The following is a 56,335-nucleotide window of genomic DNA, read 5'->3' as shown; positions in this document are numbered from 1 at the left end:
CATGAAGAACGGGCTGCCGCTGGACCCCGTGGCGCGTTTTCACCTGGGCAACGGCGCGCGCATCGAACGCTTGAACTGGGCGGCCGACACCTCGGTCAAGGGCATGAAGCAGTCTTGCGCGCTGATGGTCAACTACCTGTATGACCTGGACGAGCTGGACACCAACCTTGCCCGCTTGGGCGAAGGTAAGCCGCAGGTAAGCCGGGGAGTCGGACGCGTGGCCTGATCGCTTTACAAAGCGGTCCATATCAATAAAAAAAAGGGGCAAGGGGACATGACGCAAGACGTGACCGGCCGCGTGCGGCTGGAACGCGAGGGGCCGTTGGCCTGGGTGACGTTATCGCACCCGGGGCGGTTGAACGCGATAACGGTGGGCATGTGGGGCGAGCTTGGTGACGTGTTCACGCGCCTGGCCGCCGACAGCACCGTGCGCTGCGTGATCGTGCGGGGCGATGGCGGCAACTTTGCCGCGGGCGCCGACATCCGCGAATTTCCCGTGCAGCGTGCCGACGCCGCCGGCGTGCAGCATTACCACCGCCACATCCTGGCGCCCGCCTTGCGGGCCGTGGCCGACTGCCCGCACCCCGTCATCGCCCAGATCGAAGGCGTGTGCGTGGGCGGCGGGCTGGAAATTGCCAGCCAGTGCGACTTGCGCATCGCTGGCGCGTCGGCGCGTTTCGGCGTGCCGATCAACCGCCTGGGCTTTCCCATGGCGCCCGATGAAATGCGTGGCCTGCTGGCCCTGGTCGGGCGCGCGGCCACGCTGGCAATTTTGCTGGAAGGCCGGGTCTTCGGCGCCGACGAGGCGCACGGCCTGGGGCTGCTGACGCGCATCGTGCCCGACGATCAGGTGGCCGATGCCGCCCGCCGCAGCGCCGATCGCATCGCCCAGGGCGCGCCATTGGCCGCCCGCATCAATAAACGCCTGTCGGCGCGGCTTGCCCAAGGGGGCGCCTTGACCGAAGACGAATATCAAGACTATTTCTCCTATGCCGAAAGCCGGGACCACAAGGAAGGCGTACGCGCTTTCCTGGCCGGCGTAGATCCTTCCTTTTCCGGAGACTGACCAAGGTGAGCAACGCCAACCTCTATGCTGTCCTGCAAGGCGGCTTTCCCAAAGACCGCAGCAAAGTCGCGCTGGAAACGCCCGACCTGCAATACACCTGGGATGACATCGACCGCGCCACCGCGTGCCTGGCCAACCTGCTGACGTCGCTGGACCTGCCCGACGGTTCGCGCGTGGCCGTGCAAGTCGAAAAATCGCCGGAAGCGCTGCTGTTGTACCTGGCCACCTTGCGCGCCGGGCTGGTGTACCTGCCGCTGAACACGGCCTACCGCGAAGCCGAGATCGAATACTTCCTGGGCAACGCCGAGCCCGCCGTAGTGGTCTGCGCCAGCAAGAACCTGGACTGGGTGCAACGCGCCGCCGACAAGGCCGGCTGCGCGCACGTCTACACGCTGGACGAAGACCGCACGGGCACGCTGCTGGACGCCGCCGCCGGCCTGCCGCAAACCTTCGCGACCGTGCAGCGCAAGCCCGACGACCTGGCCGCCATTCTGTATACGTCCGGCACCACCGGCCGCAGCAAGGGCGCGATGCTGTCGCATGGCAACCTGGCCGCCAACGCGCAGGTGCTGCACGAATACTGGGGCTGGCGCGAAGACGACGTGCTGCTGCACATGTTGCCCATCTTCCACGTGCATGGCTTGTTCGTGGCCTCGCACGGCGCCTTGCTGGCCGGCGCCAAGATGATCTGGCTGCCCAAGCTGGATGCCGACCAGGCGCTGCATTATCTGCCGCAATGCACGGTGATGATGGGCGTGCCCACGTACTACGTGCGTCTGCTGGCCGACCCGCGCTTTAACCGCGACGTGTGCGCCAACATGCGCCTGTTCATCTCGGGGTCGGCGCCGTTGTTGGCCGAAACGTTCTCGGACTTCAAGGCGCGCAGCGGGCACGCCATCCTGGAACGCTACGGCATGAGCGAAACCGTCATGCTGACGTCCAACCCCTATGACCCCGCCCAGGGCGAGCGCCTGGCCGGCACGGTCGGGCGCGCGTTGCCGGGCGTGCAGGTGCGCGTGGTGGACGACGCGGGCGTGCCACTGGCGCCGGGCGAGATCGGCAACGTGCAGGTGCGTGGCCCGAACGTGTTCTCGGGCTACTGGCGCATGCCGGAAAAAACGCGCGAGGAATTCACCGAAGACGGCTGGTTCAAGACGGGCGACGTCGGCCGCTGGGGCGGCGAATCCGCCGGGCGCGAAGTGCCGGCCGACACGCTGTCCATCGTCGGGCGCAGCAAGGACCTGATCATCTCGGGCGGCTTTAACGTCTACCCCAAGGAAATCGAAACGCTGATCGACGACATGCCTGGCGTGGCGGAATCGGCCGTCATCGGCGTGCCGCACGCGGACTTCGGCGAAGCCGTCGTCGCGGTGGTCGTGCCCAAGGACGGCGCGTCGCTGGACGCGGGCGCGATGCAACAGGAACTGAAGTCACGCATCGCCAACTTCAAGGTGCCCAAGCGCGTGCACATCGTTGACCAATTGCCGCGCAACACGATGGGCAAGGTCCAAAAGAACGTGCTGCGCGAAACCTATAAGACGCTTTGACGCCATGCCAGATGCCGGCCTGCATGGGCCGGCATTTTTTTTCTACACAGGAGACCTTCCGACTCGATCCGACTACGCATTGCAGTCCTGGCAGCATTCATTCAATAAGAATTTCAAGAGACGAGACGCACACAACCGCGCCGTCCCCGTGATGCAGCAAGAGGAGACATTATGAAAGTTCGCAAGTCCGCCGTGGCCCTAGTCGCCGTGGCAGCCCTGGGTTTCGGCGGCACGGCCGCCGCGCAATGGCCAGAGCGCCCCATCACGCTGATCGTTCCGTTCCCCGCAGGCGGCGGCACGGACACCTTCGCCCGCCCGCTGGCCCAACAACTGACCATGCAATTGGGCCAGACGGTGGTGATCGACAACAAGGGCGGCGCGGGCGGCACGGTCGGCGCGGGCGTCGCCGCCAAGGCCCGGCCCGACGGCTACACCTTCTTCATGGGCGGCGCGCACCACGCGTTGGCCCCGTCGCTGTACAAAAGCCTGAACTACAACATCCAGAAGGACTTCGTGCCGGTCGCGCTGGTGGCGCAGCCGCCGCAGGTGGTGGTGATCAACGCCGGCAAGTTGCCGGTCAAGACCTTGCAGGAATTCGTCGACTACGCCAAGAAGCATCCGGGCGAAATCAACTACGGCACCGCCGGCAAGGGCAGCACGCACCACCTGGCCGGCGAGTTGTTCGCCATGCAGACCGGCATCAAGCTGGTGGACGTGCCGTACCAGGGCGCCGGCCCGATGCTGTCCGCGTTGATCGGTGGTCAGGTAGACCTGGCGTTCGATGGGCTGGGTTCGTCGTCCGGACATATACGCGCGGGCGCCATCAAGCCCCTGGCCGTCGCGGCCAACGAACGGTCGGCCTCGCTGCCCAACGTGCCGACCGCCGCCGAAGCCGGCGTGCCGAATTACGTCGTGTCGACCTGGTACGCCATCTGGGCGCCGACCGGCACGCCGAAAGAGGCGGTCGACAAGATGGCGGTGGAAATCACCAAGGCGCTGAACACCCCGAAGCTGAAGGAAACGTGGGCCGGCAACGGCTCGGCGGTGCCCACGCTGACGGGCGCCGACTTTGGCAAGTTCGTCGACAGCGAAGTCGATCGCTGGGCCAAGGTGGTGAAAGATTCCGGCGTGAAGCTGGATTAATGCCTTAGCGCCATTCGCTGGCCTGGCTCAGCTTGGCCAACTGGTCATGCGTCAGCGTCAGGCTGGCGGCCTTGACCAGTTCGTCAAGCTGCGCCAACGACGTGGCGCTGACGATGGGCGAGGTGATGCCCGGCTGCGCAATCTGCCAGGCCAGCGCGGCTTGCGCGGGCGTGCAGCCGGCGTCTTCCGAGACCTCGTCCAGCGCCTTCAGGATGCGCAGGCCGCGTTCGTTCAGATAGGTCTCCACAATCTTCTGGCCGCGCGCGCTTTTGCCGGCGTCGGCCGCGCTGCGATATTTGCCGCTAAGAAAACCGCTGGCCAGCGCGTAGTAATTGATGGTGCCCATCTGCTGCGTTTTCACCAGGGCTTGCAGCCCGGTCTCGAACCCGGCGCGGTTGTACAGGTTGTATTCGGGCTGGATGCTTTCGTAGCGCGGCAGGTCGTGGCGTTCGGCCGCGATCAGCGCTTCGGACAGGCGCACGGCCGTGTAGTTTGACGCGCCGATGGCGCGCACCTTGCCGGACTCGATGTGCTTGGCGTATTCCGCCAGCGTGTCCGTCAACGGCGTATCGGGGTCGTCTTTGTGTGACTGGTACAGGTCCACATAATCCGTTTGCAGCCGCGCCAGCGAGGCATCCAGTGAACGCCGGATGTAGGCGGGCGCCAGGCCGCGCGCGTCGGGGCCCATTTCCATGCCGACCTTGGTGGCAATCATCACGCGGTCGCGCTTGCCGGATCGCTTGAGCCATTTGCCAATCAGCGTTTCGGATTCGCCGCCCTGGTTGCCGGGCACCCAGCGCGAATACACGTCGGCCGTGTCGATGAAATTCAGGCCCGCGTCGACCATGGCGTCAAGCAGGGAATAGGCGCCGGCTTCGTCGACCGTCCAGCCGAAGACGTTGCCGCCGAAAGTCAGGGGGGGAACTTGCAGGCCGGAACGGCCCAGAGCGCGTTTGATCATGATGAGGCCTTGGGATGTGGCCGACGATCCGCCGTCGGCCTTGGCGATATTTAGTATATTGGCGCGGCGCGCCCCGGCGTGGAGCATGCTTGCCGGCATGCACCATTTCAGGGATTCCCCGCAAATTCTTTTGTCTGACGGCAAGTTAGACTATATGGCTTTACGGCTGACCGACCGACGGGAAGCCGCCGGCGTAGTTGTAATAACGAACAAAAACCAAGGGTTCAAGGAGCTTACGTATGCTGATCGGAAAAAAACATTTTCTGACGGTTGGCGCCATGTCGCTGGCGATGGCTATCGCCTCACCAGTGTCGGCGCAGCAAAAGTCGGTGGCGATTACCGCCATCGTCGAGCACCCGGCGCTGGACGCCGTGCGTGATGGGGTGCAAGACGCCCTGAAGCAAGCCGGCTACGAATCCGGCAAGAACCTGAAGTGGCAGTACCAAAGCGCGCAGGGCAATAACGGCACCGCCGCGCAGATCGCCCGCAAGTTCGTGGGTGACCGTCCCGACGCCATCGTCGCGATCGCCACGCCCTCGGCCCAGGCCGTCGTGGCCGCCACCAAGGACGTGCCGGTGGTGTATTCGGCCGTGACCGACCCGGTGGCAGCGCAGCTGGTCAAGAGCATGGACGCCACGGGCACCAACGTGACCGGCGTGTCGGACATGCTGGCGCTGGAAAAGCAGGTTGAACTCATCAAGAAAATCGTCCCCAACGCCAAGCGCGTGGGCATCGTCTACAACCCGGGCGAGGCCAACTCGGTCGTGGTGGTGAAGAAGTTGCAGGAAATCCTGCCCAAGTCGGGCATGAGCCTGGTTGAAGCCGCCGCCCCGCGTTCGGTTGACGTGGCCTCGGCCGCGCGCAGCCTGATCGGCAAGGTCGACGTCATCTACACCAACACCGACAACAACGTCGTGTCGGCGTATGAATCGCTGGTCAAGGTGGGCAACGACGCCAAGATCCCGCTGATCGCCTCGGATACCGACAGCGTCAAGCGCGGCGGTATCGCGGCGCTGGGGATCAACTACCACGACCTGGGCGTGCAGACCGGCAAGGTGGTCGTGCGCATTCTCAAGGGCGAAAAGCCCGGCGCCATTCCGTCGGAAGTCATCTCCAAGCTTGAGCTCTACGTGAACCCGGGCGCCGCCGCCAAGCAGGGCGTGACCCTGTCGGACGCCGTGATCAAGTCGGCCGCGGTGGTCGTGAAGTAAAGCGGCACCCGCCAGACCCCGCCACGCCGCCCGGCGTGCGCGGGGTTTTTGTTAAGCTTTTTTCGGGTCGCACCGCGACCGGGTCCTGCCGTTTTGCTCCCTTTCCTGGCTTTGAACGTCGCCGCTTTCCGGTCTGCCTGGCAAGCGCGCGGATGCTTTGGAACGAAACGCGAGAAAATGACGAACCGGGAAACGTTTGTTGCGAAAGCTCGGGTAAAACTGATGCCTGAACGCAAGAAATCCGACGTTTCAACTCTTTAATATGCACCTTCCTTACCCTGATTGGATTTAACCCATGTCATTGTTCTCGTTGTTAGGCGCGTTGGAGATCGGGCTGATCTTCAGCCTGGTGGCCTTGGGCGTGTTTATCTCCTTTCGCCTGCTGCGCTTCCCCGACCTGACCGTTGACGGCAGCTTTCCGCTGGGCGGCGCCGTCTGTGCCACGCTGATTGCGTCGGGCACCGATCCGTTTTCCGCCACGATCATCGCCACGTTCGCGGGCGCGGTCGCCGGCCTGATCACGGGCATGCTGAACGTGAAGCTCAAGATCATGGACCTGCTGGCCAGCATCCTGATGATGATCGCGCTGTACTCGATCAACCTGCGCATCATGGGCAAGCCGAACGTTCCGCTGATCACCGAACCCACCGTGTTCACGATCTTGCAGCCGGGCTGGATCTCCGACTATGTCGCGCGCCCGCTGATCCTGATTGTGATCGTCATCCTGGCCAAGCTGGCGCTGGACTGGTTCTTTGCCACGCAGACCGGGCTGGCCGTGCGCGCCACCGGGTCCAACGGCCGCATGGCGCGCGCGCAGGGTGTCAACACCGGCCGCATGATCATGGGCGGCATGGCGCTGTCCAACGCGCTGGTGGCGCTGGCCGGCGCGCTGTTCGCGCAGACGCAGGGCGGCTCGGATATCTCGATGGGCATCGGCACCATCGTGATCGGCCTGGCTGCGGTGATCGTCGGCGAAAGCATCCTGCCGTCGCGCAAGCTGGTGCTGGCGACGCTGGCCGTCATCATTGGCGCCATCGTCTACCGCTTTTTCATCGCGTTGGCGCTCAATAGCGATTTCATCGGCCTTAAGGCACAAGACCTGAACCTTGTCACCGCGGTGCTGGTCACGATTGCCCTGGTCATCCCGATGCTCAAGCGCCGTATCGTCGGCAAGAAGGGGCGCTGATATGTTGTCCGCAAAAGATCTGAAAATTACCTTCAACGCGGGAACGCCCATCGAGACGCGCGCGCTGCGTGGCCTGTCGCTGGAGATTCCGTCAGGCCAGTTCGTGACCGTCATCGGTTCGAACGGCGCCGGCAAGTCCACGTTCCTGAACGCGGTGTCGGGCGACCTGCCGATTGATTCGGGCCGCATCGACATCAACGGCGTGGACGTGACGCGCCAGCCCGTGTGGGCGCGCGCCGGCCGTGTGGCCCGCGTGTTCCAGGACCCCATGGCGGGCACCTGCGAAGACCTGACCATCGAAGAAAACATGGCGCTGGCGCAGATGCGCGGCGTGCGCCGTGGCTACAGCCGCGCGGTCAAGGCGTCGATGAAGGACGGCTTTCGTGAGCGTCTGGCCACCTTGGGCCTGGGCCTGGAAAACCGCTTGACCGACCGCATCGGCCTGCTGTCCGGCGGCCAGCGCCAGGCCGTCAGCCTGCTGATGGCGGCCTTGCAGCCGTCGCGCATCCTGCTGCTGGACGAGCACACCGCCGCGCTGGACCCGCGTACCGCCGACTTCGTGCTGCAACTGACGGCGCGCATCGTTGCCGAAAGCCAGCTGACCACGATGATGGTCACGCACAGCATGCGGCAGGCGCTGGACGTGGGCGACCGCACGGTGATGCTGCATCAAGGGCAGGTGGTGCTGGACGTGTCGGGCGATGAACGCCGCGGCATGGATGTGCCGGATCTACTGGCGATGTTCGAGCGCGTGCGCGGCGAAAAGCTGTCGGACGACGCGCTGTTGCTGGGGTGAAGCCCTGAACGAAGCTGCTCTGGACGAAGCGCCCTAGATGAAGCGCCCCGGCCGGAACGCATGGTGGCGCGACGGGTCGGGATTGTCGAACATCAGTTCGCCCAATAGCTTCGCCGTGCCCGGCGCCGTGCTGAAGCCAATGTGCTGATGCCCCAGCGCCAGCCATAGCCCCGGGTGCTTGGGCGCCTGCCCGATCATCGGGCGGCTGTCGGGCAGGGTGGGGCGCCGGCCCAGCCAGGCGGCGGGGTCCACGCGTTCCCCCAGCGGGAAGGCCTCGCGCGCTCGCGCTTCGGCCAGCTCCAATTGCGTCATGCGCGGCGCGGCTTCGCAGGCGTCCAGTTCCACGCCCGTGGTCAGGCGCAGCCCGCGCGCCATGGGCGACAGCACGTAGCCGCCACCGGTGTCGTACACCGGTCGCGTCACACGCGCGCCGTCCTGGCCGCGATAGTGCATGTGATAGCCGCGTTCAAACGCCATGGGTAGATCGATGCCGGTGGTCTTGAGCAACGCCTTGGACCACGGCCCCAACGCCACCACCACCTGATCGGCCGACAGGGTTTCCGAACCTTGGGCTCCTTGCACCGTCCAGCCCTGGCCGTCGCGCCGGATGCCGGTGGCCGTCATCGCCTTGACCGTGCCGCCCGCTTGCCGGAACAGGTCAGCGTACGCGGTGACCACGGCCTGCGGGTCGTCAACGGAATACGAACCCTGGATCCACAGCGCACGGTGAAAGATGGGTGACAGCGCGGGTTCCAACGCGGCCAGTTCAACCGGGTCCAGCGTCTGCGTGGGCACCTGGTATTGCGCAAACGTCTGGCGCGCCAACGCGCTGGCGTTCCAGGCGGCCGGGCTGCGGTACAGGAACACCCAGCCGGTGTCGCGCAAACGATGGCGCGCGCCGGCGGCATCCAGCAGCCTCAGATGTTCGGGGGCGGACACCCGGATCAGTTCGTCCAGCGCGTGCGTGGTTTGCTTGAACACCGACGGCCGCGCGTTCAGCAGGAAGCGCGCTGCCCAGCCCAGGTTCCGCGCCAGATAGGACGCGCGATACCGGAACTGCACGGTGTCGTTCTTCATCAGGCGGGGCAACTGGCCCCACAGGCCGGGGTGGTTGAACGGCATCAGCGAACTGCGCGCCAGCACGCCGGCGTTGCCCATCGACGTTTCCATGCCGGGCGCCTGCCGGTCGACCAGCGTCACGCGCAAGCCGCGTCGCACCAGCTCCAGCGCGCAGCACACGCCCACAATGCCGGCGCCCAGGACGATGACGTGCTTTCCCATGAGTTCTTCTTCGTAGCCCGAATGACGGGCGATTGTAGGGCAGCGGATGCGGGCGCGTGTAGCAAAATCGGGGTCGCGATTCGGGCGCGCGTCGCCCTGTTGCGGGGGACCCGAATCAAGCGCTTGGCGGCGCTTGCCCCAATATCCGCCCGGCCGCCACCACGCCCCACCAGGACGCTTCCTCGAAGACGGAATACCCGGACAAGTCGGCATGGGCGAACAGCACGGGGCCGTCCACCTCGCGCAGCGCGGCCAGCCCGGCGTTGGACAGGCTGCCGCATAGTGGCGAGGCCATCGCATGGCCGCGCACGGTGATGTCCAGCCGGCGCGCATGGCGCCAGAATTCCCGGCCGTAGGCGGCGATCAGGTCGGCGGCCGCTTCGTCGCGCAGGGCTTCGGGGCTGGCCGTGCTGAGCCACTGCCGCGCCGCGTTGGGCGTCTGCGTGCTCAAGGCGTGATAGGCGGTGAAGACGGATCGCGGCGAACGCGCCACGCGCAGCAGCTGGTGCGTGGACACCACATAGCCCAGCGCACGGCCTTGGTAGACGACGTTGTCCCAGGACAGCGGCTCGCCGGGCGCTTCCTGCGGATAGCCTTCCAGCAGAAAATTGGACACCAGCCAGGGCGCGTGCGATGACGCATGCACGGCCGGGTCGTAGCCATAGGCGCGGATGTCGGGCAACAGGCGTTGCGCCACGAACAAGGGCATGGCGCAGACGGTGCGCCGGCTTTGCAAGGTGTAGGCGCGCGGCGTGGAGTCTGGGGTCAAACCCGGGGCCAAACCCGGCGTCAAACCCGGGGCCAAACCCGTGGCCACGCAGGTGGTGAGCGGGCCGGCGGGCGTGTCGGCGATGCGCACCGCCGTACCCGCCATGAGCCAGCGTGTGTGGCCCAGCTTGTCGTCGATGGCCTGGCGCATGCGGTCGGCCAGCACGCCCAGCCCGCCCGGCCACGTCAGCACCGCGCCTTCCCCCGCGTTGGCCGCGTGGCCGTCGCGGCTGGCGAAGTAGTGCAGGCCGGCCCAGGCCGACACCACGTCGTAGCCCGCGCCGTAGTCATCGCGGCAGCAGTAGTTCAGGTACCAGTGCAAGGCGGGCGACGTGTAGCCTTCGCGATCCAGCCACTGCTTGAAGGGGATCTGATCCAGCGCGCGCCAGGCAGGGTCTTGCGAGGACAGCACCAGCGGGATGCTGAACACGCGCCGCCCGTCATTGCCCCGCTGCGTGTGCAGGCGTTCGACCAGCGCCAGGAAGCGATGGTGCTGCGCCACGTCGGCATCGGGCAGGCCCGTCATGGGCAGCAGGCCGTCTTCCCAGCGCCCGTTGCGCAGCAGGCGCTCTTGCGGCGAATGCACCAGGACGGATTCGTCATACACCGGGCGGACATCGCCCGCGCCGTGTTCGATGATGCCGAAGTCGGCCAGCATCTGGCGCACATGGGTGGACGCCATCGAAGGCAGCGGCAGGTAATGCGCGCCCAGCGGATAGTGCAGTTCGTCCTGCCGCCCGGCGGCGGCGTTGCCGGCGAATTCCGGCCCCTGAACCACGACAAAGTCGGTAAACCCTTCGCGCGCCAGCTTCCACGCGCATGACAGGCCGGCCACGCCCGCGCCCAGGATGACGACCTGGTGCCGATGGTGCGCGGTGGCGGCGGGCAGGGCCGCGCCGTCGCGCAGCGCGTGGCCCGCCTGCATGCCGGGGTAAGCCACGTTTGCCGGGGTCTCGACGATGCGCTGGCGGTAGTAGCCCGCGGTGCCGGCCACCGCCGCCGTGGCCGCGCCCAGAAGAAAGCTGCGGCGGCGCATCAGCGGATGACCTTGCGCCAGTCCTCGTCGAAATAGCGCACCAGCGACTGCTCGTTCAAGCGGTTGGGCGGCATCTCCAGCGCGGGCATGTCCGCCGGGAAGTGAAAGAGTTCACGCGTGGTTGCCGGGTCCAGGTAGCGCGTGGGCACGGTGATCTTGTCGGGCGGCGTGTAGTCGCGGCGCTTGCTGGCCAGGATGAAGCCCCAATCGCCAAACGAGGGCACGTAGGTGTGATACGGCCAGGTGTTCAAGCCCGCTTCCTTCAGCGTGGCGTTCACGCTCCAGAACGAACGCGGCGCGAAGTAGGGCGAGGTGGACTGGATCACCATGTAGCCGTTTTCGGCCAGGTGGCGCGCCATCAGGTGATAGACCGGCACGGAATACAGGCGGCCCAGGCCGAAGTTGGACGGGTCGGGAAAGTCCACCACGATGAAGTCGTAGACCTCGGCATGGGTTTCCAGCCAGCGGCCGGCGTCGTCGTTGATGACGGTGACGCGGGGATCTTTCAGTGCGCCCTGGTTCAACGCAACCAGGGGATCGGACCGCGAGAACAGCCCGGTCATGGCCGGGTCCAGGTCCACCAGCGTGATGTGTTCAATGTGCTTGTACTTAAGGATTTCACGCACCGCCAAGCCATCGCCGCCGCCCAGCACCAAGACGTTGCGCGCCCAGGGCAGCGTTTGCAGCCCGGGATGCACCAGCGATTCGTGATAGCGGTGTTCGTCGCGCGACGAGAATTGCAGGTTGTTGTTGATGTACAGGCGCAGGTCGTCATGCCAGCGCGTCACCACCAGGCGCTGGTACGGCGTGGTTTCGGCGTGCACCACGTCATCGCCGTACAAGCCCTTTTCGGCCCAGGCCGTCATCGCGGTGGAATAGATGAAGCCCAGCGCCAGAAAGCCGATCACGACGCAGGCGCGTATGGCTTTTTCGCCGGGGCGGCGCACTTCGGCGCGGAACAGCCACGTGGTCCACAAGGCCACGCTGGCGTTCAGGATGCCGAACAGGAAACTGGTGCGCAGCAGGCCCAGCTTGGGCGCCAGCAGCAGCGGAAAGATCAGCGACACCGCCAGCGCGCCCAGATAGTCGAACGTCAACACGCGGCTGACGATCTCGCGGAATTCGGTCTTGCGCTGATTGAACACGCGCATCACCAGCGGGATCTCCATGCCCACCATCAAGCCGATGACAAAGACGCCCACATACAGCGCCGCGCGAAAGGGCGCGGACAGCCAGGCGAACACCAAGAACAGCACGGCGGCCGAGACGCCGCCCAGCAACGCCACCAGCAGTTCGACGTCGATGAACCGATTCAAAACGTCTTCGTCTCTTACATATTTTGACAACCACGAACCGATGCCCATGGCGAACAAATAGCAGCCGATAACGGAGGAGAACTGAAGGATCGAATCGCCCAGTAAATAGCTGGCCAGCGCGCTGCTGATGAGCTCATAGCCCAAGCCGCAGGAAGCAACGATCAATACCGATAGGATGAGAACGCGGTCGCGCATTGGGGTGTCCGGGGCGAAAAATGCGTTCGCAGTATATCGAACGCCGCGTATATACTGCGCGCAATTAGGAGGGTGGCAATGGGAGAAGCGATGCATCCGGCGGTGACCTATCTGATCTATATCGTCTCGGCGCTGGTCATGCTGGGCGTTTTCACGGCGGTCTATACCGCCGTGACCCGCTACAAGGAATTCGACCTGATCCGCGAAGGCAATATCGCCGCCGTGCTGTCCTATGGCGGTGCGTTGGTGGGCTTCAGCCTGACCTTGTGTTCCAGCATCGCGGTGCATGCCAGCTTCGTGATGTTCCTGGTGTGGGGCGTGGCCGCCATGCTGGTGCAGATCGTCGTTTATGTCGTGGTCAACAAGGCCATTGCCGGCATGAACGAGGCCATCGAACAAAACAATATCGCCATGGGCGGCCTGATCGGTTCGATCTCGCTGGCCGCCGGCATCGTGAACGCGGGCTGCCTGACCTGAGGGCAAACGCGCGCAATCCCACCTGACACGGGAGGACCTATGAGTCTCGGTTCCTTTATTCGCAAGCAGTTCATCGACATCCTGCAATGGAACGAAGATCGCGACGGCGTGCTCGCCTGGCGCCATCCGATGCAGGACTTTGAAATTCAGTACGGCGCCAGCCTGACGGTGCGTGAATCGCAGATGGCGGTGTTCGTCAATGAAGGCAAGGTGGCCGATGTGTTCGGCCCCGGCATGTACAAGCTGACGACGCAGACGCTGCCGATCCTGACGTACCTGAAGAACTGGGACAAGCTGTTCGAGTCGCCCTTCAAGTCGGACGTGATCTTTTTCAGCACGCGCCTGCAACTGGGCCGGCGTTGGGGCACGGCGCAGCCGGTGACGCTGCGCGACAGCGAATTCGGCATGGTGCGGCTGCGCGCGTTCGGCGTGTATTCGTACCAGATTTCGGACCCGGCCAAGTTCTATCGCGAAATCAGCGGCACGCGCGACGAATACACGGTCGACGACCTGGAATTGCAGCTGCGCAACATGGTGGTGGCTGCCATGACGACGGCGCTGGGCGGCTCCAAGGTGCCGTTCCTGGATATCGCCGGCAACCAGGGCTTGATGTCGCAAAGCATCAGCGAGGCGCTGGCGCCGGTGTTCGACCGTTATGGCGTCAAGCTGGACAACTTCACCGTTGAAAACGTGTCGCTGCCCGAAGAGCTGCAAAAGGCGCTGGACACGCGTATTTCCATGGGCATGGCGGGGGACCTGGGCAAGTTCACCCAGTACCAGACGGCCACGTCGATTCCGCTGGCCGCGCAGAACGAAGGCGGCATCGCCGGCATCGGCGCGGGCCTGGCGGCCGGCGCGGCGCTGGGGCAGACGATGGCTGCGGGCTTGGGCGTGGGGCAAGCCGGACAAGCCGGGCAGCCTGCGCAACCCGCACAGCCGGCTCAGCCGGCGCCGGCAGCCGCCGGCGCCGACCCGGTCGCGCGCTTGCAACAGCTGAAAGACCTGCTGGATAAAGGGCTGATCACCGCCGCCGATTACGACACGGCCAAGGCCGAAGTGCTGAAGAAACTTACCAGCTAAGGTCCCATGCAGCAGGTTCTGTGTCCGCAGTGCGGCGCCCCGGTCAAGTTCACGTCCACCGCTTCCGTCATGGCAGTCTGCGGCGCATGCCGCAGCACCTTGCTCAAAGATGCCGACTCGGTCAAGCGCATCGGCGAAATGGCCGACGTGCTGGAAGATTATTCGCCCCTGTGCCTGGGCGCGGCGGGCAAGGCCGACGGCAAGCGGTTCGACGTGATCGGCCGCATCCAGCTGCGCTATGACGACGGCTTCTGGAACGAGTGGTACGTGTGGTTCGACGATGGCGCCGATGGCTGGCTGTCGGACGCGTCGGGCCAGTACGCGCTGACCCGGCGGCGCGGCGTCAAGTCGGTACAGGGCATGCCCGCGTTTGCGGACATCGCGCCGGGCGATGAGCTCAAACTGGACGGACAGCGGTTCATCGCCTCGGACGTGCGCCGGGCGCGGGCCAGTGGCGCGCAGGGCGAATTGCCCTTCGTGCCAGGCGACGGCTGGGACGCCAAGGTGGCTGATTTCCGCAGCCTGGACGCGTTCCTCACGCTGGATTTTTCAGACGGCCCCGAACCCGAGGTGTACATCGGCAAGGCCTTCGACCTGTCCGCCATGCAGGCGGCCACGTTGCGCAGCGACGAACAAGTGCAAGAGACGGCCGGCCGTTATCGCGGCCAGATCAAGGCGCTGGACTGCCCCAACTGCGGGGCGCCGATCAGCTTCGTGGCGGCGATGGCGACGACCGTGGTGTGCCCGTCATGCGCGGCGACCGTCGACTGTTCCGGGCCCACCGCCGAAGTCATCGAGAAGGCGCGCAAGGTCAAGTCCATCAAGACCACCTTGTCGCTGGGCGCGGTGGCCAAGATCGACGGCGCCAGCTACACCCTGATCGGGCTGATGAAATGCGCCGACCGCGATCCCGAAGAGCCGTCCGACTGGATCGAATACCTGCTGTTCAATCCGGCCAAGGGCTTTATCTGGCTGGTGGAAACGGACGAGGGCTGGGAACGCGTGCAGGTGTGCGACACCTGGCCCAGCCCGAACAACGCCAGCAGCGTGCGCTGGCGTTCGAAGCTGTACCAGAAGCTGTACGACTACACCTCGCAGGTCGAGATGCCGCTGGGCGCGTTCAACTGGCGCGTCAAGGCGGGCGACACCACGCACATCACCGACTACAAGGCCGGCACGCTCAAGCTCACGCGCGAACGCAGCGAATCGGAATTGGGCTGGTCGGCATCGTCGCCCGTGGCCCCGGCGCAGTTGGCGCAGTGGTTCGACGACCCCAAGCTGGCCGCGCAAAAAGCGCTGCCGAGGGGAGGCAACAGTGGCGGCTATGGCAAATGGGCCTGGATCGCGACGATCGGCATGGTGTTCTTGAATTTGAGCAATATCCTGGGCGGCCGCTTTATCCCGATCCTGATCGGGCTGGCGTTCTTGTGGTTACCCGCCAAGATGGCGGACAAGCTTTCCGAAGGGGACGACTAGGACCATGGGCAAGTTTATCTATGGCGTGTATGCCCTGGTGGTCGTCCTGGCGGCCACGGGCTTCAATTCCCCCGGCGTGCGCATGGTGGGTGGCGGCGGGGGTAGCAGCAGCAGTTGGGGCAGCAGTTCATCCGGCAGTTCGGGCTGGTCTTCGGGCGGGTCGCACAAGTGACCGTGCATGATTGCGCCGGCCGTCATGTGCTGGCCGACTTTCGCGGGGTGCCGGCCCATCGCCTGACCGACGCCGTGGCCCTGGAAGCGCAGCTGATCGCGGCGGCGCGGGCCGCCGGCGCGCACGTGCTGAGCGCGCATTTCCATCTTTTCGGTGAAGGCTCCGGCGTGACCGGCGTGGTCATGCTGAGCGAATCGCACATCAGCATTCATTCCTGGCCCGAGCACGGGTTCGCGGCGCTGGACATCTTCATGTGCGGCGCGGCGCAGCCCGAGTTGGCGCTGGCCAGCCTGCGCGACGCGCTGGCGCCCGCCTCGGTCAACGTGACGACGGTCGCGCGGGGCTGATCCCGCTTTTTCCCTGGATTTGATCTGGCGCAGGACGCGCGGGATGGCAAATTGACGGGCGTTATATACCTCTATATATTTCGTTACCGACGGGGCCCTGTTATCGACCCCATTTCCAAGGAAGACCATGTCTTGCAAACGTCCGATGCTGGCGCTGACGCTGGCGATTTCCGCGCTGTGGGGGGCAGGCGCCCAGGCCGCCGATCTGGTCGTGTCCGCCGCGGCCAGCCTGACCAACGCGTTCAAGGACGTGGCGCAAGGCTATGAAAAGGAACACCCCGGCACCCATGTCGTGCTGAACTTCGGCGCGTCCGACGTGCTGTTGCAGCAGATCGTGAAGGGCGCTCCCGCCGATGTGTTCGCGTCAGCGGACCAAAAGGCGATGGACAAGGCGGTGGAGGAAAAGGCCGTGCGACGCGATTCGCGCGTGGACTTCGCCGCCAACCAGATCGTGCTGATCGTGCCGGCGGACAGCAAGGCCAACATCACGTTGCTGAACGACCTGACGCGCGCGGACGTCAAGCGCATTGCCTACGGCAACCCGGCGTCGGTGCCGGTGGGGCGCTACACGCAGGGCGCGCTGGAAGCGGCCGGCTTGTGGACCGCCGTGCAGGCCAAGAGCGTGCTGGCGCAGAACGTGCGGCAAAGCCTGGACTATGTCTCGCGCGGCGAGGTCGATGCCGGCTTCGTGTTCGCCACGGACGCCGCCATCATGCCCGACAAGGTCAAGGTGGCGCTGCGCGTGCCGTCGCAAACGCCCGTCACCTATCCCATTGCGGTGACCGCGCGCGAGGCCGCGGCCCAGGAAGCCCAGCGTTTCGTGGCCTATGTGCTGTCGCCCGCCGGGCAGGCCATCCTGGCGCGCTACGGCTTTCAACAGCCCTGAGCCTGGGTGATGGCGGCCGCCGATGACTGATCCCGTCTGGGTCCCGCTGCTGCTGTCGCTGAAGGTGGCGGGCTGGGCCACGCTGCTGGCGACGCTGGCCGGCACCGCCGCGGCCTATGGGCTGTCGCGCTGGCGCTGGCCGGGGCGCGATGTGCTGGACGCGCTGCTGACCTTGCCGCTGGTGCTGCCTCCCACCGTGCTGGGCTATTACCTGCTGGTATTGCTGGGCCGTCGCGGCATCATCGGCGAAACGCTGGCCAAGTGGAATATCGAACTGGTCTTCACCTGGCAGGGCGCGGTGATTGCCGCGTCCATCGTGGCGTTTCCGCTGGTGTTCAAGTCGGCGCGGGCGGCGTTCGACAACGTGGACGCGCAACTTGAAAACGCGGCCCGGGTGTTGGGCGTGGGCGAAATCGGCGTGTTTTTCCGCGTGACGCTTCCCTTGGCGGCGCGCAGCATCCTGGCCGGCGTGCTGCTGGCTTTTGCCCGTGCCCTGGGCGAATTCGGCGCCACGCTGATGATCGCGGGCAATCTGCCGGGCCGTACCCAGACGCTGTCGGTGGCCATCTACGAAGCGGTGCAGGCGGGCGATGACCGTACCGCCAACCTATTGGTGCTGGTCACGTCCATCACCTGCGTGGTGGTGCTGGTGGTGGCGGGCAAGCTGGTGCCCAAGGGTGCCCGGGCGCGCGACGGAGGCAGCCGATGAGCGTCAGCATCCAGGTGCAAAAACGCATGGTGTCGGGCGACCGGCATTTTGAGCTGGACGCCGCCTTCACGTCGTCGTCCAAGCGCATTGCCCTGTTCGGGCCATCGGGCGCGGGCAAGAGCCTGACGCTGCGCGCCGTGGCGGGGCTGCTGCGTCCGGATGCCGGGCGCATCGAGATCAATGGGCGCGTGCTGTTCGATGCGCAGGCGGGCGTGTGCCTGCCCGCCCGTTCGAGGCGGGTGGCGTATCTGTTCCAGGACTACGCGCTGTTTCCGCATCTGACGGTGGCGCAGAACATCGCGTTCGGGCTGCGGCGCGGCTGGCGCAATCCGCCCCGGCGCCAAGTGCTGCCCGAGGCGCGGCGCTGGGTGGATGCGTTCGAACTGGGCGCCATCGTCGGCAGCTATCCCGGCGAGATCTCCGGCGGGCAGAAGCAGCGCGTGGCGCTGGCTCGGGCGCTGATGCTGCAACCGGACATCCTGCTGCTGGACGAACCCTTTTCAGCGCTGGATTCGCAACTGCGCGGCCGCATGCGCCAGGAATTGAATGCCTTGCAGCGTCAACTGGATGTGCCGATGCTGCTGATCACGCACGACCCCGCCGATGTCGACGCGCTGGCCGACGAGGTCTTCGAAGTGCGCGACGGCAGGGTGGGCCGCCGCCGGGATGACGTGGGCGTGTAGGCGGAGTGCGGGGAAAGGCGCAGGGAATGGCGCAGGGATTGGGGCAGGGAATGGCGCAGCGAATGGCGCAGGAACAATGCAGGGCGGAGTGGACCGCGCTTCAGTCCAGCACGCCCAGGATCACGCTGGAAGCCTTGAAGATGGCCACGGCCGGCGCGCCCGTTTCCAGCCCAAGCTCTTGCGCGCTGTCGTTGGTCACGATGGCCACCAGCGTGGCGCCGCCTTCCATGCCGATCAGTATTTCGCTGTTGACCGCGCCGGGGCGGATAGCCGTGATGTGGCCTTGCAGCTGGTTGCGCGCCGATAGCCGCAAGCCGGGGCCCGGCGCGCCCACGATGACGGTCGACGCCTTCACCAGCGCAATCGCTTCCTTGCCCGGCGCCAGGCCAAGTTCAGCGGTGCTGTCGCGGGTGATGGTGGCGGTGATGAGGTGGCCGCCCGCGATGCGCAGCTGCACTTCGTCGTTCACGGCGCCGGTGCGGATATCGGTCACCGTGCCCAGGAACTTGTTGCGTGCGCTGGTCTTCAACATGAAGCGCCTCATCAGGTCGATGTCGCCGCTGGCGTCCAGGCCGGCGCGCGTCAGGTTGTCCATGAACTTCTGGTGTTCGGCCTCGAGCGCGCGAAACGTCATGATGAGGCGGCGCGCGCGGTCGGTCAGTTGCGTACCGCCACCGCCTTTGCCGCCCGCCGCCCGCAGCACCAGGGGTTCGCCCGCCAGGTTGTTCATGGCGTCGATGGCGTCCCAGGCGCCCTTGTAGCTCATGCCCACGGCGCGCGCGGCGGCCGTGATCGAGCCGGTGGCGTCGATTTGCGCCAGCAGGTCTATGCGGTTTTTTCCGCCCCAGGTCTGGGCGCCGGAACGAAACCAGATCGAGCCGTCAAGTTCCAACATGGGCAGGGGGTACGGTTCAGGGGTTGGGCCGGGGTCAAGGTCAAAAGCGAGCCAAGAGTGTAATGGACGATGTCCAAACTACGTGGCCCGACCTGGCGGCCGATCAGCCGCGACAGGGCAGAAGCCGGCACGTGATGCGAATGAGATTCTGTTGAAAGTTTACGGGCTTCGCGGCACTATGGCGTGGCCCAGTGCTCTTGGAGACATCGACATGAAAGCGATTCAAGCGGTGAAATGGTTGGCGGCGGGTTCCGTGACTGGCTTGCTCGCGGCTTGCGCCTCGGGGCCAACGATCAAAGGCGATTACGATCATCAAGCCAATTTCGCGCAGTATCAGACCTTCGGTTTCATGAGCCCCCTGGGCACCGACAAAGCCGGCTACAGCAGCCTGCTGACCGAGCGCCTGAAGGACGCCACGCGCGGCCAGATGGAAATGCGGGGCTACACCTACACCCCGTCCAATCCCGACCTTCTGGTCAACTTCAGCGCCAAGCTCCAGCAAAAAACCCAAGTCACGCCCGCGGCGCCGCCCATGGGCCCGTACTATGGCTATCGCTCCGGCTTTTACGGCGGTTGGCCCGGCTACGGCTGGGGCGACGACGTGTACCAATACACCGAAGGCACGCTGAACATCGACCTGGTGGACGCGCGCCGCAAGCAATTGGTGTGGGAGGGCGTGGCCGTGGGCGAAGTGCAGAATCCCGACAGCGCCAACACGCCGCAGAACGTGGACAAGGCCGTGGCGCAGATCTTCGCCAAGTATCCGTTCCGCGCCGGCGTGGCCGCGCCGCAGTTGCCGGACAAAAGCAAACCCTGACCCGAGGTAGCCGCATGACCGCTCGTCGCAACGCCCCATCCCAAGACACCGGCGATACGCCACCCTACGAAACCGTCGCGCTGGTGTTGCAAGGGGGCGGGGCGCTGGGGTCCTATCAGGCAGGCGTCTACCAGGGCTTGCACGAGGCGGGCATCCGGCCCAACTGGATATCCGGCATTTCCATCGGGTCGATCAACGCGGCCATCATCGCGGGCTCTCGCGAAGACGAGCGGGTGGATCGCCTGCGCGGTTTCTGGGAAGCCATCTGCCGGCCTGCCGGCTTTGCCTCTGTGCCCTGGGGCGACACGCTGGCGGGCATGTTCGAAGGCATCCCCTTTGGCTTCGGGTCGCCTGCCATGAACGGCCAGCTGTCTGCCTTCCAGGCGCTGTTCTCGGGCCAGCCCGGTTTTTTCAAACCGCGTTTTCCGCCGCCTTACTGGGCCAGCGGCCGGGGCGCGGCGTCCACCAGTTTCTACGACACCACGCCGCTGGCCGCCACGTTGCGCCAGTTCGTGGACTTTGACGTGCTTAACAGTGGGGCCGTGCGCGCCAGCTTCGGCGTGGTCAATGTGCAGTCGGGCAACTTCGCTTATTTCGACAGCCTGAAAGACACGCTGCGGCCCGAGCACATCATGGCGTCCGGCGCCTTGCCACCGGGCTTTCCGTCGGTGGAAATCGATGGCGAACACTATTGGGATGGCGGTGTCGTGTCCAACACGCCGCTGGCGCAGGTGCTGACCACCGACAACATGCGCGACACACTGGCCTTCCAGGTAGACCTGTGGCCCGCGCGGGGGGCGCTGCCGACGTCGCTGGAAGAGGTGGCCGAACGGCAGAAAGACATCCAGTATTCCAGCCGCACGCGCCTGGTCACCGACCAGCTGCGGCGCGTGCTGAAGTTGCGCCACGGATTGCAGCGCTTGCTTGAGCGCATGCCCGAGTCCGAGCGCAATGCCCCGGATCTGGCCGACATCCGCAAGCTGTCGCATACGCCGGCCACCAACATCATCAACCTGATCTACGAATCCAAGCATCGGGAACGCTATTCCAAGGACTATGAATTCGGCACCGAGGCCATGCGCGAACACTGGGAATCCGGCTTGGCGGATATCCGCCAGACGCTAGCCAAGCCAGGCATTCTGGCCCGTCCGACCGAAGACAGTTGCTTCGTGACGCACGATATCCACCGCAACGGCAAGCACCCTTCATAAGCATTTGCATAGGACTGGTCTGATATTCAGGCCAAACCCGTATCAAGAGCGCGTCATCAGGCCGTAACGCCGGTAGTCTCCCAGAACCACCAGCAACCCAGTTCCGGGAGCCGGCCGCGCCGCCGTTGGCCAAGCCGCCCCGGTGGAGACATGTGATGACTGCTTTCGATGCTCTTGCCCCCCATGGTCCGCAACCGCCGGATGCCGCCCGACTGCCCCACGCCGACGAGCCGACGTTCTCAAGCGGCGATCAGGTCGACGGTTGGTGGAGCCTGCTTTACCGAGGGTGGACGTTGTTGGCACCCAGCGGCGCGCGTATCGACTTGACCGAAATCGAACGTGCGTGCTTTTTGTGCCTGCTGCGCAACCCCAATCGCGAACTGCTGCGCCAAGAGCTGATGGCCACGCGCGCCAGCACCAATCTGCGCACGTTGAATGTGGCAATTTGCCGACTGCGCAGCAAAGTGCTGCGCGCGGGAATCCGCTTGCCGCTGCATACTGTGCACGGCGTGGGCTATGTATTCCTGGGCAATCTCCGAGAGCTTTCCACTCTCTGAGGCTGTTGCGCAATGTCTCTCCCGCGCATCGTTTGAGCGGCTGAAAATACGTGTAATCCCCAATAACTGAGTTACATTATTGGGCTATTCACGTGCCATGACTGACGTTAGGCATTATCTGATCGCTTTGTTGGTTCGGTTCACTACGCTACGCGGGGGTTTCAATGCGGTTTTCGCCTAAACGTGTTTCAGGTCTGGCAGTTTCCGGTGGCATCCTCGCGCTGATATTGGCCGGGTGCGGCGAGAAGCCCCAGATGAACCCTGGCATGCCTCAAGTCAGCGTCATCACCGTACAGCCGGAGCGCGCGCCCATCGTCTCCGAACTGCCCGGCCGCGTGGATGCCGTGCGCGACGCCCAGATCCGCTCGCGCGTGACCGGCATCGTGCAGAAGATCACCTTCGAGCAAGGTGGCGACGTCAAGGAAAACCAACTGCTGTTCAAGATCGATCCGGCGCCGTACAAGGCCGCCTACGATCAGGCGACGGCGCAGCTGAAGCAGGCACAGGCGAATCTGTTCAGCGCCAAGCTGCTGGCCGACCGCTACGCGCCGCTGGTCAAGGCCAACGCCGTCAGCAAGCAGGAATACGACAACGCGGTGGCCTCGTTCCGCCAGGCCGACGCCGCGGTCGCCGCCGCCAAGGCCGCGCAGGACAACGCCAAGATCAACCTGGGTTACACCGACGTCACCTCGCCCATCACGGGCCGCATCGGCAAGCCGCTGGTGACCGAGGGCGCGCTGGTGGAATCCACGTCGGCCACGCAGATGGCCACCGTGCAGCAGCTGGACCCGGTCTACGTGGACTTCACCCAGTCCACCGCCGAACTGGCCACGCTGCGCCGCGCGTTTGCCAGCGGCCAGTTGCAGCAGGTGGGTAAAGACACCGCGCGCGCCACGGTCGTGCTGGAAGACGGTTCGGAATACCAGCACGCCGGCAAGCTGCTGTTCACCGGCATCACCGTGGACCCGTCCACGGGCCAGGTGAACCTGCGCGCCGAAGTGCCCAACCCCGACGGCATCCTGTTGCCCGGCATGTACGTGCGGGTGCGGCTGGAGCAGGGCGTTGACGACAAGGCGCTGGTCGTGCCGCAGCAGGCGCTGCAACGCACCGCAGACGGCTCGCAAAGCCTGATGCTGGTCAAGGACAACAAGATTCAGCAGTTGCCCGTCACGACCGGCGGCGCCATCAAGAACAACTGGCTGATCACCAGCGGCCTGAAGGCCGGCGACGTGGTCGTGGTTGAAGGCTTTCAGAAGATCCGTCCAGGGGCGCCCGTGCAGGTCAGCCAATGGACCAAGAACGGGGCCGCCGCCAAAGACGGCCAGGCGCCGGCGCAGCCCGGCGCCAAGCCGGCCGCACCGGCCGATCCGTCCAAGCCCGCCGAGCCCGCAACGCAGGACAAGGCCGCAGGCCAGAAATCTTAAGCGGCACGCGGCGCACAGGCGCCGCGTTCCCCTTTGGTGAGCATCGCTTTCAGAGTCAGCCCACATGCCGCAATTTTTCATTGATCGACCAATTTTTGCCTGGGTAGTTGCCCTGTTCATTTTGCTGGCCGGGGTGTTGGCCATCCCGAACATGCCAGTGGCGCAGTACCCGGACGTGGCCCCGCCGGCCATCACCATCACCGCCACGTACCCGGGCGCGTCCGCCAAGGAAGTGGCGGAATCAGTCACCAGCATCATCGAAGACAAGCTCAACGGTGCCAAGGGCCTGATCTACTACGAGTCGGTCAGCGATTCGTACGGCACCGCCACCATCACCGCCACCTTCGCCCCGGGCACCAACCCCGACCTGGCGCAGGTTGACGTGCAAAACCGCGTATCGAACGTGATCGCGCAGTTGCCGTCGGCCGTGCAGCAGCAGGGCCTGCAATACGAGCAGACCAGTACCGGCTTCCTGATGATCGTGACGCTGTCGTCCAACGACGGCTCGCTGGATCAGACGGCGCTGGCCGACTACATCACGCGCAACGTGCAGAACCCGGTGTCGCGGGTGGCCGGCGTGGGCCAGTTCCAGCTGTTCGCCGCGCCGCGCGCCATGCGTATCTGGGTGGACCCCAACAAGCTGGTGGGCTTCAACCTGAGCATGAACGACGTCAATCAGGCGATTGCCGCGCAGAACGTGCTGATCTCCGGTGGCAGCATCGGGTCGCCGCCCAACCCGGAATCGCAACGCATCACGGCCACCGTCACGGCCAACGGGCAGCTGAGCACGGTGGAAGGCTTCGGCAAGATCGTGCTGCGCGCCAATACCGATGGCTCCAAGGTGCTGCTGCGTGACGTCGCGCGCGTGGAAGTGGGCGCCGACAACTACCAGTTCGGTGCCCGCCTGAACGGCAAGCCCACGGCGGCCTTCGCCATTGTGCTGTCGCCGGACGCCAACGCGCTGGCCACGGCCCAGGGCGTGCGCCAGCAGATGGAAGAGCTGTCCAAGTACTTCCCGGGCAACATCCAGTACGCCATCCCCTACGACACCGCGCCTTACGTCAAGGTGTCGATCGAGCAGGTGCTGCATACCCTGGTCGAAGCCATGGTGCTGGTGTTCCTGGTGATGTACCTGTTCCTGCAGAACGTGCGCTACACGCTGATTCCGGCGCTGGTGGTGCCGGTGGCCATGCTGGGCTCGTTCGCGGTGATGCTGGGGCTGGGTTTTTCCATCAACGTATTGACGATGTTCGCGATGGTGCTTGCCATCGGGATTCTGGTGGACGACGCCATTGTGGTGGTCGAAAACGTTGAACGCATCATGGCCACCGAAGGCCTGCCGCCCAAGGAAGCCACCAAGAAAGCCATGCCGCAGATCAGTGGCGCCATCATCGGCATCACGCTGGTGCTGGTCACGGTGTTCCTGCCGCTGGCCTTCATGAGCGGGTCCGTGGGCGTGATCTACCGGCAGTTCTCGGTGGCCATGGCCGTGTCGATCTTCTTCTCGGCCTTGCTGGCGCTGACCTTCACGCCGGCCTTGTGCGCCACCATTCTCAAGCCGGTGCCCAAGGGCCACCACAACGAGAAGAAGGGCTTTTTCGGCTGGTTCAACCGCAAGTTCGACGCCACCACGCACGGCTATCAGAACTGGGTGTCGCGCATTCTGCACAAGGGCGGCCGCATGATGCTGGCCTTCCTGGTGCTGGTGTTGCTGCTGGGCTGGTTGTACCTGCGCCTGCCGTCCTCGTTCCTGCCCGAAGAAGACCAGGGCTACGTGATCAGCAACATCGAGCTGCCCACGGGCGCCAGCGCCAACCGCACGGTTGAAGTGATCGAACAGGTCGAGGAATATTTCCGCAATGTCCCGGCCGTTGAAAACATCATCACCGTGCAGGGCTACAGCTTTAACGGTAACGGGCTGAACGCCGCTATCGCGTTCACCACCTTGAAAGACTTCAAGGACCGCAAGGACAAGCAGGACTCCGCGGGCGCCATCGCGTTCAATGCCTTCCAGAAGCAGTTGATGGGCATCCACGATGCGCAGGTGTTCACGTTGGTGCCGCCGGCTATTTCGTCGTTGGGTAACGCCACCGGCTTCGACCTGCGCTTGCAGGATCGTGGGTCGGGTGGGTCCGAGGCCCTGGCCGCGGCCACCGGCCAGCTGATGGGCATGGCAATGAAGAGCCCGGTGCTGTCGCAGGTGCGCATCACCGGTCTGGCGGCCGGTACGCAGCTGACGCTGAACGTTGACCGCGACAAGGCCGCGGCCTTGGGCGTGGACTTCAACGAAGCGGCGTCGCTGATCTCGACGGCGGTGGGTTCGGCTTACCTCAGCAAGTTCCCCAACATGGGCCGGATGCAGAACATCTGGGTCCAGGCGGACGCGCCGTATCGCATGCAACTGTCCGACGTGTTGCAACTGAACGCGCGCAACGCCCAGGGCGGCATGGTGCCGCTGTCCACCTTCGTGTCGGCCGAGTGGGTGCAAGGGCCGGTGCAGGTGGTGCGCTACAACAGCTACGAATCCATGCGTATCGGCGGCAGCGCCGCGCCGGGTTACACCACCGGCCAGGCCATGGAAGAAATGCAGAACCTGGTCGCGCAACTGCCGCAAGGCTTCGGCTACGAATGGACGGGCCTGTCCTACCAGGAACGGCAAGCGGGCAACCAGGCGCCGATCCTGATGGGCCTGTCGCTGTTGATCGTGTTCCTGGTGTTGGCCGCGCTGTATGAAAGCTGGGCCATCCCGCTGTCGGTCATGCTGGTGGTGCCGCTGGGCATGCTGGGCGCCGTAGCGCTGGTCAGCGCGCTGGGCATGTCCAACGACGTGTACTTCCAGGTGGGCATGGTGACCGTGATCGGCTTGGCGGCCAAGAACGCCATTCTGATCGTGGAGTTCGCCAAGGACCAGTACGCGCGGGGCATGGGGCTGTACGAATCCGCCGTGGAAGCGGCCCGATTGCGGTTCCGGCCCATTCTGATGACGTCGCTGGCGTTCATCCTGGGCGTGGTGCCGCTGGCCATGGCCACCGGCGCGGGCGCCGCCAGCCAGCGCGCGGTCGGCTTGGGCGTGCTGGGCGGCATGTTGGCCGCCACGCCGTTCGCCGTGATCTTCGTGCCGACCTTCTTCGTGGTGGTGCTGGGTCTGTTCAAGACCCGCCCGCGCCTGTTGGGCGCCGAATTGAAGGCCTGGGAAGAAGAACAGGCCGCCAAGAAGGCAGCCGGCGACTCCCCCGACGCAGACGCGGGATACACCCCCGTTCAACCCAATGGTGGCCCGGAGGGCAAGGCATGAAAGCCCTGATGATCAAGCAATCCGCCTTGTCCGCCTTCGTGGCGGTGGCGTTGGCCGGCTGCTCGCTGGCGCCCGACTACCAGCGTCCCGACGCCCCGGTCACGGGCGCCTGGCCCGATCAGCCCAAGGTGCAATACGGCGGCTACAACAATCCCACGTCGTTGGGCACGCAGCCGGCCTCGGCCGTTGTGCCCGAGGCCGGCACGCCGGCCGCCGACCTGGGCTGGCGCGAATTCTTCCGCGATCCTCGCCTGCAAAGCCTGATTTCGCTAGCGCTGGTCAATAACCGCGACCTGCGCGTGGCCGTACAGCGCGTGGAAGAAGCGCGCGCCCAATACGGCGTTCAACGCGGGGCGCAATGGCCCAGCATCGGCGCCGGCATCCAGGGCCAGCGCCAGCATCTGCCGGCCAACATGCGTGCGGGCGGGCCGGATTCCAGTTCGATTTCCAGCTCGTACCAGGCCGGTATCGGGCTGACCACCTTCGAAATCGATCTGTTCGGCCGTTTGCGCAATCTGTCCGAAGCGGCGTATCAGCAGTACCTGTCGACCGAGCAGGCGCAGAAAACCGTACAGATCACGCTGGTCGGCTCCGTCGCGCAGTCGTATTTCAACTATCGCGCGGCCGAAGTCCAGCTGGATTTGACGCAACGCACGCTGGCCTCGCGCCAGGAATCCTATGACCTGGTCAAGCGCCGTTTCGACGGCGGCGTGGCCTCGGAACTGGATCTGAACCAGTCCAAGTCCTTGCTGGACACGGCGTCGTCCGACCTGGCGCAACTGGCGCGTGCCCGTGCGCAGGCCTTGAACGCCCTGGTGCTGCTGGTGGGCGCGCCGCTGCCCGCCGACCTGCCGCCGGCCGCGCCGTTTGGCCGCGACCAGTTGCTGGCCACGGTGCCGTCCGGCCTGCCGTCCGATCTGCTGGAACGTCGCCCCGACATCCTGGCCGCCGAAAACCAGCTGCTATCGGCCAACGCCAACATCGGCGCAGCGCGCGCCGCATTCTTCCCGACCATTTCGTTAACGGGGCTGTTGGGCGTTGCCAGCCCGTCGCTGGGCGATCTGTTCAAGGGCGGGCAGGGCTACTGGAGTTTCTCGCCGTCCATCACCACGCCGCTGTTCGCGGGCGGCAGCATCCGCGAAGGGCTGAATTTGGCCAAGGCGCGCGACAATATCGCCGTGGCGCAGTACGAGCAGACCATCCAGCAGGCGTTCCGGGAAGTGTCAGACGCGCTGGCGGGCGAAGCCACGTACGGGGCGCAGCTGGACGCGCAGCGCGCGTTGCAGGAATCGTCCTCGCGCACGCTTGAACTGTCGAATTTGCGCTATACCAATGGCATCGACAGCTACCTGCAAGTGCAGACCGCGCAGGTGGACTTCTTCAATGCCCAGCTTTCGCTGGTGCAAACCGGTTTGGCCGCGCTGATCAACCGTGTCGAGCTCTACAAGGCGTTGGGCGGCGGCTGGGAAGAAACCACGAAAGAACCGACCAAAGTGACGACGACCGCTCAATGATAGAACTTGGTGTAAATATCGATCACGTTGCCACGTTGCGGCAACAACGCCATACGGTATACCCGGACCCGGTGGCCGCCGCGCTGCGCGCCGAAGACGCCGGCGCCGACCTCATCACGCTGCATCTGCGTGAAGACCGGCGCCATATCCAGGATGCGGACGTCTACGCCATCCGTCCGCAGCTGCGCACGCGCATGAACCTGGAATGCGCAATTACCGCCGAAATGCTGGAGATTGCCTGCGCCGTCAAACCCAACGACGTCTGCCTGGTGCCTGAAAAGCGCACCGAACTGACCACCGAAGGTGGTCTGGAAGTGGCCGGCGCCATGGGCGCGGTGACGGATGCGGTGGGCTTGCTGACCCAGGCCGGCATCCGGGTGTCGTTGTTCATCGACGCAGACCCGGTGCAGATCGCGGCGGCGGCCAAGGCCGGCGCCACGGTGATCGAACTGCACACGGGCGCCTACGCCGAAGCCGAAGGGGAAGCCCGCGCGGCAGAATTGCAACGCATCCGCGTGGCGGTCACCGAAGGCTTGCGCCATGGCCTGCGCGTGAACGCCGGCCACGGCCTGCACCTGGGCAACGTCGCCCCGGTGGCGGCCATCGACGGTATTTCCGAACTGAACATTGGCCACGCCATCGTGGCGCAGGCGGTGTTCGATGGCTGGGAAAAGGCCGTGCGCGATATGAAGGCGGTGATGGTGCAAGCCCGGCTCAAGGCCCTGCGCGGCCTGTGATCGCAGGCCGGATCGCAGGGATACGCACGACGCTTGCCCCGCCGCTGTTTTTGCCGCTGTTTTTGCCGTTTTTGGTTGACGCCCATGTCTGAATCCCCCAAAGCCCCGTTGCCCGCAGGCGCCATTGCCGGCATCGGCATGGACTTGTTGCGCATCGACCGCATCGAACGCGCGCTGGAACGGCACGGCGACCGCTTTGCCGAAAAAATCCTGGGCGCCGAGGAATTGCTGAAATTCCACGCGCGCCGCGCCCGCGACCCGGTGCGCGGCATCCGCTTTCTGGCCACCCGCTTTGCCGCCAAGGAAGCGTTTTCCAAGGCGATCGGGCTGGGCATGCGCATGCCCATGACCTGGCGACGCGTGCAGACCTTGAACGCGCCGGGCGGGCGCCCGGTGCTGGTCATCGCCCCTGAATTGCTGGACTGGTATGGCCAGCGCTTCGGCGCCGCGCACGTATCCATTACCGACGAATCCGACATGGCCGCCGCCTACGTGGTGGTCGAACGCAAGCCGTAGGCGCGAGCCCGGCCCCGGCTTGCGCCGAGGCCCCGCGCCCGCCGCTTGCCCCACAGATATAAGGACAGCCTCATGGCCAAGAAAAAATCCAAGGTGGTCCTGCCTCCCGGCCCCGTGATGGTCGACGTGGCGGGCACCTCGCTTACCAAAGAAGAAAAGACGCGTCTGCGCCATCCGCTGGTGGGCGGCGTGATTCTGTTCGCCCGCAACTTCGAAAGCCGCAAGCAGCTGACCCGCCTGACGCGCCAGATCCACAAGGCCCGCAAGGAACCGCTGCTGATCCTGGTTGACCACGAGGGGGGCCGCGTGCAGCGCTTCCGCGAAGACGGCTTCACCGTCTTGCCCGCCATGCGCGACCTGGGCACGCTATGGGACCGCGACCCCTTGCAGGCCATGCGCCTGGCCACGGAAGCCGGCTATGTGCTGGCCGCCGAGCTGCGCGCCTGCGGCGTGGACATGAGCTTCACCCCCGTGCTGGACCTGGACTACGGCGTCAGCAAGGTGATCGGCAACCGCGCCTTCCATTCGGACCCGCGCGTGGTCACGATGCTGTCGCGCGCCCTGATCCAGGGCCTGTCGCTGGCCGGCATGTCCGCCTGCGGCAAGCATTTCCCAGGGCATGGTTATGTGCAAGCCGATTCGCACCACGAGATCCCCGTGGACCCGCGCAAGCTGGACGACATCCTCAATGACGACGCCGCCCCGTACGCGTGGCTGGGCGACGCCGTGCTGCCGTCCGTGATGCCCGCGCACGTGATCTACCCCAAGGTCGACAAGCACCCGGCCGGCTTTTCCAAAAAGTGGGTGCAGGACATCCTGCGCAAGCGCCTGGGCTATGACGGCGTGGTCTTCTCGGACGACCTGACGATGGAAGGCGCCTCGGTCGCAGGTGATATCCTGGCCCGTGCCAACGCCGCGCTCAACGCTGGTTGCGACATGGTGTTGGTGTGCAACCGCCCGGACCTGGCCGACGACCTGCTGTCGCGACTGACGTTCGAGCATGCGCCCGAATCGGTCGAACGCATCCGCCGCCTGATGCCGCGTTTTGATGCGCCCGACTGGGATACCTTGCAGGCCGAAAGCCGTTATCAGAATGCCCGACGACTTCAATCTCAAATCGTTCCTGGCTGACCTGCCGCATCTGCCGGGTGTCTACCGACACCTGGATGCGGCCGGTGAAGTCATGTATGTCGGCAAGGCGCGCGACCTGAAAAAGCGCGTCTCGTCGTATTTCCAGAAGAACCTGGCCAGCCCGCGCATCGCCCAGATGGTGGCGAAGGTGGCGCGGCTGGAGGTCACGGTGACGCGCTCGGAAGCCGAAGCGCTGATCCTGGAAAACAACCTCATCAAGAGCCTGAAGCCGCGTTACAACATCCTGTTTCGCGACGACAAGTCCTACCCGTACCTGCTGATCACCGGCCACGAATGGCCGCGCATTGCCTACTACCGGGGCGCGACGAACAAGCGCGGCCAGTACTTCGGGCCGTTCCCCAACGCCTGGGCCGTGCGCGAAACCATCCAGATCCTGCAAAAGGTGTTCCGCCTGCGCACCTGTGAAGACACCGTCTTCGCCAACCGCTCGCGGCCCTGTCTGCTGCATCAGATCGGGCGCTGTTCGGCGCCTTGCGTAGGCGCGATCGACGCCGAGGAATACCAGCGCGACGTGCAGCGCGCCGTGCGCTTTCTGAACGGCGAGGCCAAAGACGTCATGGGCGAAATCGAAACGCGCATGCAGCAGGCAGCGGGCGAGCTGCGCTTTGAAGAAGCCGCCGCCTTGCGCGACCAGATGGGATCGCTGGCGCGCGTGCTGCATCAGCAGACCATGGAAAACACCAGCGGCGAAGACACCGACATCATTGCGGTGGCCGTGGCGGGCGGCAAGGTCTGCGTGAACCTGGCGATGGTGCGCGGCGGCCGCCACCTGGGCGACAAGCCGTTCTTTCCGACGCACGCCGAAGGCGAGGCCGCGCCGCAGGTGCTGGAGGCCTTCATCGCCCAGCACTACACCGACAACGCCATGCCGCCCGTGCTGGTCTGTTCGCACGCCTTGCCCGACCCGGAACTGATCAACCTGCTGATCGAGCAGGCCGGTGGGCGCCCGTCGCGCATGCTGACGCGGCCCCAGGGCGCGCGGCGATCCTGGCTGGAACAGGCGGGCAAGAATGCCGAGATGGCCCTGGCGCGCGCACTGACCGAATCTGGCGCTCGCGCCGGTCGCACACTGGCGCTGGCCGAGGCGCTGGACCTGGACACCGACGAGGCCGCGCTGGATGCGCTGCGCATTGAATGTTTCGACATCAGCCATACGGCGGGCGAGGCCACCCAGGCGTCCTGCGTGGTGTTCGAACACCACGACATGCAGCCGTCGCTATACCGCCGTTACAACATTGCGGGCATCACCCCGGGTGACGATTACGCGGCGATGCGCCAGGTGCTGACGCGCCGGTTCGCCAAGGTGGCCGACGGCGAAGCCCCGATGCCCGGGCTGGTGCTGATCGACGGCGGCAAGGGCCAGGTCGAAGTGGCGCGCAAGGTGTTCGCGGAATTGGGGCTGGATATCCAGACGCTGGTAGGCGTGGCCAAGGGGGAAGGGCGCAAGGTCGGCCTGGAAACCCTGGTGTTTGCCGACGAGCGCCCGCCCGTGGCGCTGGGCGGTGAGTCCGCCGCGCTGATGCTGATCGCCCAGGTGCGCGACGAGGCGCACCGCTTTGCCATTACCGGCATGCGCGCGCGCCGCGCCAAGACGCGCAACGTGTCGCGGCTGGAAGAGATCGAGGGCGTGGGCGCCCGGCGGCGGCAGCGACTGCTGGCCCGGTTTGGCGGGTTTTCGGGGGTGGCGTCCGCCAGCATCGAGGACCTGGCGTCGGTGGACGGGATTTCGCAGGACCTGGCGGAACGCATCTACGAGGCGCTGCGTGGGTAGGGGCGCCCAACCCACGGCCATCCCACGGCCAACCCACCGCGCCGATACAGCCAGCGTCATCCGGCTGATGTAGCATACGGACACTATGCCAATTAACGTACCCATTATCCTGACATGGCTGCGCATCGCCATGATTCCGCTGGTGGTCGGGCTGTTCTACCTGCCCGAGAGCTGGATGTCGGTTCCCACCCGCGACTCTTTTGCGGCGTGGGCGTTCATCATCGCGGCACTGACCGATTGGTTTGACGGCTGGCTGGCCCGGCGCTGGAACCAGACCTCGGCGTTCGGCGCCTTCCTGGACCCCGTCGCGGACAAGCTGATGGTGTGCGCCGCGCTGATCGTGCTGCTGGACCTGAGCCGTGTCGACGCGTTTATCTCGCTGATCATCATCGGCCGCGAAATCACCATTTCGGCCCTGCGTGAATGGATGGCGAAAATTGGCGCCAGCGCCAGCGTTGCGGTGCACCGGCTGGGCAAATTCAAGACGGCTGCGCAGATGGTGGCAATTCCGTGCCTGCTGTACAACCAGCCGATCTACGGCATGAATACCAAGCTGCTGGGCGATGTACTGATCATCGTTGCGGCGGTGCTGACCGTCTGGTCGATGCTGTACTACCTGCAACGCGCCTGGCCCGCCATCCGCGAAAAGGCGCTGTAGGCGTTGGCAGGCGTTGTTTACGGCGGGTTGGCCATATCGGCCATATCGGCCGTATGTGCTGTATGCGCCCGGTCCACCGGGCAGTATCCTGAATTTCAAATCGGCGGCCCGGCTCGCGACAGGACGGCCGCCGACATAGAGAAAGAGCGATGGCCGGCACGATCCGGCCCGGCCCAGCCGCCGCATTCGCCATGAACACGACGTCCGGGTTCCCCGGCCGTTGCCGGAGACAACCCGCGCATGGCTTCGCCGCCTGCGCCACGCGCCGCTGCCGCGGCTTTTTGCAATGACCACCGCCACCCATATCCTTCCATCAGAAGCCGACGTTCGCCGGCGCGACTGGAAAACCATGTTGCTGATCGGCGTTGCGCACGCCGCCTCGCACTTCTTCCAACTGGTGTTGCCGCTGCTGAACGTGTCGCTGGCCACGGCCTTCGGCCTGGACTTCGCGCGCGTCGGCGCGCTGGTGGCCACGTTCTACGTCGTGTCGGGCGTGGGGCAGGCGTCGTCCGGCTTTGTCGTGGACCGCATCGGCGCACGGCCCGTGCTGTGGTTCGGCCTGGCGTGCTTTGTGCTGTCGGGCGTGTTGATCGGGTCGGCCAACGGCTACCCGATGTTGATGGCGGCGGCTATCGTCGGCGGTATCGGTAATTCCGTTTTCCACCCGGCCGATTACTCCATCATCAACCACCGCATCACGGCGTCGCGGCTGGGCCACGCGTTTTCGGCGCATGGGCTGACCGGCAACCTGGGCTGGGCCCTGACCCCGGTTTTCATGACCACGATCATCCTGCTGGCCGACTGGCGCGTGGCGGCCTACAGCGCCGCCGGGTTGGTGGCGGTGGTGCTGCTGTTGACCGTGCTGGGCGGCCACTTGCTGGGCGGCCCGTTGCCGCTAAGCGCCGACGTCATGGGCGACGACACCGGCAATACCAACACGGCGGCCTCCCCGGCCAAGGCCGCGGCCGCGCAGGCGCCCAAACCGCAAGAAGGCGTGCTGGCCACCTTGGCCACGTTGCTGTCCAAGCCGGCGCTGTGGGGCGCGTTCCTGTTCTTCGCCTGCACGTCGATTGCCTTGTCATCGGTGCAGAACTACACGATTCCGTTGCTGGATCAGCTGTATGGCTTGTCCAACGTGGTGGCCAGCTCGGCTCTGTCCGGCTACATGGTGGCCTCGGCCGTGGGCATGGCGGCGGGCGGCTTCCTGGTATCGGCCAACCCGCGCACCGAGCGCACCGTGATGGTTGCGCTGCTCTTGGCGGGCTTGACGCTGGTGGTGCTGGCGCTGGGCTGGGTGCCCGCCGCCCTGGCCGCGCCGGTGGTGGGCCTGGCCGGCTTCTGCTCGGGCGTGGCCGCGCCGTCCCGCGACATGTTGATCCGCCGTGTAACGCCCAAGGGCTCGACCGGTTCGGTCTATGGGCTGGTGTATTCGGGCATGGACGTCGGGTCGGCGCTGGGGCCGCTGGCCTTCGGCATTTTGCTGGATGCCGGTTTCCGCCAGGGCCCGTGGGTGGGCGCGGGCGTGGCGTTCACGGCGGCGGCGCTGCTGGCGCAATGGATCGCGGTGCAGGCGCGCCGCGCCGATCCCGTCATGGCGGGGGCGGCGGTCGCCCGGCCCTGAGCCGGCGCCACCGCTTTCAAGCCGAGGCCGTCATTACGCCGGCCTTTCTTGCAGCGCCGCGTGCAGCCCGGTATCGCCGCGCGGCTTGCCCGGCCCCAGCAGCAGCAAGCCGATCAGCCCGATGAAGACGCAAAACGCCACGTAGTACACCGGTACCATCAGGTCACCCGTACGTTGGATCAACGCGGTGTTGATAAAAGGCGCCAGGCCGCCGAACAGCATCACGGCCAGGTTGTACGACAGGGATACGCCCGTGGACCGCAGGTTCACCGGCAAGATCTCGGTCATCAGCGCGGGCGTCGGCCCCCACATCACGCCCATGCACGCCGCCGCCGCCAACTGCGCTTGCAGCAGGGTGGCGAACGACGGCTCTTGCAGCACGCGCGCCATCATGATCCAGGTGACGACGCCAAAGGCGAACGTGGCCGGCAGCATCAGGGCGCGGCGCGACAGGCGGTCGGACAGCGCGCCGGACAGCGGGCACAACACCAGCAGCAACACGGCGGCCAAGGCGCTGCTTAGCTGCGCGTCGCCCATCGTCAGGCCCAGCTCCGTGACGGCAAACAGGGGCAGGTATAGCAGCATGACGTAATTGGACGCCGTGCCCGTGACCACAATGCAGAACGACCCGGTCAGTTCGCGCGGATAGCGCGAGAACAGCGTGCGCAGCGTGGTCTGCGTGGGCTTGACGCGCTGATCCTGAAACTTGCGGAATTCGGGCGTTTCGTCCACCTGCGTGCGCAGGTAATAGCCGATGGGCCCGATCAGGATGCCGAACAGGAACGGCACGCGCCAACCCCAGCTTTCCAGGTCTGCGGTCGACAGGTTGGACGACAGCAGATAGACCACGCCCGCGCCGGCCGAGAACGCCAGCGCCTGCGAGCACATCTGAAAGCTGCCGTACAGGCCGCGCCGGTTGGGCGGCGCAAACTCCACCAGCATGGCGCTGGCGCTGGCATATTCGCCGCCCACCGAAAAGCCCTGGATCAGGCGCGCCACCAGCATCAGCACGCTGGCGGCCATGCCGATGGACGCGTAGGTGGGCAGCACGCCGATCATGGCGGTGCCGCCCGCCATCATCAGGATCATCAGCGACAGCGCACGCCGGCGTCCGTGGCGGTCGGCGTACATGCCCAGCACCAGCCCGCCGATGGGTCGCACCGCAAAGGCCACGCCAAAGGTCGCCAGCCCCAGCAGCAGCGACGTCGCGTTGTCGCCCGTGGGGAAGTACAGCCGTGATATCACGGCGGCAAACATGCCGTAGATGGCGAAATCGAACCATTCGAAGGCGTTGCCCAGCACCGACGCAATGACCACGCGGCGGCGCATGGCGGCGGAAACTTGATAAGCGGGGGAAGACGGAGGCGTCATCACGGACTCCTGCAAGCGCCGTACAGGCGTAAGGGAACACGGGCGCGCCGCAGCGGCGCGTCCGTGGATGGAAAAGCTAAGGGAAACAGCCAGGGAAAAGGGCGGATCAGCCCAGGCGGTCGCGCACGATCTCAACGAAGACGGCCGCGCCCGTGGGCAGGATGTCGTCGTCGAAGTCGTATTCCGGGTGATGGCAGAAGTGGCCGTCCTGGCCTACGAAGAAGTAGGCGCCCGGACATTCCTGGAGCAGATACGCGAAATCTTCTCCCGCCATCAACGGGGTGATGCGGTCATCGACCAGGTCGGCGCCGACGACGCGCGTGGCGGCCGCCGTGACGGTGGCCGCCGGCCCGGGCGCGTTGATGGTCGGGGGGCAGCCCATGCCGAATTCGACGTCGATGCGGGTGGCGTTGGCAACCCCAAGCCCCTCGCACATTTCACGCACCCGGCGCAGGGCTGTTTCGCGGGCGGCGAGGCTCATGGTGCGGATCGTGCCGCGCAGCTCGATCAGGTCGGGGATGACGTTGGGCGCAGTGCCGCCGTTCATCATGCCGACGCTGACCACGCCCGATTCCAGAGGGTCCAGCGCGCGGCTGACAACGGTTTGCAGCATGCCCACCAACTGGCAGGCGATGACGACCGGGTCATTGCCCTGTTGCGGCATGCCGCCGTGGCAGCCCACGCCATGCACGCGGATGACAAAACCGTCACAAGCTGCCAGCAATGCGCCTTCGCGCACGGCCACGCGGCCCTTGCCGACCATGGGGTTGTTGTGCAGGCCGTAGATTTCGTCGCACGGAAAGCGCTTGAAGAGTCCATCGGCCATCATCGCGACGCCGCCGGCCAGGGTTTCCTCGGCGGGCTGGAAGATGAAGTTGATGGTGCCGGCAAAGTCCCGGTTTTGCGACAGGTGCTGCGCCACGGCCAGCAGCGTGGCGGTGTGGCCGTCGTGGCCGCAGCCATGGAACGTGCCTTCATGGGTGGAACGGTAGGGCAGCGTGGTTTTTTCCTGCATGGGCAGCGCGTCCATGTCGGCGCGCAGGCCGATGCGGCGCTTGCCCGGCCGTTCGCCCTGCAACACGGCCACCACGCCTGTGCCGCCGATGCCGGCATGCACGTCCAGACCCCATTGCCGCAGCTTGGCCGCGACGAGCTCGGCGGTGCGGTGTTCCTGGAAACTCAACTCGGGGTGCGCATGCAGGTCTTGCCTCCATTGCGCGTACTCGGGTTGACGCTCGACAAACCAATCTCGCACTTGCATTGCCGCCTCCTTGGGGGAGTGAAATGTCTAAGGTTCGGATGTGGCGGCGAGCCGGTCGGCCCGCCCTGATGCCGTGCGAACCATAAACGAAAACGGTGGCGGGCAGTGCGTATGTAACTAAGCGTGAGAACGGGCAAGCCGCGGCGCGCGCCAGGCGGCGCGCCGCGTCGGCTTTATTGGCGAACGGTGCGCACGTCGGCCGGGGGCGCGGCTTCGAAGTTGCTGCGCCAGGGGTTGATGTCCAGCCCACCACGGCGCGTGTAGCGCGCGTACACGGTCAGCTGTTCGGGGGCGCAGGCCTGCATGATGTCGCTGAAGATGCGCTCGACGCAGTGTTCGTGAAATTCGGCGTGCTGGCGGAAAGACACCACATAGCGCAGCAGCGATTCCCGGTCGATGGGCGCGCCCCGGTAGCGGATCTGCACGCTGGCCCAATCCGGCTGGCCCGTCACGGGGCAGTTGGACTTCAACAGCCGCGATGCCAGCGTTTCCTGGACCACGTTGCCCGGCCGCGTGCGCAGCACTTGCGGCGCCGGCTCGTAGGTGTCGATCTCGATATCCAGCTTGTCGATATAGATGCCGTCCATCTCGCCCATCTGCAATTCGGAAAAGCGCTGGGGCAGGAAGAAGTCCAGGCCCACCGGCGCGCCGGCCGCGGCGCTCAGGTCGCGTTCCAGCCGCCCACGCAGCGCGGCGGAATTGACCAGCCGCGTCTGGTTGAACGAATTCAGATAGAGCTTGAATGACTTGGATTCGATGATGTTGGGGCTGTCGGCCGGCACCGAGAACGTGGCCATTGCCACGCGCGGCTTGCCCTTGGCGTCCAGCCAGGACAGCTCGTAGGCGTTCCAGAGATCAACGCCCGTAAAGGGCAGGTTGCCGGCGGTCAGGTTCAGCGCCGCGCGGTTGTGCGACCGCGCGATGGGGAACAGCAGCGAGGGATCGTATTGCGAGGCGTAGGCCACGCTCTGGCCCAGGGGGCCGTGCGACAGGGTCATGGCAAATCAGGAATAGCTGGGGAATAGCGGCATTGTAGGCGCTGCAAAAAAGGCCGTTTTTCCGCATTGTGAAATGTAAGTCTCGTGATGTGAAAGTTCCTGCTGCTACGCAACCAAAGCGCATTTCATAGATGACAAAAGCGTTTCGTGATGCGAAATGCCCCGTTCAACCTATTGATTTTATAGGCAAATATTTTTCGTCTTCTATAAGACACAAGCCCACCTTGCTTTGCAGCAGAGGCATAGACTTTGTCCAACGATTCACGCAATGCAAGACGCGAATCTTTGAAGTCTTCTTATCACTGACCAGGAGCATCACCATGAGCACTCGCGAAACCGAAATCCGCAATTTGCAGAAAGACTGGGCCGAGAACACCCGCTGGCAGGGCATCAAGCGCGACTACAGCGCCGAGGATGTCATCCGCCTGCGCGGCTCGATCAGCGTGCAGCACACGCTGGCCGAACGTGGCGCCACCCGTCTGTGGGAACTGCTGCATAGCGAACCCTTCGTGAATTCGCTGGGCGCCCTGACCGGCAACCAGGCCATGCAACAGGTCAAGGCCGGTTTGAAGGCCATCTACCTGTCGGGCTGGCAAGTGGCCGGCGACGCCAACCTGGCCGGCGAGATGTATCCCGACCAGTCGCTGTACCCCGCCAACTCGGTGCCGCAAGTGGTTCGCCGCATCAACAATTCGTTGGCGCGCTGCGACCAGATCCAATGGATGGAAGGCAAGAACCCGGGCGACGAAGGCTATATCGATTACTTCGCGCCCATCGTGGCCGATGCCGAAGCGGGCTTTGGCGGCGTGCTCAATGCCTTTGAACTGATGAAGGCAATGATCGACGCCGGCGCCTCGGGCGTGCACTTCGAAGACCAGTTGGCGTCCGTGAAAAAGTGCGGCCACATGGGCGGCAAGGTGCTGGTGCCCACCCGCGAAGCCGTGGCCAAGCTGGTGTCGGCGCGCCTGGCGGCCGACACGATGGGCACGCCGACCGTGCTGCTGGCCCGCACCGACGCCGACGCCGCCGACCTGGTGACCAGCGACGTGGACGAAAACGACCGCCCGTTCATCACCGGCGAGCGCACCGTGGAAGGCTTCTTCCGCACCAAGGCCGGCATCGATCAAGCCATTTCGCGTGGCCTGGCCTACGCGCCGTACGCCGACCTGATCTGGTGCGAAACGTCCACGCCCAACCTGGAATATGCCCGCAAGTTCGCGGACGCGATCCATCGCCAATTCCCGGGCAAGCTGCTGGCGTACAACTGCTCGCCCTCGTTCAACTGGAAGAAGAACCTGGACGACGGCACCATCGCCAAGTTCCAGCGCGAGCTGGGCGCCATGGGCTACAAGTTCCAGTTCATCACGCTGGCCGGCTTCCATGCACTGAACTACGGCATGTTCGAATTGGCCCACGGCTATGCCCGCCGCCAGATGAGCGCCTTCGTGGAATTGCAGCAGAAGGAATTCGCCGCCGCCGAAATGGGCTTCACCGCCGTGAAGCACCAGCGCGAAGTGGGCACCGGCTACTTCGACGCCGTGACGCAGACGATTGAAAACGGCCAGTCCTCGACCACGGCGCTGACGGGCTCCACGGAAGAAGCCCAGTTCGAACACGGCAAGGAACAGAAGGTGGCTTGAACGCTTGAATGCGTGATTGCTTGAACGCATGGTGCGTCACCCGGTGAGCGCTGACCGGGTGACGCACGGATAGATTGCTTTGCAGTTGTAGGTGCTGTTGTAGGGTGGATTCAGGGTGCCTTCGGGCACCCTTTTTTTTCCCTCGGGGCGCAGCCCCCCGGCGCCTTGTTGCTCTTAAGCGGCCGCCGCCTCTTGCGCCAGCGACGCCATGTCGATGACAAAGCGGTACTTCACGTCGTTTTTTACCAGCCGTTCATAGGCCTCGTTCACGGCCTGGATCGGCACGATCTCGACATCGCTGACGATGCCGTGTTCGGCGCAGAAGTCCATCATCTCTTGCGTTTCTTCCATGCCGCCGATGGCCGAGCCCGCGATCGACTTGCGGCCCATGATGAGGTTCGCGCCCGGAATCGGGTCCAGCGGCGTCAGCGCGCCCACCAGCGCCATCGTGCCGTTCAGCGTCAGCAGCGCCAGGTACGGGTTCACGTCATGGCTGACGGGCACGGTGTTCAACAGGAAATCGAACGTGCCCGCGTGCGCCGCCATCGCCTCTGCGTCGCGCGACACCAGCACCTCGTCGGCGCCCAGGCGCCTGGCGTCGCGGCCCTTGTCGGCGGAAGTGGTGATCATCACGACATGTGCGCCCATGGCATGGGCAAACTTCACGCCCATGTGGCCCAGCCCGCCCAAGCCGATCACGCCCACCTTCTGGCCGGGGCCGACCTTCCAGTGGCGCAGCGGCGAATACGTGGTGATGCCGGCGCACAGCAGCGGAGCAACGGCCTTCAGATCCAGCTTGTCAGACACCTTCACAACAAAGTGTTCCTTGACGACGATGCGGTCGGAATAGCCGCCAAACGTCAGCTGGTCGCTGCCGCGTTCTTTGTCGTTATAGGTCAGGGTGGCGCCTTCCTCGCAGTACTGCTCCAGGTTCAAGCGGCAGGCCTTGCAATGCAGGCAGGAATCCACCATGCAACCCACACCCGCGAAATCGCCTGCCTTGAACTTGGTGACGTTCTTGCCCACTTGCGCCACGCGGCCCACGATCTCGTGGCCCGGCACCATCGGGAACACCGAATTGCCCCAGTCGCCGCGCGCCTGATGCAAGTCGGAATGGCAGATGCCGCTGTAAAGAATGTCGATCAGCACGTCGTCATCGCCCGGCTCGCGGCGCGTGAAGCTGAACGGGACGAGCGGGGTGTCGGTACTGTGGGCGGCATAGCCACGGGCTTGGATCATGGTGAACTCGAATTAAATTTGTTAAGCAGACGTTCACAATATTCCTCGGCATTCCCGCTATCAAGCTAGAATTTCCGCATGCTTTATTCAAGGAATTTGCATAATCATGCAGGCAGATAACCTGTCGCACCTGGCGGCGTTCGCCGCCGTCGCCCGGCATTGCAGCTTTCGCCGCGCGGGCGAAGAACTGGGCCTGTCCACGTCCGCCGTCAGCTACGCGATCCGCAGCCTGGAAGAACGGTTGGGCGTGAACCTGTTCAACCGCACGACGCGCAGCGTGGCGCTGACCGACGCCGGCCAGCGCCTGGCCGAGCGCCTGCTTCCCGCCCTTGCCAACCTGGGCGACGCGTTGGAAGAGATGAACCACTTTCGGGGTTCGGCGTCCGGCACGCTGCGGATCAACACGTCTCGCGCCGCGTCCTACATGTTGCTGATGCCGATGGCCGGGCGCTTCCTGGGGGCGTACCCGGATATCCGCCTGGAAATCGCCGAGGACGACAGCTTTGTCGATATCGTCGGCTCGGGTTTCGATGCGGGCGTGCGCTTGCTGGAGGCCGTGCCGGAAGACATGGTGGCCGTGCCGATCGGCCCCAGCCTGCGCGCGGCGACCGTGGCGTCGCCCGCCTACCTGGCGGGCCGGCCATTGCCGCGCCATCCCGACGACCTGCTGGCCCACGAGTGCGTGCGCTACCGCTTTCCCAGCGGGCGCTACTACAAATGGGAATTTGAAAAGGACGGGGTGGCGATTGAAGTCGACGTGTCCGGCCGCATCGCGCTTAGCGACGTGCACGCGGAAGTGCGCGCGGCGGTGGACGGCATCGGCATCGGCTGCGTGCCGGAATACTACGTGCGCGACCTGCTGCAATCCGGCCGGCTGGTGCGCATGCTGGATGACTGGTGCCCCACAATTGCCGGCTTCATGCTGTATTACCCAAGGCAACGTCGCGTATCGTCGGCGTTGCGCGCGTTTATCGATATGGCCAAGCAGGCAGAGCCCAGCTAAGGCCGCGCACCTTCCAGCAGCGCCTGCACCAGCCGGTTCTCTTCGTCTGCTTGCCGGCACACAAAGGAAATCTGCCGGTACGGCGCGTGTTTGCCCAGCGGCAACACGCGCACGGGATGCACGTCCAGCAGGTTGCGCCCCGGCTCGGGCAGCACACAGACCCCCAGCCCTGCGGACACCAGCGCCGTCAGCGCCGCCAGGGACTGCATTTCGATGCGGCAGCGCGCGTGCGGCGCGTGCTGCGCCACATAGCGCGCGGCCAGTCGGCCACCGATAGTGGTCTTGTCAAAGCGAATCCATTCGTAGCGCTGGAACAATTCGGCCACGCGCGTTTCCGTGGAATCGGGCGGGGCGATCAGGACCAGCGTTTCCCGAAACAGCGGCGTCCACACCAGGCGGCTGGACCCGCCCGTCTGCGGCTGCGTGATGATCGCGGCGTCGATTTCCCCTTTTTTCAGTTTCTCGGTCAATTCGGTGGCGCGGCCGCGCACCAGCCGCACGTCCAGCTGGGGATAGCGTTCCCGCAGTTTGCGCAGCAGCGGGGGCAGCAGCGTGACCTGCAACGGTTCGATGGTGCCCAGCCGCACGCGCCCTTCAACGGCGGGCGTGCTGCGCCGGCGCAGTTCGTCCAGCCGGGCCAGCGCGTCCTGCAGCACCGCGTCCACTTCGGCGGCAAAGGCGTTCGGCCTGACCTGTAGCGCCGACCGGTCGAACAGCGGCTGGCCGAAGTATTGCTCCATCTGCTTCATCTGCAAGCTGACGGCGCTGGGCGACAGGTTCATGTCCGCGGCGCCCGCCGCGAAGCTGCCGCCGCGCAGCACCGCATTGAGCGTACGGAAAGATTCGATCTTCATCAGGAATCCTCACGTAGTGTTTTAAGAATCCTCGCTTTATATCATCAGTGGCCGGTCCTAGTATGCGAGACGACCACAACGAAAAGCGGCTGCGGGACGGGCGTGCCACGCCTGCCGGAACAGACCGACACCGAGGAGACCTACGATGAACCTGACTTTGCACACGCTGCGCGCGGCCATACCCGCGTTGGCCCTGAGCCTGACGCTGGCGGTTGCCGCGGGCGCGCCCGCGACCGCCATGGCGCAGTCCGCCTCCATACCGCCCACCATCACCATGGTGGTGCCGTTTCCGCCTGGCGGCAGCAATGACGTGTTCGCACGCGTGCTGGCCGAAAAGCTGGGGGCGCGCCTGTCGAACACCGTCATTGTTGAAAACCGGCCCGGCGCGGGCGGGGCGATTGGCGCGGAATACGTCGCGCGCGCACCCAAGGACGGCACGGTGCTGATGCTGTCTTCGTCCACGCTGACCACCAACGCGGCGGTACAGACCAATTTGAAGTACGACGTGGTGCGCAGCTTCGCGCCCGTGGCGATGCTGGCGCGCAGCCCGATGGCCTTGGTGGTGGGCAAGGACTCGCCGTACCAATCCATGGCCGACCTGTTGGCTGTCGGCCGCAAAGAACCGGGCAAGCTGACCTACGGCAGCGCCGGGCTGGGCTCGGTCAACCAGATGGCCAGCGAAATCCTGGCGGGTGGCGAGAAGACGGCGTTCACGCACGTGCCCTACAAGGGCATGTCGCACGCGCTGAACGATTTGGCCGGTGGCCGCGTCGATTTCGTGATCGGCAGCTTCGCGTCGACGGCATCGCTGCTCAAGGGCGGCAAGCTGCGCGTGCTGGCCGTCACGTCACCCAAGCGGTCGCAGTTCTATCCCAACCTGCCCACCATCGGTGAAGGCCAGCCCGGCTACTCGGTGGAACTGTGGTGGGGCGTGCTGGCCCCGGCCGGCACCCCCGCGCCGCTGGTGGACAAGCTGAACGCCGAGATCCGCGCCATCGTCAACGACGACAAGATGCGCGCCATGTTCGCCGAGGAAAGCGCGGTGCCGGCCGAACTGACCGTGCCGCAGTTTGCCGATCTGGTGCAGGCCGACGCCGCCAAGTGGAAGCAGGTGGCGCGCGACCGGAACATATCCATTCAATAAGCACGACCCCGATTCAACCTCCGTCACAAGAGCGCAAGCATGAGAAGCAAACTGTTCGTTCCAGGTTCCCGTCCCGAGTTATTCGCCAAGGCATTGAGCGGCCCCGCGGACGCGTTGTCGTTCGACCTGGAGGACGCCGTGGCCCCGTCGCGCAAGGCCGAAGCGCGCGAGCACCTGGCCCGCATGCTGGCCGACCCGCAGACCGCGGCGTCGGGCAAGACGCTGATCGTGCGGGTCAACGCGCTGGACAGCGGGCATTTTCATGCCGACGTGCAGGCGGTGGTGCGGCCGGGCCTGCATCTGGTGAATCTGCCCAAGGCGGAAAGCGAGGCCGACGTGGTGGCGGCGGCCAGCGCCATCGAACAGGCGCGTGCCGCCAATGGCGTGAAGGAGCCGGTCGGGTTGCTGTTGAACATTGAATCGCCCCGCGCGCTGCGCCGGGCGGCCACCTTGGCGGCCGCGCATCCGTCGGTGGCCGGCTTGCAGCTGGGCCTGGGGGATCTTTTCGAACCCGCCGGCATCAGCCGCCGCCAGAACGTGGCCGTGCAGCAGGCGATGTTTGCGCTGCGCATGGCGGCGGCCGAGGCGGGGGTGTTTGCCTATGACTCGGCCTTTGCCAATATCGAAGACGAAGCGGGCTTTCGCGCCGAGGCCGAGCTGGCGCGCAGCCTGGGCTACCTGGGCAAAAGCTGCATTCACCCGCGCCAGGTGCCGCTGGTCAACGCCGCGTTTCGCCCGACGGATGAAGAAATCGCCCACGCTACCCGCGTGGTGCAGGCCGCGCGCGAGGCATCGGACAAAGGCGTCGGCGCGTTTGTGGTGGACGGCCGCATGATCGACGGCCCGTTCCTGCGCCGCGCCGAAGCGATACTGCGTTCGGCCCAGGCCTTGGGGCTGGACGGCACGGAGCAACAGCAATGATGGCAACTGAACACGTTTGTACCGGTGGCCCGCTGGCGGGCGTACGCGTGCTGGACTTAAGCGCCTACATCGCCGGGCCGTATGGCTGCACGCTGCTGGCGGACCAGGGCGCGGACGTCATCAAGGTGGAACCGCCCACGGGCGACAACCTGCGCAAGTATCCATCCACGCTGGACACCGAAAGCCGCGCCTTCCTGGGCGTGAACCGGGGCAAGCGCGGGCTGGTGCTGGACCTGAAACAGCCCGACGCGTTGGCGGTGCTGCACGACCTGGCGCGCCAGGCCGACGTGCTGGTGCACAACTTCCGACCCAGCGTGCCCGCGCGCCTGGGCATCGCCTACGAGCAGCTGGCCGAGGTGAACCCCCGGCTGATCTACTGCGCCGTCACCGGCTATGGGGAAACCGGTCCGCTCAAGGACAAGGCCGGCTACGACCAGGTGCTGCAAACCATGACGGGCATGTGCGCGTTGCAGGGCAAGGCGGAAGGCCCGCCCGAGATCCTGTACGGCTCAGTGGTGGATTACTACGCGTCGTCCATGGTGGCGGCCGGGGTGGCGTCGGCGCTGTATGAACGCGAACGCAGCGGTCGCGGGCAGTTCGTGGGCGTGTCCTTGCTGCGCAGCGCGCTGGCGTTGCAATCGGCCCGGCTGGTCTGGGCCGAGGGCGAACCGCGCGAGATCGGGCGCGACATGCGTTCGGGCGGCATCACGGGCCTGCACCCCACGGGCGGCGGCTATCTGTATATCTCGGCCAACACGCCGCACTTCTGGCAGGCCTTGTGCGAGAAGACCGGGCTGGCGGACCTGGCTGCGAATCCGCGTTACGACTCGGTGCGCAAGCGTGCCGAGCATCGCGACGAAATCGTGCCGCGCCTGCATGAAGCGCTGCGCGCGCGCACCGCGCTGGAATGGGAGGCCTGGTTTGGCGAAGAGGTGCCTTGCGCCGCCGCGCGCGGCGTTGAAGACATGTTCGACTTTCCCCAGGTGCAGGCCGAGAAGATGATCTCCACATTCGCGCATCCGGTCGTTGGCAGCTACCGGGGCTTCGCGCAGGCGATCAAGTTCGGCCGCAGCCAGGCGGACACGCCGCGCGCCGCGCCCGCGTTTGGCGAACACAGCGAAGAGGTGCTGGCCGAAGCGGGAATCTGCGCCGAGCGGGTGGCCGACCTGAAAAAGCGCGGCGCGTTGCGATAGCTCGCTTGGACGCCGGAAATGCCGCCTTGATCCAGATCAAGGTGCCGGCCTTCGCCGCTGGGTACCATCGGCGCATGCGAGCAAAATCGATTTTCGCCGTCCCGGCGTCCCTGTCCGACGCCGACCGCCAGCAACGCCGCCACGCCTTGGTGCGCCTGTCGCTGGCGTGGCTCGCCATGATGCAGGTCATGATGTTTGCGTGGCCCGGTTACCTACGCCATGACAGCATGCCCGCCGACGCGCTGGAAACGCTGGACTGGGCCATCGTGCTGATGAACTGGGCCAGCTTCGCCCTGACCATTCCCGTGGTGCTGTATTCGGCCTGGCCCATCTGGCGCCATGCCGGTGACAACCTGCGCCACGGCCGCGCGGGCATGGACGTGCCCGTTGCGTTGGGCATCGTGGCGGCGTTTGTTCCCAGCGTTCACGCCACCTGGACCGGGCGCGGCGACGTCTATTTCGATTCCGTCACGATGTTCGTGGCGTTCTTGCTGACCGCGCGCTACCTGGAACTGTGCGCCCGCCAATCCTTCGGCGACGCGGCGGGCGGCCTGCGGCATCAGCGCGTGGAAACCCAACGGCTGGAATTGGGCGCGCGCGCCGATCGGCTGGCCTCGCGCTTCGTGTTGGCGCAGGTGGTGCTGGCGCTGGCCGCCGCTATCGGCTGGGCGGCCATCGACCCCGCCCACAGCCTGCCCGTGATGGTGGCGCTGCTGGTCATGAGCTGCCCCTGTGCGATGTCGATGGCGGTGCCCACTGCCATGGCGTCCGCGCATTCGGCATTGGCCGCGCACCCGACCATGTCGGACGCCGCGCTGGGCGCGCTGCTGCGCCGCGCGCGCGAGAAAGCCCGCCAGAACCTGTACGGCTCGTTGATCTGGCATTTGCTGATGACGCCGCTGGCGTTGTTGGGCTGGGTGCAACCCTGGCTGGCCGCCATCACGATGCTGCTGTCCTCGCTGGCCGTGGCCTATAACTCGTGGCGCCTGTGCCGCCGCGACTGGTCGGTTGGCAGCGCACCCGTCGGCGCGCTGGAAGCCGCGCCATGACCATCCTCTATCTCTTGCTGCCCTTGTCGCTGCTGTTCGTGCTGGCCATCGGCGTATCGCTGTGGTGGGCCGTGTTCAACGGCCAGTACGACGATACCGACAACGCGGGCACGGCGATCCTGCGCGACGACGACAGCGGTCGCGGCTCGCGCGGCTAAGCGCAAACCCCGCCCACCCATTTCCGACACCCCGGTTCCCCGGCGCCTGGGCGCCCGCGCGCGCGTGAGTCCGTTGCGGCATTGCCGCGTTCCCTGCCTGGCCGTTGTGCGCTTGATCCATATCAACGTCGACTTGTGTGCCTAGTCCCATCATTCAAGCCTGGAGCTATTTGTTACTTTAGGGGAAGGGTGATGAACGATTGCCCCGCAATCGCAAGCAAGGCCGATACCTTCAACTACAAGATCGTGAGGCAGTTCGCGCTCATGACGGTGGTGTGGGGAATAGTCGGCATGGCTGTGGGCGTATTTATCGCCGCGCAGCTGATTTGGCCGCAGTTGAATTTCGACACCGCATGGCTCAGCTACGGCCGCCTGCGCCCGCTGCACACCAACGCGGTGATCTTCGCCTTTGGCGGCAGCGCTCTGTTCACGACGTCGTACTACGTTGTCCAGCGCACCTGTCAGGCGCGCTTGTTCTGCGACAAGCTGGCCGCCTTCACGTTCTGGGGCTGGCAGATCGTCATCGTCGCCGCCGCGATCACCTTGCCCATGGGCTTTACCAGCAGCAAGGAATACGCCGAACTGGAATGGCCCATCGACATCCTGATCACCTTGGTCTGGGTCGCCTACGCCATCGTGTTCTTCGGCACCATCATCAAGCGCCGGTCCAAGCACATCTACGTGGCCAACTGGTTCTTCGGCTCGTACATCCTGACCATCGCCATCCTGCACATCTTCAACAACATCGAAATGCCGGTGTCGATGTGGAAGTCGTACTCGGCGTACGCCGGCGTGCAGGACGCCATGGTGCAGTGGTGGTACGGCCATAACGCGGTGGGCTTTTTCCTGACCACCAGCTTCCTGGGCATGATGTATTACTTCGTGCCCAAGCAGGCCGGCCGCCCCATCTATTCCTACCGCCTGTCCATCGTCCACTTCTGGGCGCTGGCCTTCACGTACATGTGGGCGGGTCCGCACCACTTGCTGTACACGTCGCTGCCTGACTGGACGCAATCGCTGGGCATGACGTTTTCGCTGATCCTGCTGGCGCCGTCCTGGGGCGGGATGATCAACGGCATCATGACGCTGCAAGGCGCCTGGTACAAGCTGCGCACCGACCCGATCCTGAAGTTCATGGTCACCGCGCTGTCGTTCTACGGCATGTCCACGTTCGAAGGGTCGATGATGTCGATCCGCACCGTCAACGCGCTGTCGCACTACACGGACTGGACCATCGGCCACGTGCACTCCGGCGCGCTGGGCTGGGTCGCGATGATTTCCTTCGGCTCGCTCTACTACCTGATCCCGCGCCTGTATGGCCGCGAAAAGATGTACAGCGTGAAGGCCATTGAACTGCACTTCTGGATCGCCACCATCGGCGTGGTGCTGTACATCGCCGCGATGTGGATTGCCGGGGTGCAGCAGGGCCTGATGTGGCGCGACACGGCCTCCGACGGCACGCTGGTCTACAGCTTTGTCGAAGAACTGAAGACCCGGGTTCCGTACTACCTGATCCGCTTGCTGGGTGGCACCTTGTTCCTGTCGGGCGTGTTCGTGATGGCCTGGAACGTGTGGAAGACGGTGCGCGGCGCGCAGCCGGTCAACCCCGCCATTCCGCTTGACGATCCCCATGCCGCTCGCCCGTCGGTCGCCGCACCCGCCGCGCCCGCCGTGCCCGCCACTGTTTGACGAGGACATCATGGCCAACAAAAAAACTGGCTTCTTTTCTCACCAGACGCTTGAGAAGAACATCGGCTGGATGATCATCGCCAGCATCCTGGTGGTGTCCTTCGCGGGCCTGGTGCAGATCATTCCGCTGTTCTTTCAGCACAGCACGACGCAGCCGGTGGCGGGCGTCGAGCCCTACAGCCCGCTGCGGCTGATGGGCCGCGACGTGTACATCCGTGAAGGCTGCGTGGGCTGCCACTCGCAACAGGTGCGCGTGCTGGCCGCCGAGGTGCAGCGCTACGGTTCGTATTCGACGGCCGCCGAATCGGTCTTCGATCATCCGTTCCTGTGGGGTTCCAAGCGCACCGGGCCCGACCTGGCGCGCGTGGGCGAACGCTATTCCGACGACTGGCACCGCATCCACTTGCGCGACCCGCGCAAGGTGGTGCCCGAATCGAACATGCCCGCGTATCCGTGGTTGCAAAAGACGGTGATCACCGGTCAGAACGTATCCGAACGCATGCTTGCCCTGCGCAAGCTGGGCGTGCCTTACACGGACGAGCAGATCGCCGGCGCGCCCAAGGCCATCGAGGGCAAGACGGAAGAAGACGCGCTGGTCGATTACCTGCAAAGCCTGGGCGTGGGCGTGCGCCGCGCCAAGCAGGCCGAAGAGGCCCGGGCGGCCGAAGCGGCGAAGAAGGCCGCCGCGCAATCGGCTGCACAACCCGTTGCACAACCCGTTGCACAACCCGCTGCACAAGCCGCCGTGCCGGCGGCTTCGGGAGGCTGATCATGCTGGGCATCCTGAGCGCATTCATTACCGCCATTTCCATGGCGACCTTTTTCGGCATCGTCTGGTGGGCCTGCTCGCGCGGGCGCCAGAGCGCCAATCGCGAATCGGCCATGTTGCCGTTCGCACTGCCCGATGAATTCGGACAGGCACAACAAGATGGAGCGAATCGGTCATGAGCGATTTCGTCAATGGCTTCTGGGGCATTTTCATTTCGGTCGTTGCCGTGGGCGGCGTGGTCTGGTGCGTGTGGCTGCTGTATACGCAGCGCCGCTGGCTGGGCGCCAAGCCGGCCGCCGGGCAGGTGGAAGACACCGGCCACGTCTGGGACGGCGACCTGACCGAACTGAACAATCCTGTTCCCACGTGGTGGACGTGGATGTACCTGCTGGCGTGCCTGTTCGCGCTGGGCTATCTGTTCTTCATGCCCGGCCTGGGTTCGTACAAGGGCCAGCTGGGCTACAGCAGCACCGAGGAAGTGGCGCGGCAGCAGGCCAAGATGGCCGAGGCCGTGCGCCCCATCTACGCGCGTTTTGAAACGATGACCGTGCCGCAGATCGCGCAGGACACGGGCGCCCGTGAAATCGGCCAGCGCCTGTTCCTGAACAACTGCGCGCAGTGCCATGGCTCGGACGCCAAGGGCGGCCCCAGCTTTCCCAACCTGACCGATGGTGACTGGCTGCACGGCGGTTCGCCCGAAACCATCATGAAGACCATCAAGGAAGGGCGCCATGGCGTGATGCCGCCGTGGAAGGCCGCCATCGATGCCAAGACGGCCGGCGACATCGCGCAGTATGTGCGGTCCTTGTCGGGGCTAACGGCGGACCCGGTGCGCGTGTTTCGTGGCAAGCGCGAGTTCGGCAACTTCTGCGTCGCCTGTCACGGTGTGGACGGCAAGGGCAACCAGCTGGTGGGCGCGCCCAACCTGACGGACGACGTGTGGCTGTATGGCTCGTCGGAAGCCTCCATCGTCAAGACCATCCTGGACGGTCGCGACAACCGCATGCCGGCGCACGAACACATCCTGAATCCCGAGCAGATCAAGGTGTTGACGGCGTGGGTATGGGGCTTGTCGAACAAGCCGGAAGCGGGCGGGCAGGCGGCGGTCGGCACCGCGGCGGTCGATACCGCGGCGGTCGGTACCGCGGCGGTCGGCACCGCGGCGGTCGGTACCGCCGCGGTCGGCGGCACCACGGCGGTCAAGTAACGCGGCCGGCGGCGCATAGGTGAAGGGACGCCCCGGCGGCCCTTCACATCAATGGACTTACAGTACGGAGCAGCATATGGATGAAGGGTCAACCGCAAGCGTCGGCACGCAGCCTGGCGGCGACCCGCCGCCCTGGCGCCCGCACACACGTCCGCCTCGTCCCGGGGCCGAAACCCTGGAGCAGACGCTGGCCGGCGTGCGCAGCAAGATCTATCCGCGATCCGTCAGCGGCAACTTTGCCCGCTGGCGCATCGCGTTTGTCTTCATCACGCAGCTGATCTTCTACGGCTTGCCCTGGCTGCAATGGAACGGCCGCCAAGCCGTGCTGTTCGACCTGGGCGCGCGCAAGTTCTATCTGTTCGGCCTGGTGCTGTGGCCGCAAGACGTGGTGTACCTGGCCGTGCTGCTGGTCATCTCGGCGCTGGCGCTGTTCCTGTTCACCGCCGTCGCCGGCCGACTGTTCTGCGGCTACGCCTGTCCGCAAACCGTCTACACCGAAATCTTCATGTGGATCGAGCGCAAGGTCGAAGGCGACCGCATCGCCCGCATCCGTCTGGACGAAGCACCCTGGAGCCTGCACAAGGCGCGCGTAAAGATCACCAAGCATGTGCTGTGGATTGCGCTGGCCTGGTGGACGGGGTCGACCTTCATCGGCTATTTCGCGCCGATCCGCGAACTGGGCCACGAATTGTTCACGCTGCAACTCGGCCCGTGGCAATGGTTCTGGATGTTGTTCTATGGCTTTGCCACCTGGGGCAACGCCGGCTTCATGCGCGAATCCGTGTGCAAGTACATGTGCCCCTATGCCCGCTTCCAAAGCGTCATGGTGGACCCGGACACCTTTGTGGTTACGTATGACAAGCGCCGGGGCGACCCGCGCGGCGGGCGCTCGCGCAAAGTGGATCACAAGGCGGCCGGCCTGGGCGACTGTGTCGATTGCAGCCTGTGCGTGCAAGTGTGCCCCACCGGCATCGACATCCGCGACGGCCTGCAATACATGTGCATCGGCTGCGGCGCCTGTATCGACGCCTGCGAGCAGGTCATGGACAAGATGCAGTACGAACCCGGCCTGATTCGCTACACCTCCGACCGCGCCATGCAGGATGGCCTGAGCGCCAAAAGCGCGCGCTCGCATCTGCTGCGCCCGCGCGTGCTGATCTACGGCACGCTGATCCTGATACTGGCCGTGGCCTTTGTGGCGTCGCTGGCCATGCGCAACCCCTTGCGGGTCGACGTCATCCGTGACCGGGGCGCCTTGGGCCGCGAAGTGGCCGGCGGGCAGATCGAAAACGTCTACCGCCTGCAAATCATCAACACGTCGGACACCGCCATGCGGTTGCGCCTGTCGGCGGACGGCATGCCGGGCCTGCAAGTGATGGCCGGGCGCCAAGGGTCCGACATGGTTGACGTGGAGCCGGCCGCCAACAAGCTGGTGCCCATGGTGATCCGCGCGCCTGCCGGCGTGGAGCCGGGCGCCCATCCCATCACGCTGCGCGCGCGCGGCCACGACGGCGAAAACCGGTCCATCCAGACCGACGAAGCCGCCAGTTTCTACGTACCCGATTAAGCCCGCTTCGCCCGCTTCAAGGACTTTCCATGACAACCGCCTCATCCCTGCCCACGCCCAAGCCCTGGTACCGCGAGCCCTGGCCGTGGATCCTGATGGCCGGCCCCTTCGCGGCCATGATCGGATGCTTCATCACGATCTACTTCGCCTACAGCAACTTCACCCACGAGCCGATCCAGGACGGCGTGGTCAAGCGCGGCCTGGTGATCGAACAGGTCGCACCCCGGGCAAGCGAGGGCGCACGCGCCGCGCAAGCCAACCCTTAACCAGGGAGAGCACAGATGGGCCTGCGTTCATTGATGTGGATTTTGTGGCCGTCGTTCTTGGCGGCGGCGATGGGCAGCGCGTTGATCTTCGCGCTGATCGACCCGCTGGATGTGGCCATCTTCGGGCACGTGCCCACCGGGCGCGTGGGCTTTTACACGGTGTCGTTCTTCGTGCTGTGGGTGATGGCGGGGCTGTCCAGCCTGCTGACCGCCTACCTGATGCCCAAGGCGGTTGAAGACGAAGACCTTTGATAGAACGCTGCCCCGCGCCGTGCGCGGGGCAGTGCGACAGGCGCAACCGGACGCTAGACCTTCTTCACGAATTCCGACTTCAGGCTCATCTGGCCAAAGCCGTCGATCTTGCACTCGATGTCGTGGTCGCTGTCGACCAGGCGGATGCCCTTGACCTTCGTGCCCATCTTGACCACGCCGCCCGAGCCCTTGAGCTTCAAGTCCTTGATGACGGTGATGGTGTCGCCGTCCTGCAGCACGTTGCCGGCCGAATCGCGGTAGACGCGGGCGTCCTCGGTGGCTGCGGTGTCATCGCCGGCCGCGATGGACCATTCATGCGCGCACTCCGGGCAGACGTAGTTGCCGCCGTCTTCGTAGGTGTATTCGGATTGGCATTTCGGACAGGCGGGCAGGGCACTCACGGGGAAAACCTCGGATAAAACGCGCGCGGGGCGCAATCGGCGATTGTACTTCCCCTGATACGCAAAATTCGCCTAACGCGCGCGCATCATCGTTGAATATCGTGCAGCAGGTCCACAAAATGCTGGCCCGCCGCGCTTAATGGGCGGTCGCGCGGGACGATGCTGCCGAACTCGGTCAGCGACTGGCGTATCTGGTAGGGCAGGATGGCCAGCAGCCCGTGCGCCGCATACCGGCTGGCCACCGATTCGGGAATCACCCCCAGCATGTGCGACTTCATCGCCAGGTTGGTGGTGGTCAAAATGGACGCGGACTCGATCAGCCCCGGCGGCGTGGCCACGTTGTGCGACCGGAATTCCTGTTCGATCACATCGCGCATCGGGCTGCCGTGCGGCTGCAAGATCCAGGGATACGCCAACATGGCGTCGAACGCCAGGCGCTTTTGCCCGGCCAGCGGATGGTCCACCGCCGCGATCACCGACAGCGCCTCGTCGCCGATGGGCCGGAACACGTAGTTGCGGTCCGACAGGGTCAGCATGCGGCCGATCACCACATCCAGCTTGCCTTCGTTCAGCTGCGCGATCAGCAGGTCGCTGGTGCCCGTGGCAATTTCCACGGCCAGCAGCGGATAGGTCTGCTTCAGGCGCAGCAAGGCGTCGGTCAGGTGGCCGGGCGAGGCCGCCATGATGCTGCCGATGAAGAGTTTGCCCGCGCTGCCCAGCCGCAATTCATCCAGCTCGCGCGCCAGCGACGACATGGTGCCGCGCATGCCGCGAAAGTAGCCCATCACGCATACGCCGGCGGGCGTCAGCGCCAGCCCGCGACCCACCCGTTCAAACAGGGGCTGCCCCAACGCCAATTCCAGTTCGTGCAGCATTTTGCTGGCGGCCGACTGCGTCATGTTCAGCTGCGCCGCCGCCGCGCGCAGCGTGCCGCGTTCGTCGATAGCCAGCAGCAGCACGATCTGGCGCATGCGCAGCCGCGACAGCAGGGCGGGCACATTCAAGTTGCGTTCCATGATTGATCGCCTGTGGTGAACGGTTGGTGCAAAAGTTTCATTTTACGGAAACAGGCGTTGTTTCTAAGATGACTGCACAACAACTAGCCCATGCGGCGAAGAAACATCAAGGAGACAACCATGAAGATCCGCATATTGGCGGCGACGGCCGCATTGGCCGCGGGCACCCTGTGCCTGTCGGCATCCGCGTTCGCCCAGACGCCGCGCGCCGACTGGCCGACCAAGCCGCTACGCCTGCTGGTGGGGTCCGCACCCGGCGGTGGCACGGACGCCATGGCGCGCGCCGTGGCCGACCGGCTGGGGCCGATGCTGGGCCAGACCGTGGTCGTGGAAAACAAGCCGGGCGCATCCAACACGCTGGCCGCCGATCTGGCCTCCAAGTCCGCCGACAACCACACGATGGTGATGGGCGTGTCCACCGCCCACGCCATCGCCCCGCATCTGCTGAAGCTGGCCTACGACAACGACCGCGACCTGACGCCCGTGGTGTTCGTGGGCGCGGTGCCGAACATCCTGGTGGTCAACAACCAGGTGCCGGCCGACTCGGTGCAGGCGCTGATTGCGCTGCTGAAGCGTCGTCCGGGTGAATTGAACTTTGCCAGCAGTGGTTCGGGCAGCACGCAACACATCGCGGCCGAACTCTTCAAGGATGCCACCGGCGTGCAGATGACGCACATTCCGTATCGCGGCAGCGGCCCGGCCATGGTGGACCTGATGGGCGGGCAGGTGCAGATCGCTTTCGAAACCGCGTCGTCGGTCATCCCGCACATCAAGAGCGGCAAGGTGCGCGCGCTGGCGGTGCTGAGCGCGCGGCGCAACCCGCAGCTACCCGACGTGCCGACGATGGCCGAGGCCGGCGTGCCCGGCGTCGAAATGAGCGCCTGGTACGGCATCTACATGCCCACCGCCACGCCGGCAGCCATCCAGACACGCATTCACGACGACGTGAACCGCATTCTGGCCATGCCCGAGACGCAGGCGCGGCTGTTGGCCATTGGCGCGGACATCACCCCGATGAGCCAGGCGCAGTTCGCGCAGTTCCATAACGCCGAAAACCAGCGCTACGCCGGCATCATCAAAAAGAACCACATTTCCGTGGAGTGAGGCTTGTATGCACGCGCAGCAAAAGATAGCTATGCAGCAAAAACCGGATATGCCGCAAAAACCCGTGGTGGCCTTGACGCTGGGCGACCCGGCCGGCATCGGCGCCGAACTGATCGCGCGCTTGCTGGCGCAAGCCGAGGCCTGCGAACGCGCCAATATCGTGCTGGTGGGCGATGCCTGGCTGTGGCGCGAAGGCCAGCGCGTGGCCGGCGTGGACGTGCCCACCGAAGCGGTGACCAGCATGGCGGCAGTGCGGGCCCGCGCCGACACAAGCCGGCCCGCGTGGCTGGCCATGGACACCGTGCGCCCCGACCAGGTGACCGTGGGGCAGGCCGGTGCGGCGGGCGGCGCGTCGGTATTGCGCGTACTGAACGCCTGCATGGACGCGGCGCGCGACGGGCATATCGACGCCATCTGCTTTGCGCCCTTGAACAAGTTCGCCATGAAGCAGGGCGGCTTGAAGCACGACGATGAACTGCACCACTTTGCGCAGTACCTGGGCGTGACGGGCACCTTCTGTGAATTCAATACGTTGGGCGACTTGTGGACGTCGCGCGTGTCGTCGCACATTCCCTTGAAGGACGCCGCCGCCGCGTTAAGCGTGGACCGCATCAAGGCCGCAACGCGCCTGATCTACCGGTCGTTGCAGGCCAACGGCATCGCCCAGCCGCGTGTGGCGGTCGCGGCGTTCAACCCCCACGGCGGCGACGGCGGCACGTGCGGGCGCGA

Annotated in this window: 55 protein-coding genes (2 of these 55 cut by a window edge); 43 read left to right on the top strand and 12 right to left on the bottom strand. The window is 65.3% G+C overall.

The features are described 5' to 3' along the window. From DVB37_RS17770 to DVB37_RS17755, 4 genes are all read left to right on the top strand, one after another. A protein-coding gene (locus tag DVB37_RS17770) for a malonyl-CoA decarboxylase domain-containing protein (protein ID WP_046805438.1) crosses the window boundary here: on the top strand, positions 1–226 show its 3' portion. It extends 1,094 nt beyond the left edge of the window; only the last 226 of its 1,320 coding nucleotides appear in the window; its start codon lies beyond the left edge, outside the window; its stop codon occupies positions 224–226. 48 nt (positions 227–274) lie between these two features. Continuing rightward, complete coding sequence (locus DVB37_RS17765) at positions 275–1,066, top strand: enoyl-CoA hydratase/isomerase family protein (protein ID WP_120156342.1); 792 nt, start codon at positions 275–277, stop codon at positions 1,064–1,066. 5 nt (positions 1,067–1,071) lie between these two features. Then, complete coding sequence (locus tag DVB37_RS17760; protein WP_120156341.1) at positions 1,072–2,613, top strand: malonyl-CoA synthase; 1,542 nt, start codon at positions 1,072–1,074, stop codon at positions 2,611–2,613. A 171-nt stretch (positions 2,614–2,784) separates the two neighbouring features. Then, a complete protein-coding gene (locus DVB37_RS17755) occupies positions 2,785–3,756 on the top strand; it encodes a tripartite tricarboxylate transporter substrate binding protein (protein WP_104144301.1) in 972 nt (323 codons plus the stop codon). A 4-nt stretch (positions 3,757–3,760) separates the two neighbouring features. Here DVB37_RS17755 and DVB37_RS17750 read toward each other — a convergent pair whose 3' ends face one another. Continuing rightward, positions 3,761–4,717, bottom strand: a complete 957-nt coding sequence (locus DVB37_RS17750; protein ID WP_120157547.1) for an aldo/keto reductase — start codon at positions 4,715–4,717, stop codon at positions 3,761–3,763. Positions 4,718–4,956: 239 nt separating this feature from the next. Between DVB37_RS17750 and DVB37_RS17745 the strand changes: the two genes are divergently transcribed. The 3 genes from DVB37_RS17745 to DVB37_RS17735 all read left to right on the top strand — a co-directional run bounded on the left by DVB37_RS17745 (position 4,957) and on the right by DVB37_RS17735 (position 7,910). Further along, a complete protein-coding gene (locus DVB37_RS17745) occupies positions 4,957–5,928 on the top strand; it encodes an ABC transporter substrate-binding protein (protein WP_120156340.1) in 972 nt (323 codons plus the stop codon). Between the two features lie 295 nt (positions 5,929–6,223). Further along, positions 6,224–7,114: an ABC transporter permease gene (locus DVB37_RS17740; protein WP_046805433.1), complete on the top strand. Its 891-nt coding sequence runs from the start codon at positions 6,224–6,226 to the stop codon at positions 7,112–7,114. Between the two features lies 1 nt (position 7,115). Further along, positions 7,116–7,910, top strand: coding sequence for an ABC transporter ATP-binding protein (locus DVB37_RS17735; protein ID WP_046805432.1), 795 nt, complete (start codon positions 7,116–7,118; stop codon positions 7,908–7,910). Between the two features lie 33 nt (positions 7,911–7,943). On the opposite strand, the gene DVB37_RS17730 is transcribed toward DVB37_RS17735, so the two are convergent. From DVB37_RS17730 to DVB37_RS17720, 3 genes are all read right to left on the bottom strand, one after another. Beyond that, entirely contained in the window at positions 7,944–9,191 is a 1,248-nt protein-coding gene (locus DVB37_RS17730) for an FAD-binding oxidoreductase (protein ID WP_120156339.1), read from the bottom strand. A 115-nt stretch (positions 9,192–9,306) separates the two neighbouring features. Then, positions 9,307–10,995 (bottom strand): NAD(P)/FAD-dependent oxidoreductase, encoded by a 1,689-nt coding sequence (locus DVB37_RS17725; protein ID WP_120156338.1) that lies wholly within the window; start codon positions 10,993–10,995, stop codon positions 9,307–9,309. Next, positions 10,995–12,506, bottom strand: a complete 1,512-nt coding sequence (locus tag DVB37_RS17720; protein ID WP_104144303.1) for a polyamine aminopropyltransferase — start codon at positions 12,504–12,506, stop codon at positions 10,995–10,997. Before DVB37_RS17720 ends, DVB37_RS17725 begins: the two co-directional genes overlap by 1 nt. Before the next feature lie 90 nt (positions 12,507–12,596). Here DVB37_RS17720 and DVB37_RS17715 point away from each other — a divergent pair, with 90 nt between their 5' ends. From DVB37_RS17715 to DVB37_RS17685, 8 genes are all read left to right on the top strand, one after another. Next, on the top strand, positions 12,597–12,983 hold the full coding sequence (locus tag DVB37_RS17715; RefSeq protein ID WP_046805460.1) for a DUF350 domain-containing protein: 387 nt from the start codon (positions 12,597–12,599) through the stop codon (positions 12,981–12,983). Between the two features lie 39 nt (positions 12,984–13,022). Further along, positions 13,023–14,063, top strand: coding sequence for an SPFH domain-containing protein (locus DVB37_RS17710; protein ID WP_046805428.1), 1,041 nt, complete (start codon positions 13,023–13,025; stop codon positions 14,061–14,063). 6 nt (positions 14,064–14,069) lie between these two features. Beyond that, complete coding sequence (locus DVB37_RS17705; RefSeq protein WP_120156337.1) at positions 14,070–15,539, top strand: DUF4178 domain-containing protein; 1,470 nt, start codon at positions 14,070–14,072, stop codon at positions 15,537–15,539. 4 nt (positions 15,540–15,543) lie between these two features. After that, entirely contained in the window at positions 15,544–15,711 is a 168-nt protein-coding gene (locus tag DVB37_RS28400) for a hypothetical protein (RefSeq protein ID WP_162941240.1), read from the top strand. Next, positions 15,708–16,058, top strand: a complete 351-nt coding sequence (gene speD, locus DVB37_RS17700; RefSeq protein WP_046805426.1) for an adenosylmethionine decarboxylase — start codon at positions 15,708–15,710, stop codon at positions 16,056–16,058. The genes DVB37_RS28400 and speD overlap by 4 nt, the downstream gene beginning before the upstream one ends. Positions 16,059–16,185: 127 nt before the next feature. Then, positions 16,186–16,944, top strand: a complete 759-nt coding sequence (gene modA, locus DVB37_RS17695; RefSeq protein WP_120156336.1) for a molybdate ABC transporter substrate-binding protein — start codon at positions 16,186–16,188, stop codon at positions 16,942–16,944. Between the two features lie 22 nt (positions 16,945–16,966). After that, the gene (gene modB / locus DVB37_RS17690) at positions 16,967–17,653 is read left to right on the top strand and encodes a molybdate ABC transporter permease subunit (protein WP_046805424.1); all 687 of its coding nucleotides are present in this window, start codon (positions 16,967–16,969) and stop codon (positions 17,651–17,653) included. Next, complete coding sequence (locus tag DVB37_RS17685) at positions 17,650–18,336, top strand: ATP-binding cassette domain-containing protein (RefSeq protein ID WP_120156335.1); 687 nt, start codon at positions 17,650–17,652, stop codon at positions 18,334–18,336. The genes modB and DVB37_RS17685 overlap by 4 nt, the downstream gene beginning before the upstream one ends. 100 nt (positions 18,337–18,436) lie before the next feature. Here DVB37_RS17685 and DVB37_RS17680 read toward each other — a convergent pair whose 3' ends face one another. After that, positions 18,437–19,231, bottom strand: a complete 795-nt coding sequence (locus DVB37_RS17680; RefSeq protein WP_104144308.1) for a TOBE domain-containing protein — start codon at positions 19,229–19,231, stop codon at positions 18,437–18,439. A 220-nt stretch (positions 19,232–19,451) separates the two neighbouring features. Between DVB37_RS17680 and DVB37_RS17675 the strand changes: the two genes are divergently transcribed. The 12 genes from DVB37_RS17675 to DVB37_RS17620 all read left to right on the top strand — a co-directional run bounded on the left by DVB37_RS17675 (position 19,452) and on the right by DVB37_RS17620 (position 34,504). Next, on the top strand, positions 19,452–20,048 hold the full coding sequence (locus DVB37_RS17675) for a DUF4136 domain-containing protein (RefSeq protein ID WP_370512764.1): 597 nt from the start codon (positions 19,452–19,454) through the stop codon (positions 20,046–20,048). A 14-nt stretch (positions 20,049–20,062) separates the two neighbouring features. After that, the gene (locus DVB37_RS17670; RefSeq protein WP_046805420.1) at positions 20,063–21,259 is read left to right on the top strand and encodes a patatin-like phospholipase family protein; all 1,197 of its coding nucleotides are present in this window, start codon (positions 20,063–20,065) and stop codon (positions 21,257–21,259) included. A 155-nt stretch (positions 21,260–21,414) separates the two neighbouring features. Further along, positions 21,415–21,816 carry a winged helix-turn-helix domain-containing protein gene (locus DVB37_RS17665; RefSeq protein ID WP_120156334.1) on the top strand — a complete coding sequence of 134 codons (402 nt, stop codon included), beginning with the start codon at positions 21,415–21,417 and terminating at the stop codon, positions 21,814–21,816. Positions 21,817–21,980: 164 nt separating this feature from the next. Continuing rightward, the gene (locus DVB37_RS17660) at positions 21,981–23,240 is read left to right on the top strand and encodes an efflux RND transporter periplasmic adaptor subunit (RefSeq protein ID WP_046805418.1); all 1,260 of its coding nucleotides are present in this window, start codon (positions 21,981–21,983) and stop codon (positions 23,238–23,240) included. A gap of 64 nt (positions 23,241–23,304) precedes the next feature. Beyond that, on the top strand, positions 23,305–26,535 hold the full coding sequence (locus DVB37_RS17655; RefSeq protein WP_046805417.1) for an efflux RND transporter permease subunit: 3,231 nt from the start codon (positions 23,305–23,307) through the stop codon (positions 26,533–26,535). Then, positions 26,532–28,049, top strand: coding sequence for an efflux transporter outer membrane subunit (locus DVB37_RS17650; RefSeq protein ID WP_046805416.1), 1,518 nt, complete (start codon positions 26,532–26,534; stop codon positions 28,047–28,049). Before DVB37_RS17655 ends, DVB37_RS17650 begins: the two co-directional genes overlap by 4 nt. Continuing rightward, on the top strand, positions 28,046–28,786 hold the full coding sequence (locus tag DVB37_RS17645; protein ID WP_046805415.1) for a pyridoxine 5'-phosphate synthase: 741 nt from the start codon (positions 28,046–28,048) through the stop codon (positions 28,784–28,786). Before DVB37_RS17650 ends, DVB37_RS17645 begins: the two co-directional genes overlap by 4 nt. Positions 28,787–28,870: 84 nt before the next feature. Further along, entirely contained in the window at positions 28,871–29,302 is a 432-nt protein-coding gene (gene acpS, locus DVB37_RS17640) for a holo-ACP synthase (RefSeq protein WP_046805459.1), read from the top strand. Positions 29,303–29,374: 72 nt separating this feature from the next. Further along, positions 29,375–30,433 (top strand): beta-N-acetylhexosaminidase, encoded by a 1,059-nt coding sequence (gene nagZ, locus DVB37_RS17635; RefSeq protein WP_104144311.1) that lies wholly within the window; start codon positions 29,375–29,377, stop codon positions 30,431–30,433. Next, positions 30,396–32,225, top strand: coding sequence for an excinuclease ABC subunit UvrC (gene uvrC, locus DVB37_RS17630; RefSeq protein WP_046805413.1), 1,830 nt, complete (start codon positions 30,396–30,398; stop codon positions 32,223–32,225). The genes nagZ and uvrC overlap by 38 nt, the downstream gene beginning before the upstream one ends. Positions 32,226–32,310: 85 nt before the next feature. Further along, entirely contained in the window at positions 32,311–32,883 is a 573-nt protein-coding gene (gene pgsA, locus DVB37_RS17625) for a CDP-diacylglycerol--glycerol-3-phosphate 3-phosphatidyltransferase (protein WP_046805412.1), read from the top strand. A gap of 286 nt (positions 32,884–33,169) precedes the next feature. Then, complete coding sequence (locus DVB37_RS17620) at positions 33,170–34,504, top strand: MFS transporter (RefSeq protein WP_120157546.1); 1,335 nt, start codon at positions 33,170–33,172, stop codon at positions 34,502–34,504. A gap of 33 nt (positions 34,505–34,537) precedes the next feature. On the opposite strand, the gene DVB37_RS17615 is transcribed toward DVB37_RS17620, so the two are convergent. The 3 genes from DVB37_RS17615 to queF form a co-directional block, all read right to left on the bottom strand. Then, positions 34,538–35,875, bottom strand: a complete 1,338-nt coding sequence (locus DVB37_RS17615) for an MFS transporter (RefSeq protein WP_052946036.1) — start codon at positions 35,873–35,875, stop codon at positions 34,538–34,540. Between the two features lie 106 nt (positions 35,876–35,981). Beyond that, complete coding sequence (locus DVB37_RS17610) at positions 35,982–37,136, bottom strand: M20 aminoacylase family protein (protein ID WP_046805411.1); 1,155 nt, start codon at positions 37,134–37,136, stop codon at positions 35,982–35,984. Between the two features lie 173 nt (positions 37,137–37,309). Continuing rightward, a complete protein-coding gene (gene queF, locus DVB37_RS17605) occupies positions 37,310–38,134 on the bottom strand; it encodes an NADPH-dependent 7-cyano-7-deazaguanine reductase QueF (RefSeq protein WP_120156333.1) in 825 nt (274 codons plus the stop codon). Between the two features lie 320 nt (positions 38,135–38,454). Between queF and aceA the strand changes: the two genes are divergently transcribed. Then, on the top strand, positions 38,455–39,774 hold the full coding sequence (gene aceA, locus DVB37_RS17600) for an isocitrate lyase (RefSeq protein WP_046805409.1): 1,320 nt from the start codon (positions 38,455–38,457) through the stop codon (positions 39,772–39,774). A gap of 174 nt (positions 39,775–39,948) precedes the next feature. Here the strand turns inward: aceA and DVB37_RS17595 are convergent, their stop codons facing one another. Next, positions 39,949–41,013 carry an NAD(P)-dependent alcohol dehydrogenase gene (locus DVB37_RS17595; protein WP_046805408.1) on the bottom strand — a complete coding sequence of 355 codons (1,065 nt, stop codon included), beginning with the start codon at positions 41,011–41,013 and terminating at the stop codon, positions 39,949–39,951. A 106-nt stretch (positions 41,014–41,119) separates the two neighbouring features. Here DVB37_RS17595 and DVB37_RS17590 point away from each other — a divergent pair, with 106 nt between their 5' ends. Next, positions 41,120–42,016: a LysR family transcriptional regulator gene (locus tag DVB37_RS17590; protein WP_120156332.1), complete on the top strand. Its 897-nt coding sequence runs from the start codon at positions 41,120–41,122 to the stop codon at positions 42,014–42,016. Here the strand turns inward: DVB37_RS17590 and DVB37_RS17585 are convergent. Next, positions 42,013–42,870, bottom strand: coding sequence for a LysR family transcriptional regulator (locus DVB37_RS17585; RefSeq protein WP_120156331.1), 858 nt, complete (start codon positions 42,868–42,870; stop codon positions 42,013–42,015). The two genes, DVB37_RS17590 and DVB37_RS17585, sit on opposite strands and share 4 nt — an antisense overlap. Positions 42,871–43,015: 145 nt before the next feature. Here DVB37_RS17585 and DVB37_RS17580 point away from each other — a divergent pair, with 145 nt between their 5' ends. From DVB37_RS17580 to DVB37_RS17525, 12 genes are all read left to right on the top strand, one after another. Continuing rightward, on the top strand, positions 43,016–44,014 hold the full coding sequence (locus DVB37_RS17580; RefSeq protein ID WP_120156330.1) for a tripartite tricarboxylate transporter substrate binding protein: 999 nt from the start codon (positions 43,016–43,018) through the stop codon (positions 44,012–44,014). Positions 44,015–44,053: 39 nt separating this feature from the next. Next, complete coding sequence (locus tag DVB37_RS17575; protein ID WP_104144317.1) at positions 44,054–44,935, top strand: CoA ester lyase; 882 nt, start codon at positions 44,054–44,056, stop codon at positions 44,933–44,935. Next, a complete protein-coding gene (locus DVB37_RS17570; protein ID WP_104144318.1) occupies positions 44,932–46,128 on the top strand; it encodes a CaiB/BaiF CoA-transferase family protein in 1,197 nt (398 codons plus the stop codon). Before DVB37_RS17575 ends, DVB37_RS17570 begins: the two co-directional genes overlap by 4 nt. 74 nt (positions 46,129–46,202) lie before the next feature. After that, positions 46,203–47,177, top strand: a complete 975-nt coding sequence (locus tag DVB37_RS17565) for a membrane protein (protein WP_046805456.1) — start codon at positions 46,203–46,205, stop codon at positions 47,175–47,177. After that, positions 47,174–47,335: a cbb3-type cytochrome oxidase assembly protein CcoS gene (gene ccoS, locus DVB37_RS17560; protein ID WP_046805402.1), complete on the top strand. Its 162-nt coding sequence runs from the start codon at positions 47,174–47,176 to the stop codon at positions 47,333–47,335. Before DVB37_RS17565 ends, ccoS begins: the two co-directional genes overlap by 4 nt. Positions 47,336–47,527: 192 nt before the next feature. Further along, positions 47,528–49,024, top strand: coding sequence for a cytochrome-c oxidase, cbb3-type subunit I (gene ccoN, locus DVB37_RS17555; RefSeq protein ID WP_046805401.1), 1,497 nt, complete (start codon positions 47,528–47,530; stop codon positions 49,022–49,024). Positions 49,025–49,034: 10 nt separating this feature from the next. Then, positions 49,035–49,793, top strand: coding sequence for a cytochrome-c oxidase, cbb3-type subunit II (ccoO, locus tag DVB37_RS17550; protein ID WP_120157545.1), 759 nt, complete (start codon positions 49,035–49,037; stop codon positions 49,791–49,793). 2 nt (positions 49,794–49,795) lie between these two features. Then, positions 49,796–49,972, top strand: coding sequence for a CcoQ/FixQ family Cbb3-type cytochrome c oxidase assembly chaperone (locus DVB37_RS17545; RefSeq protein WP_104144319.1), 177 nt, complete (start codon positions 49,796–49,798; stop codon positions 49,970–49,972). Next, entirely contained in the window at positions 49,969–51,000 is a 1,032-nt protein-coding gene (ccoP, locus tag DVB37_RS17540) for a cytochrome-c oxidase, cbb3-type subunit III (RefSeq protein WP_120156329.1), read from the top strand. Before DVB37_RS17545 ends, ccoP begins: the two co-directional genes overlap by 4 nt. 76 nt (positions 51,001–51,076) lie before the next feature. Beyond that, the gene (gene ccoG / locus DVB37_RS17535) at positions 51,077–52,567 is read left to right on the top strand and encodes a cytochrome c oxidase accessory protein CcoG (protein ID WP_120156328.1); all 1,491 of its coding nucleotides are present in this window, start codon (positions 51,077–51,079) and stop codon (positions 52,565–52,567) included. 29 nt (positions 52,568–52,596) lie between these two features. Beyond that, positions 52,597–52,833 carry a FixH family protein gene (locus DVB37_RS17530; protein WP_046805397.1) on the top strand — a complete coding sequence of 79 codons (237 nt, stop codon included), beginning with the start codon at positions 52,597–52,599 and terminating at the stop codon, positions 52,831–52,833. A gap of 15 nt (positions 52,834–52,848) precedes the next feature. Then, the gene (locus DVB37_RS17525; protein ID WP_104144321.1) at positions 52,849–53,085 is read left to right on the top strand and encodes a hypothetical protein; all 237 of its coding nucleotides are present in this window, start codon (positions 52,849–52,851) and stop codon (positions 53,083–53,085) included. A gap of 53 nt (positions 53,086–53,138) precedes the next feature. Here the strand turns inward: DVB37_RS17525 and DVB37_RS17520 are convergent, their stop codons facing one another. Further along, positions 53,139–53,486, bottom strand: coding sequence for a zinc ribbon domain-containing protein YjdM (locus tag DVB37_RS17520; RefSeq protein WP_120157544.1), 348 nt, complete (start codon positions 53,484–53,486; stop codon positions 53,139–53,141). Between the two features lie 86 nt (positions 53,487–53,572). After that, positions 53,573–54,502: a LysR family transcriptional regulator gene (locus tag DVB37_RS17515; RefSeq protein WP_046805395.1), complete on the bottom strand. Its 930-nt coding sequence runs from the start codon at positions 54,500–54,502 to the stop codon at positions 53,573–53,575. A 120-nt stretch (positions 54,503–54,622) separates the two neighbouring features. Here DVB37_RS17515 and DVB37_RS17510 point away from each other — a divergent pair, with 120 nt between their 5' ends. Continuing rightward, a complete protein-coding gene (locus DVB37_RS17510; RefSeq protein WP_104144323.1) occupies positions 54,623–55,606 on the top strand; it encodes a tripartite tricarboxylate transporter substrate binding protein in 984 nt (327 codons plus the stop codon). A 49-nt stretch (positions 55,607–55,655) separates the two neighbouring features. Further along, positions 55,656–56,335, top strand: the 5' portion of a protein-coding gene (locus DVB37_RS17505) for a 4-hydroxythreonine-4-phosphate dehydrogenase PdxA (protein WP_120157543.1). It continues 352 nt past the right edge of the window; the window shows 680 of its 1,032 coding nt (coding positions 1–680); it begins with the start codon at positions 55,656–55,658; its stop codon lies off the right edge, out of view.

The sequence above is a fragment of the Achromobacter sp. B7 genome (genome assembly GCF_003600685.1).
Lineage (GTDB): Bacteria > Pseudomonadota > Gammaproteobacteria > Burkholderiales > Burkholderiaceae_B > Achromobacter > Achromobacter spanius_B.
The sequence above is the reverse complement of the archived record's forward strand: the minus strand, read 5'-3'. Positions and strand labels throughout refer to the sequence as shown.

Bases quoted from the DNA above. Each gene is read 5' to 3' on its own strand.
- DVB37_RS17765 (WP_120156342.1), top strand. From the start codon at position 275: ATGACGCAAGACGTGACCGGCCGCGTGCGGCTGGAACGCGAGGGGCCG.
- DVB37_RS17755 (WP_104144301.1), top strand. From the start codon at position 2,785: ATGAAAGTTCGCAAGTCCGCCGTGGCCCTAGTCGCCGTGGCAGCCCTG.
- DVB37_RS17750 (WP_120157547.1), bottom strand. From the start codon at position 4,717: ATGATCAAACGCGCTCTGGGCCGTTCCGGCCTGCAAGTTCCCCCCCTG.
- DVB37_RS17745 (WP_120156340.1), top strand. From the start codon at position 4,957: ATGCTGATCGGAAAAAAACATTTTCTGACGGTTGGCGCCATGTCGCTG.
- DVB37_RS17740 (WP_046805433.1), top strand. From the start codon at position 6,224: ATGTCATTGTTCTCGTTGTTAGGCGCGTTGGAGATCGGGCTGATCTTC.
- DVB37_RS17735 (WP_046805432.1), top strand. From the start codon at position 7,116: ATGTTGTCCGCAAAAGATCTGAAAATTACCTTCAACGCGGGAACGCCC.
- DVB37_RS17730 (WP_120156339.1), bottom strand. From the start codon at position 9,191: ATGGGAAAGCACGTCATCGTCCTGGGCGCCGGCATTGTGGGCGTGTGC.
- DVB37_RS17725 (WP_120156338.1), bottom strand. From the start codon at position 10,995: ATGCGCCGCCGCAGCTTTCTTCTGGGCGCGGCCACGGCGGCGGTGGCC.
- DVB37_RS17720 (WP_104144303.1), bottom strand. From the start codon at position 12,506: ATGCGCGACCGCGTTCTCATCCTATCGGTATTGATCGTTGCTTCCTGC.
- DVB37_RS17715 (WP_046805460.1), top strand. From the start codon at position 12,597: ATGCATCCGGCGGTGACCTATCTGATCTATATCGTCTCGGCGCTGGTC.
- DVB37_RS17710 (WP_046805428.1), top strand. From the start codon at position 13,023: ATGAGTCTCGGTTCCTTTATTCGCAAGCAGTTCATCGACATCCTGCAA.
- DVB37_RS17705 (WP_120156337.1), top strand. From the start codon at position 14,070: ATGCAGCAGGTTCTGTGTCCGCAGTGCGGCGCCCCGGTCAAGTTCACG.
- DVB37_RS28400 (WP_162941240.1), top strand. From the start codon at position 15,544: ATGGGCAAGTTTATCTATGGCGTGTATGCCCTGGTGGTCGTCCTGGCG.
- modA (WP_120156336.1), top strand. From the start codon at position 16,186: ATGTCTTGCAAACGTCCGATGCTGGCGCTGACGCTGGCGATTTCCGCG.
- modB (WP_046805424.1), top strand. From the start codon at position 16,967: ATGACTGATCCCGTCTGGGTCCCGCTGCTGCTGTCGCTGAAGGTGGCG.
- DVB37_RS17685 (WP_120156335.1), top strand. From the start codon at position 17,650: ATGAGCGTCAGCATCCAGGTGCAAAAACGCATGGTGTCGGGCGACCGG.
- DVB37_RS17680 (WP_104144308.1), bottom strand. From the start codon at position 19,231: ATGTTGGAACTTGACGGCTCGATCTGGTTTCGTTCCGGCGCCCAGACC.
- DVB37_RS17670 (WP_046805420.1), top strand. From the start codon at position 20,063: ATGACCGCTCGTCGCAACGCCCCATCCCAAGACACCGGCGATACGCCA.
- DVB37_RS17665 (WP_120156334.1), top strand. From the start codon at position 21,415: ATGACTGCTTTCGATGCTCTTGCCCCCCATGGTCCGCAACCGCCGGAT.
- DVB37_RS17660 (WP_046805418.1), top strand. From the start codon at position 21,981: ATGCGGTTTTCGCCTAAACGTGTTTCAGGTCTGGCAGTTTCCGGTGGC.
- DVB37_RS17655 (WP_046805417.1), top strand. From the start codon at position 23,305: ATGCCGCAATTTTTCATTGATCGACCAATTTTTGCCTGGGTAGTTGCC.
- DVB37_RS17650 (WP_046805416.1), top strand. From the start codon at position 26,532: ATGAAAGCCCTGATGATCAAGCAATCCGCCTTGTCCGCCTTCGTGGCG.
- DVB37_RS17645 (WP_046805415.1), top strand. From the start codon at position 28,046: ATGATAGAACTTGGTGTAAATATCGATCACGTTGCCACGTTGCGGCAA.
- acpS (WP_046805459.1), top strand. From the start codon at position 28,871: ATGTCTGAATCCCCCAAAGCCCCGTTGCCCGCAGGCGCCATTGCCGGC.
- nagZ (WP_104144311.1), top strand. From the start codon at position 29,375: ATGGCCAAGAAAAAATCCAAGGTGGTCCTGCCTCCCGGCCCCGTGATG.
- uvrC (WP_046805413.1), top strand. From the start codon at position 30,396: ATGCCCGACGACTTCAATCTCAAATCGTTCCTGGCTGACCTGCCGCAT.
- pgsA (WP_046805412.1), top strand. From the start codon at position 32,311: ATGCCAATTAACGTACCCATTATCCTGACATGGCTGCGCATCGCCATG.
- DVB37_RS17620 (WP_120157546.1), top strand. From the start codon at position 33,170: ATGACCACCGCCACCCATATCCTTCCATCAGAAGCCGACGTTCGCCGG.
- DVB37_RS17615 (WP_052946036.1), bottom strand. From the start codon at position 35,875: ATGACGCCTCCGTCTTCCCCCGCTTATCAAGTTTCCGCCGCCATGCGC.
- DVB37_RS17610 (WP_046805411.1), bottom strand. From the start codon at position 37,136: ATGCAAGTGCGAGATTGGTTTGTCGAGCGTCAACCCGAGTACGCGCAA.
- queF (WP_120156333.1), bottom strand. From the start codon at position 38,134: ATGACCCTGTCGCACGGCCCCCTGGGCCAGAGCGTGGCCTACGCCTCG.
- aceA (WP_046805409.1), top strand. From the start codon at position 38,455: ATGAGCACTCGCGAAACCGAAATCCGCAATTTGCAGAAAGACTGGGCC.
- DVB37_RS17595 (WP_046805408.1), bottom strand. From the start codon at position 41,013: ATGATCCAAGCCCGTGGCTATGCCGCCCACAGTACCGACACCCCGCTC.
- DVB37_RS17590 (WP_120156332.1), top strand. From the start codon at position 41,120: ATGCAGGCAGATAACCTGTCGCACCTGGCGGCGTTCGCCGCCGTCGCC.
- DVB37_RS17585 (WP_120156331.1), bottom strand. From the start codon at position 42,870: ATGAAGATCGAATCTTTCCGTACGCTCAATGCGGTGCTGCGCGGCGGC.
- DVB37_RS17580 (WP_120156330.1), top strand. From the start codon at position 43,016: ATGAACCTGACTTTGCACACGCTGCGCGCGGCCATACCCGCGTTGGCC.
- DVB37_RS17575 (WP_104144317.1), top strand. From the start codon at position 44,054: ATGAGAAGCAAACTGTTCGTTCCAGGTTCCCGTCCCGAGTTATTCGCC.
- DVB37_RS17570 (WP_104144318.1), top strand. From the start codon at position 44,932: ATGATGGCAACTGAACACGTTTGTACCGGTGGCCCGCTGGCGGGCGTA.
- DVB37_RS17565 (WP_046805456.1), top strand. From the start codon at position 46,203: ATGCGAGCAAAATCGATTTTCGCCGTCCCGGCGTCCCTGTCCGACGCC.
- ccoS (WP_046805402.1), top strand. From the start codon at position 47,174: ATGACCATCCTCTATCTCTTGCTGCCCTTGTCGCTGCTGTTCGTGCTG.
- ccoN (WP_046805401.1), top strand. From the start codon at position 47,528: ATGAACGATTGCCCCGCAATCGCAAGCAAGGCCGATACCTTCAACTAC.
- ccoO (WP_120157545.1), top strand. From the start codon at position 49,035: ATGGCCAACAAAAAAACTGGCTTCTTTTCTCACCAGACGCTTGAGAAG.
- DVB37_RS17545 (WP_104144319.1), top strand. From the start codon at position 49,796: ATGCTGGGCATCCTGAGCGCATTCATTACCGCCATTTCCATGGCGACC.
- ccoP (WP_120156329.1), top strand. From the start codon at position 49,969: ATGAGCGATTTCGTCAATGGCTTCTGGGGCATTTTCATTTCGGTCGTT.
- ccoG (WP_120156328.1), top strand. From the start codon at position 51,077: ATGGATGAAGGGTCAACCGCAAGCGTCGGCACGCAGCCTGGCGGCGAC.
- DVB37_RS17530 (WP_046805397.1), top strand. From the start codon at position 52,597: ATGACAACCGCCTCATCCCTGCCCACGCCCAAGCCCTGGTACCGCGAG.
- DVB37_RS17525 (WP_104144321.1), top strand. From the start codon at position 52,849: ATGGGCCTGCGTTCATTGATGTGGATTTTGTGGCCGTCGTTCTTGGCG.
- DVB37_RS17515 (WP_046805395.1), bottom strand. From the start codon at position 54,502: ATGGAACGCAACTTGAATGTGCCCGCCCTGCTGTCGCGGCTGCGCATG.
- DVB37_RS17510 (WP_104144323.1), top strand. From the start codon at position 54,623: ATGAAGATCCGCATATTGGCGGCGACGGCCGCATTGGCCGCGGGCACC.